Annotated in this window: 59 protein-coding genes and 2 pseudogenes (1 of these 61 cut by a window edge); 16 read left to right on the top strand and 45 right to left on the bottom strand. The window is 40.9% G+C overall.

All coding sequences use genetic code 11. From position 1 onward, the window contains the following. The 5 genes from HED61_RS04100 to alsS form a co-directional block, all read right to left on the bottom strand. A protein-coding gene (locus HED61_RS04100; RefSeq protein WP_219645221.1) for a ring-cleaving dioxygenase crosses the window boundary here: on the bottom strand, positions 1-129 show its 5' portion. It extends 840 nt beyond the left edge of the window; the window shows 129 of its 969 coding nt (coding positions 1-129); the start codon lies at positions 127-129; the stop codon falls past the left edge of the window. 10 nt (positions 130-139) lie between these two features. Continuing rightward, the gene (locus tag HED61_RS04095; protein ID WP_003127917.1) at positions 140-568 is read right to left on the bottom strand and encodes a MarR family winged helix-turn-helix transcriptional regulator; all 429 of its coding nucleotides are present in this window, start codon (positions 566-568) and stop codon (positions 140-142) included. A gap of 255 nt (positions 569-823) precedes the next feature. Next, the gene (locus tag HED61_RS04090) at positions 824-1,549 is read right to left on the bottom strand and encodes a glucosamine-6-phosphate deaminase (protein ID WP_003127916.1); all 726 of its coding nucleotides are present in this window, start codon (positions 1,547-1,549) and stop codon (positions 824-826) included. A 395-nt stretch (positions 1,550-1,944) separates the two neighbouring features. Then, positions 1,945-2,661 carry an acetolactate decarboxylase gene (budA, locus tag HED61_RS04085; RefSeq protein ID WP_003127915.1) on the bottom strand — a complete coding sequence of 239 codons (717 nt, stop codon included), beginning with the start codon at positions 2,659-2,661 and terminating at the stop codon, positions 1,945-1,947. A 34-nt stretch (positions 2,662-2,695) separates the two neighbouring features. Further along, a complete protein-coding gene (gene alsS, locus HED61_RS04080) occupies positions 2,696-4,348 on the bottom strand; it encodes an acetolactate synthase AlsS (protein WP_021150656.1) in 1,653 nt (550 codons plus the stop codon). 276 nt (positions 4,349-4,624) lie between these two features. Between alsS and HED61_RS04075 the strand changes: the two genes are divergently transcribed. Then, on the top strand, positions 4,625-5,770 hold the full coding sequence (locus HED61_RS04075) for a hypothetical protein (protein WP_005469968.1): 1,146 nt from the start codon (positions 4,625-4,627) through the stop codon (positions 5,768-5,770). A 247-nt stretch (positions 5,771-6,017) separates the two neighbouring features. Here the strand turns inward: HED61_RS04075 and HED61_RS04070 are convergent, their stop codons facing one another. The 8 genes from HED61_RS04070 to HED61_RS04035 form a co-directional block, all read right to left on the bottom strand. After that, on the bottom strand, positions 6,018-6,476 hold the full coding sequence (locus HED61_RS04070) for a GNAT family N-acetyltransferase (protein WP_096710871.1): 459 nt from the start codon (positions 6,474-6,476) through the stop codon (positions 6,018-6,020). Between the two features lie 156 nt (positions 6,477-6,632). Further along, complete coding sequence (locus HED61_RS04065; RefSeq protein ID WP_005469964.1) at positions 6,633-7,148, bottom strand: YjbQ family protein; 516 nt, start codon at positions 7,146-7,148, stop codon at positions 6,633-6,635. Beyond that, positions 7,145-7,846 carry a triose-phosphate isomerase gene (locus HED61_RS04060; protein ID WP_003127909.1) on the bottom strand — a complete coding sequence of 234 codons (702 nt, stop codon included), beginning with the start codon at positions 7,844-7,846 and terminating at the stop codon, positions 7,145-7,147. Before HED61_RS04060 ends, HED61_RS04065 begins: the two co-directional genes overlap by 4 nt. Before the next feature lie 10 nt (positions 7,847-7,856). Continuing rightward, positions 7,857-8,690 carry a class II fructose-bisphosphate aldolase gene (locus tag HED61_RS04055; protein ID WP_142976977.1) on the bottom strand — a complete coding sequence of 278 codons (834 nt, stop codon included), beginning with the start codon at positions 8,688-8,690 and terminating at the stop codon, positions 7,857-7,859. Positions 8,691-8,704: 14 nt separating this feature from the next. Next, positions 8,705-8,989 carry a PTS sugar transporter subunit IIB gene (locus HED61_RS04050; RefSeq protein WP_029486244.1) on the bottom strand — a complete coding sequence of 95 codons (285 nt, stop codon included), beginning with the start codon at positions 8,987-8,989 and terminating at the stop codon, positions 8,705-8,707. An 11-nt stretch (positions 8,990-9,000) separates the two neighbouring features. Next, a complete protein-coding gene (locus HED61_RS04045; protein WP_003127905.1) occupies positions 9,001-10,338 on the bottom strand; it encodes a PTS galactitol transporter subunit IIC in 1,338 nt (445 codons plus the stop codon). Between the two features lie 12 nt (positions 10,339-10,350). Next, entirely contained in the window at positions 10,351-10,806 is a 456-nt protein-coding gene (locus HED61_RS04040) for a PTS sugar transporter subunit IIA (protein ID WP_003127904.1), read from the bottom strand. Beyond that, positions 10,796-12,751, bottom strand: coding sequence for a BglG family transcription antiterminator (locus HED61_RS04035; protein ID WP_003127903.1), 1,956 nt, complete (start codon positions 12,749-12,751; stop codon positions 10,796-10,798). Before HED61_RS04035 ends, HED61_RS04040 begins: the two co-directional genes overlap by 11 nt. Positions 12,752-12,947: 196 nt before the next feature. Here HED61_RS04035 and arr point away from each other — a divergent pair, with 196 nt between their 5' ends. From arr to HED61_RS04010, 5 genes are all read left to right on the top strand, one after another. Further along, entirely contained in the window at positions 12,948-13,367 is a 420-nt protein-coding gene (gene arr, locus HED61_RS04030) for an NAD(+)--rifampin ADP-ribosyltransferase (protein WP_003127902.1), read from the top strand. Between the two features lie 121 nt (positions 13,368-13,488). Then, a complete protein-coding gene (locus HED61_RS04025) occupies positions 13,489-14,415 on the top strand; it encodes an ROK family protein (RefSeq protein WP_003127901.1) in 927 nt (308 codons plus the stop codon). Positions 14,416-14,463: 48 nt separating this feature from the next. Then, complete coding sequence (locus HED61_RS04020; RefSeq protein ID WP_003127900.1) at positions 14,464-15,222, top strand: MurR/RpiR family transcriptional regulator; 759 nt, start codon at positions 14,464-14,466, stop codon at positions 15,220-15,222. 251 nt (positions 15,223-15,473) lie between these two features. Further along, positions 15,474-16,784 (top strand): PTS sugar transporter subunit IIC, encoded by a 1,311-nt coding sequence (locus HED61_RS04015; RefSeq protein ID WP_003127899.1) that lies wholly within the window; start codon positions 15,474-15,476, stop codon positions 16,782-16,784. Between the two features lie 21 nt (positions 16,785-16,805). Further along, positions 16,806-18,245 carry a 6-phospho-beta-glucosidase gene (locus HED61_RS04010; RefSeq protein WP_003127898.1) on the top strand — a complete coding sequence of 480 codons (1,440 nt, stop codon included), beginning with the start codon at positions 16,806-16,808 and terminating at the stop codon, positions 18,243-18,245. A gap of 81 nt (positions 18,246-18,326) precedes the next feature. Here the strand turns inward: HED61_RS04010 and HED61_RS04005 are convergent, their stop codons facing one another. Then, on the bottom strand, positions 18,327-18,782 hold the full coding sequence (locus tag HED61_RS04005) for a hypothetical protein (protein ID WP_021150666.1): 456 nt from the start codon (positions 18,780-18,782) through the stop codon (positions 18,327-18,329). A gap of 201 nt (positions 18,783-18,983) precedes the next feature. Between HED61_RS04005 and HED61_RS04000 the strand changes: the two genes are divergently transcribed. Then, positions 18,984-19,607, top strand: coding sequence for a helix-turn-helix domain-containing protein (locus HED61_RS04000; protein ID WP_003127896.1), 624 nt, complete (start codon positions 18,984-18,986; stop codon positions 19,605-19,607). Positions 19,608-19,808: 201 nt separating this feature from the next. Here HED61_RS04000 and HED61_RS03995 read toward each other — a convergent pair whose 3' ends face one another. Beyond that, the gene (locus tag HED61_RS03995; RefSeq protein ID WP_005469953.1) at positions 19,809-20,825 is read right to left on the bottom strand and encodes a YeiH family protein; all 1,017 of its coding nucleotides are present in this window, start codon (positions 20,823-20,825) and stop codon (positions 19,809-19,811) included. A 91-nt stretch (positions 20,826-20,916) separates the two neighbouring features. Between HED61_RS03995 and HED61_RS03990 the strand changes: the two genes are divergently transcribed. Both HED61_RS03990 and uvrC read left to right on the top strand, forming a co-directional pair. Next, on the top strand, positions 20,917-21,744 hold the full coding sequence (locus HED61_RS03990; protein WP_219645222.1) for a LysR family transcriptional regulator: 828 nt from the start codon (positions 20,917-20,919) through the stop codon (positions 21,742-21,744). Positions 21,745-21,922: 178 nt separating this feature from the next. Beyond that, positions 21,923-23,713 carry an excinuclease ABC subunit UvrC gene (gene uvrC / locus HED61_RS03985; RefSeq protein ID WP_003127892.1) on the top strand — a complete coding sequence of 597 codons (1,791 nt, stop codon included), beginning with the start codon at positions 21,923-21,925 and terminating at the stop codon, positions 23,711-23,713. A gap of 170 nt (positions 23,714-23,883) precedes the next feature. Here the strand turns inward: uvrC and HED61_RS03980 are convergent, their stop codons facing one another. The 10 genes and pseudogenes from HED61_RS03980 to HED61_RS03935 form a co-directional block, all read right to left on the bottom strand. Continuing rightward, positions 23,884-24,660 (bottom strand): DeoR/GlpR family DNA-binding transcription regulator, encoded by a 777-nt coding sequence (locus HED61_RS03980; protein ID WP_021150671.1) that lies wholly within the window; start codon positions 24,658-24,660, stop codon positions 23,884-23,886. A gap of 62 nt (positions 24,661-24,722) precedes the next feature. After that, positions 24,723-25,133: a zinc-binding dehydrogenase gene (locus tag HED61_RS03975; RefSeq protein ID WP_021150672.1), complete on the bottom strand. Its 411-nt coding sequence runs from the start codon at positions 25,131-25,133 to the stop codon at positions 24,723-24,725. Between the two features lie 70 nt (positions 25,134-25,203). Beyond that, entirely contained in the window at positions 25,204-25,884 is a 681-nt protein-coding gene (locus tag HED61_RS03970) for an IS6-like element IS1216 family transposase (RefSeq protein WP_002331383.1), read from the bottom strand. A gap of 144 nt (positions 25,885-26,028) precedes the next feature. Further along, positions 26,029-26,682: a bifunctional 4-hydroxy-2-oxoglutarate aldolase/2-dehydro-3-deoxy-phosphogluconate aldolase gene (locus tag HED61_RS03965; protein WP_021150673.1), complete on the bottom strand. Its 654-nt coding sequence runs from the start codon at positions 26,680-26,682 to the stop codon at positions 26,029-26,031. Positions 26,683-26,705: 23 nt separating this feature from the next. Next, a complete protein-coding gene (locus tag HED61_RS03960; protein WP_003127879.1) occupies positions 26,706-28,568 on the bottom strand; it encodes a PTS transporter subunit IIBCA in 1,863 nt (620 codons plus the stop codon). A gap of 14 nt (positions 28,569-28,582) precedes the next feature. After that, positions 28,583-29,791 (bottom strand): D-galactonate dehydratase, encoded by a 1,209-nt coding sequence (locus HED61_RS03955; protein ID WP_003127878.1) that lies wholly within the window; start codon positions 29,789-29,791, stop codon positions 28,583-28,585. A 150-nt stretch (positions 29,792-29,941) separates the two neighbouring features. Beyond that, positions 29,942-30,706 carry a MurR/RpiR family transcriptional regulator gene (locus HED61_RS03950; RefSeq protein ID WP_003127877.1) on the bottom strand — a complete coding sequence of 255 codons (765 nt, stop codon included), beginning with the start codon at positions 30,704-30,706 and terminating at the stop codon, positions 29,942-29,944. Between the two features lie 27 nt (positions 30,707-30,733). Further along, a pseudogene (locus HED61_RS03945) lies at positions 30,734-30,994 on the bottom strand (ArsA-related P-loop ATPase); the annotation flags it as partial. Between the two features lie 48 nt (positions 30,995-31,042). After that, positions 31,043-31,420 carry an arsenite efflux transporter metallochaperone ArsD gene (gene arsD / locus HED61_RS03940; protein ID WP_005469942.1) on the bottom strand — a complete coding sequence of 126 codons (378 nt, stop codon included), beginning with the start codon at positions 31,418-31,420 and terminating at the stop codon, positions 31,043-31,045. Further along, a complete protein-coding gene (locus HED61_RS03935; RefSeq protein ID WP_219645223.1) occupies positions 31,398-31,736 on the bottom strand; it encodes an ArsR/SmtB family transcription factor in 339 nt (112 codons plus the stop codon). Before HED61_RS03935 ends, arsD begins: the two co-directional genes overlap by 23 nt. 191 nt (positions 31,737-31,927) lie before the next feature. Here HED61_RS03935 and HED61_RS03930 point away from each other — a divergent pair. Both HED61_RS03930 and HED61_RS03925 read left to right on the top strand, forming a co-directional pair. Continuing rightward, positions 31,928-33,115 (top strand): annotated as a pseudogene (locus HED61_RS03930) (IS256 family transposase). Between the two features lie 397 nt (positions 33,116-33,512). Then, positions 33,513-34,679, top strand: a complete 1,167-nt coding sequence (locus HED61_RS03925; protein WP_021150677.1) for an IS256 family transposase — start codon at positions 33,513-33,515, stop codon at positions 34,677-34,679. A gap of 116 nt (positions 34,680-34,795) precedes the next feature. On the opposite strand, the gene HED61_RS03920 is transcribed toward HED61_RS03925, so the two are convergent. The 4 genes from HED61_RS03920 to HED61_RS03905 all read right to left on the bottom strand — a co-directional run bounded on the left by HED61_RS03920 (position 34,796) and on the right by HED61_RS03905 (position 38,257). Further along, the gene (locus HED61_RS03920) at positions 34,796-35,986 is read right to left on the bottom strand and encodes an IS256-like element ISLgar5 family transposase (protein WP_155853221.1); all 1,191 of its coding nucleotides are present in this window, start codon (positions 35,984-35,986) and stop codon (positions 34,796-34,798) included. Positions 35,987-36,395: 409 nt separating this feature from the next. After that, positions 36,396-36,962, bottom strand: coding sequence for a hypothetical protein (locus HED61_RS03915; RefSeq protein WP_021150679.1), 567 nt, complete (start codon positions 36,960-36,962; stop codon positions 36,396-36,398). A gap of 575 nt (positions 36,963-37,537) precedes the next feature. Then, positions 37,538-37,675 carry a hypothetical protein gene (locus HED61_RS03910; protein WP_021150680.1) on the bottom strand — a complete coding sequence of 46 codons (138 nt, stop codon included), beginning with the start codon at positions 37,673-37,675 and terminating at the stop codon, positions 37,538-37,540. Positions 37,676-37,924: 249 nt separating this feature from the next. After that, positions 37,925-38,257 (bottom strand): hypothetical protein, encoded by a 333-nt coding sequence (locus tag HED61_RS03905; RefSeq protein WP_005469925.1) that lies wholly within the window; start codon positions 38,255-38,257, stop codon positions 37,925-37,927. Between the two features lie 171 nt (positions 38,258-38,428). On the opposite strand from HED61_RS03905, the gene HED61_RS03900 reads away from it, so the two are divergent. Together HED61_RS03900 and HED61_RS03895 are read left to right on the top strand one after the other, a co-directional pair. Continuing rightward, on the top strand, positions 38,429-38,761 hold the full coding sequence (locus HED61_RS03900; protein ID WP_021150681.1) for a helix-turn-helix domain-containing protein: 333 nt from the start codon (positions 38,429-38,431) through the stop codon (positions 38,759-38,761). Between the two features lie 5 nt (positions 38,762-38,766). Beyond that, complete coding sequence (locus HED61_RS03895) at positions 38,767-39,231, top strand: ImmA/IrrE family metallo-endopeptidase (RefSeq protein ID WP_003129307.1); 465 nt, start codon at positions 38,767-38,769, stop codon at positions 39,229-39,231. A gap of 221 nt (positions 39,232-39,452) precedes the next feature. Here the strand turns inward: HED61_RS03895 and HED61_RS03890 are convergent, their stop codons facing one another. The 5 genes from HED61_RS03890 to HED61_RS03870 all read right to left on the bottom strand — a co-directional run bounded on the left by HED61_RS03890 (position 39,453) and on the right by HED61_RS03870 (position 43,681). Beyond that, a complete protein-coding gene (locus HED61_RS03890; protein ID WP_003129306.1) occupies positions 39,453-40,259 on the bottom strand; it encodes a metallophosphoesterase family protein in 807 nt (268 codons plus the stop codon). A 3-nt stretch (positions 40,260-40,262) separates the two neighbouring features. After that, positions 40,263-41,045 carry a phosphonate ABC transporter, permease protein PhnE gene (gene phnE / locus HED61_RS03885; protein WP_003129305.1) on the bottom strand — a complete coding sequence of 261 codons (783 nt, stop codon included), beginning with the start codon at positions 41,043-41,045 and terminating at the stop codon, positions 40,263-40,265. Then, positions 41,042-41,821: a phosphonate ABC transporter, permease protein PhnE gene (phnE, locus tag HED61_RS03880; RefSeq protein WP_005469909.1), complete on the bottom strand. Its 780-nt coding sequence runs from the start codon at positions 41,819-41,821 to the stop codon at positions 41,042-41,044. Before phnE (HED61_RS03880) ends, phnE (HED61_RS03885) begins: the two co-directional genes overlap by 4 nt. Further along, positions 41,793-42,584, bottom strand: a complete 792-nt coding sequence (gene phnC, locus HED61_RS03875; protein WP_003129303.1) for a phosphonate ABC transporter ATP-binding protein — start codon at positions 42,582-42,584, stop codon at positions 41,793-41,795. Before phnC ends, phnE (HED61_RS03880) begins: the two co-directional genes overlap by 29 nt. A 173-nt stretch (positions 42,585-42,757) precedes the next feature. Continuing rightward, on the bottom strand, positions 42,758-43,681 hold the full coding sequence (locus HED61_RS03870; protein ID WP_003129302.1) for a phosphate/phosphite/phosphonate ABC transporter substrate-binding protein: 924 nt from the start codon (positions 43,679-43,681) through the stop codon (positions 42,758-42,760). 193 nt (positions 43,682-43,874) lie between these two features. On the opposite strand from HED61_RS03870, the gene HED61_RS03865 reads away from it, so the two are divergent. Next, on the top strand, positions 43,875-44,546 hold the full coding sequence (locus tag HED61_RS03865; protein WP_003129300.1) for a cyclic nucleotide-binding domain-containing protein: 672 nt from the start codon (positions 43,875-43,877) through the stop codon (positions 44,544-44,546). A gap of 203 nt (positions 44,547-44,749) precedes the next feature. On the opposite strand, the gene HED61_RS03860 is transcribed toward HED61_RS03865, so the two are convergent. Then, the gene (locus tag HED61_RS03860) at positions 44,750-45,334 is read right to left on the bottom strand and encodes a TetR/AcrR family transcriptional regulator (protein ID WP_005469905.1); all 585 of its coding nucleotides are present in this window, start codon (positions 45,332-45,334) and stop codon (positions 44,750-44,752) included. 115 nt (positions 45,335-45,449) lie between these two features. On the opposite strand from HED61_RS03860, the gene HED61_RS03855 reads away from it, so the two are divergent. Both HED61_RS03855 and HED61_RS03850 read left to right on the top strand, forming a co-directional pair. Continuing rightward, complete coding sequence (locus HED61_RS03855; RefSeq protein ID WP_086268942.1) at positions 45,450-46,541, top strand: ABC transporter permease; 1,092 nt, start codon at positions 45,450-45,452, stop codon at positions 46,539-46,541. A gap of 1 nt (position 46,542) precedes the next feature. Beyond that, positions 46,543-47,250, top strand: a complete 708-nt coding sequence (locus tag HED61_RS03850) for an ABC transporter ATP-binding protein (protein ID WP_003129297.1) — start codon at positions 46,543-46,545, stop codon at positions 47,248-47,250. Between the two features lie 97 nt (positions 47,251-47,347). On the opposite strand, the gene HED61_RS03845 is transcribed toward HED61_RS03850, so the two are convergent. The 10 genes from HED61_RS03845 to HED61_RS03800 all read right to left on the bottom strand — a co-directional run bounded on the left by HED61_RS03845 (position 47,348) and on the right by HED61_RS03800 (position 57,299). After that, positions 47,348-49,213 carry a beta-glucoside-specific PTS transporter subunit IIABC gene (locus HED61_RS03845; RefSeq protein ID WP_134874669.1) on the bottom strand — a complete coding sequence of 622 codons (1,866 nt, stop codon included), beginning with the start codon at positions 49,211-49,213 and terminating at the stop codon, positions 47,348-47,350. 137 nt (positions 49,214-49,350) lie between these two features. Further along, positions 49,351-50,190: a BglG family transcription antiterminator LicT gene (gene licT / locus HED61_RS03840; RefSeq protein WP_003129295.1), complete on the bottom strand. Its 840-nt coding sequence runs from the start codon at positions 50,188-50,190 to the stop codon at positions 49,351-49,353. A 281-nt stretch (positions 50,191-50,471) separates the two neighbouring features. Then, entirely contained in the window at positions 50,472-51,368 is an 897-nt protein-coding gene (rarD, locus tag HED61_RS03835; protein ID WP_021150690.1) for an EamA family transporter RarD, read from the bottom strand. Positions 51,369-51,610: 242 nt separating this feature from the next. Then, positions 51,611-52,417: a MurR/RpiR family transcriptional regulator gene (locus tag HED61_RS03830; RefSeq protein ID WP_003129292.1), complete on the bottom strand. Its 807-nt coding sequence runs from the start codon at positions 52,415-52,417 to the stop codon at positions 51,611-51,613. A 61-nt stretch (positions 52,418-52,478) separates the two neighbouring features. Then, on the bottom strand, positions 52,479-53,360 hold the full coding sequence (locus HED61_RS03825) for an N-acetylglucosamine kinase (RefSeq protein ID WP_142435007.1): 882 nt from the start codon (positions 53,358-53,360) through the stop codon (positions 52,479-52,481). 281 nt (positions 53,361-53,641) lie between these two features. Then, positions 53,642-53,998 (bottom strand): PTS lactose/cellobiose transporter subunit IIA, encoded by a 357-nt coding sequence (locus HED61_RS03820; protein WP_021150693.1) that lies wholly within the window; start codon positions 53,996-53,998, stop codon positions 53,642-53,644. A gap of 2 nt (positions 53,999-54,000) precedes the next feature. Further along, on the bottom strand, positions 54,001-54,273 hold the full coding sequence (locus tag HED61_RS03815; protein ID WP_219645635.1) for a hypothetical protein: 273 nt from the start codon (positions 54,271-54,273) through the stop codon (positions 54,001-54,003). Further along, positions 54,270-55,532 (bottom strand): PTS sugar transporter subunit IIC, encoded by a 1,263-nt coding sequence (locus HED61_RS03810; RefSeq protein ID WP_003129288.1) that lies wholly within the window; start codon positions 55,530-55,532, stop codon positions 54,270-54,272. Before HED61_RS03810 ends, HED61_RS03815 begins: the two co-directional genes overlap by 4 nt. Before the next feature lie 16 nt (positions 55,533-55,548). Next, on the bottom strand, positions 55,549-55,857 hold the full coding sequence (locus tag HED61_RS03805) for a PTS sugar transporter subunit IIB (protein WP_003129287.1): 309 nt from the start codon (positions 55,855-55,857) through the stop codon (positions 55,549-55,551). A 5-nt stretch (positions 55,858-55,862) separates the two neighbouring features. Then, positions 55,863-57,299, bottom strand: a complete 1,437-nt coding sequence (locus tag HED61_RS03800; protein WP_003129286.1) for a glycoside hydrolase family 1 protein — start codon at positions 57,297-57,299, stop codon at positions 55,863-55,865. Positions 57,300-57,473: the final 174 nt, after the last annotated feature.

Below are 57,473 nucleotides of genomic sequence, written 5' to 3'. Positions count from 1 at the left end.
ATCTTGATTGACGGTTTTCTTCACTAAACGCATCCCCAAAATCTCTGTAAAGAAGTGATAGTTTCTTTCGACATCACTGGTCATGGCTGTTACATGGTGTACCCCTAGTAATTGGTCTTGTTTTCTCATTTTTTCTTCCTCATTTCTCGTTATAAGTTATTTTTCGTAATAATGTTTTTAATGTTTGCAACTCGTCAATACTAAGCGAGGCAAAACTTGCCGCAATTTTTGTGGCATGAGTTGGAAAGATCTGATCCATCAATTCTGCCCCTTTATCTGTCAGACTGACATAGGTGATTCGCTGATCCGTTTGACTTGTTTCTCGACGAACGCAGCCTTTTTTTACGAGTTGATCGATGACGTACGTCGTGCTGCTGCTGGCAATCAAGATTTTTTCTTTGATGGCTTGGGTGGTGTGTGTACCTTTATGATAAAGCAGTTCCAGAACGGAAAACTCTGTCAGATTCAAGCCATAACAGCGGACATCTTGTTTAGCCACCTGCTCTAAGTGACTGCTGCTGCGTAATAAACCAATATAGACCTTCAATGCTTCCTCTTGATGATCCATTTCCTCACCTCGCTCGATTTATTTCGAATTCGAGATAATAATAACTTACTTTTTGTAAGTTGTAAAACAATCTGCTTTCCTTCTGAAACAAGCTTTGTCAACGTACAACAAAAACCCCCTTACCATTAGAATCCTTTTAAGCAAAAAGGATCTAATGGTAAGAGGGGGATTGACTTCTATTTGTAGCAGGTGTTTATTGTCCAATCTACTAGGAACTACTTCATTAAGATATAGAGAAAAATCAAATTCCGCTGGTTAGTATGAAAGCAGCGAGGCAGCCTCTTTATCAACGATCAATGTCATATCTGGATGGGTCGTCAATAGCGTTGCCGGAACGTCCTCCATTACTGTTCCATCTACTAATTGTTTGACGATGCCTGCTTTTTTCTTGCCATTGGCGATCATTACCAATTTCTTCACCTGCATGATGCTTTTTGGTCCCATTGTTACATAGAAATCAGGTTGTTTTTCTTTGTCTCCACCAACCTCACTTAACAAAACGTCAGCCATCTCGGGTGTCGCATTCGCATTCACGCGACTCGTTAAATCTCCAAATTTTGTCGTGTTCGGTAAATTCCCACAGAAATGGCCATCTGATCCAACCCCCAGCAACACCATATCCAATCCACCATCGGCTTTGATTCGTTCATCTTGTGTTTCATAATTCGTCCAGTCCAAGACATGGATTCTTTCACGATCGATTTCCGCTGGTCCAAAAAACAGGTTGTGCAAGTTCGTCATCGTGACACCATAGCGGTCTTCTTCCCCTTTGAATGGAATCTCATCAAAGTTATAAAAGTGAACGTGCTCAAAATATTTTTTATTTTTTACTAGTGGTACCAGCATTTCATACACCCCTTTTGGTGTTGATCCAGCGGTGATTGAAATATTCTTTCGATGCTGGCTGTGCATTACGCCTAAAAGGTGCTGTACGGCTACTTGGCTCATCTCTTGATAATCTTCCGTGATGATAACTTTCATGTGTCTTCCCTCTTTCTCATTCGTTTCGTGGACAGCGGCCCTTAATGGAATTACCTTCTCAAAAAAAGCCCTTTCACTTTCTATTGTATAGGAAAAACAGGCCAAATTGTTCGACTTATCTGAAATTTATTTTTGCATTCTATGGCGCACATCTTTTTGATCCATCCGAGAACTACAATTCTTCCCCTTGGGCGAATGTACAGCTGCAGGAAATCTATTCAATACTAAAAAAGCATCTGATACAGAGTGAAGTCGGAAATCAGCAATGAAATCTGCACTTTTCTCCTATTTACTTCCTAACCTTCTAATCTGTATTTCAGATACTTTTTTTCAGAAAATAATCCATCAGTGAAGAATCAAATGCAACGCAAAATCTACCTAACTATAGTAAAAAATCATTCCGCTTCTTCGATATCCCGGGCAATTTTTTCCACGTCGATTTCCCGCTGCAAGAACTCAGCATTCTCTATGGGAAAATGTTGACGAAACTCGGCTACTTCCATTACTTCTGCTTCACCACTGATTAAGCTAAAATCCAGTACATGACCAGCAAACTGATGATCGTCACTAATAAAGTGCAGATGGAAGCCTGCTGCTGCAGCACCATGGAAAAGTTTCGGGGTAAAGAAGCCTACGATAGTTCCTGCTATTTCTGTCGCCGTAAATTCAGGTTGATTTTGAATGATTTCAACGAATTTTGGATAGGGCTTTTCTTGTTTAGGCGCTACCCGCACGTGCATCGTATCAAACATTCCATGAAGCTTGATGGCCGCAAACAAATTGGGACTGATGGTCGCTAATAATCTTCCCTTGACTTCTTCATCCGTAGCTTCTGTGTCAAAAGCAAGTTCATCCGTGGCTGCAAAATCAACGACAGCTGCATACGGCGTCGTCTCGGTCCCTGTCAGCTGCTTCACCTGTCCTGTTTCGTCAACATGATAAATCACGCCCTCCAAGAAAATAATCTCACCATTTGAACCAGCTAATGTACCAATTCCTGTATCACCATAGGCTAACATCTTGCCGATTTGTTCGGTACCATCCATCAAATCTTCCATCAACCCGCCTAAAGTTCCGTGTTGATATAAATAACTTTTGCTTTTCACGTTCATCATGAAGCTCCTTCTATTAGTAAAATAAATACTCTTAGTAAAATTGATCCGGCAAAATCGTCTTGCCTAATTCGGCATTATCGGAATAATCGACCGGGATATCAATGACGACTGGTCCATCAGTTGCAAACCCTTCTTCGATCGCGGCTGTCAATTCTTGTTTTGTTGTGGCACGTAATCCCTTTGCCCCAAAGGCTTCCGCGTATTTGACAAAGTCTACAGGACCAAATTGAACACCTGAAGCACGATCATATTTCATTTCTTCCTGAAATTTCACCATATTGTAGGTGCCATCATTCCAGATAAGATGAATGATGTTCTGTTTTAAGCGAACAGCCGTTTCTAATTCTTGTGAAGAGAATAAGAAACCACCATCACCAGATACGGAAATAATTTGCGTATTCGGCCGCACTAATGCTGCCGCAATTCCCCATGGCAATGCCACACCTAATGTCTGCATCCCATTACTAAACAATAGATGGCGAGGTTCATAACTGCGGAAATGACGCGCCATCCAAATGTAGTGACTGCCGACATCAACAGTCACGGTCATCTCATCCGTCAGTTTTTGCTGCAATGTATCAATGATCTCCAATGGATGCAATGTTTGTTCTGTTCCACGGGCCTCTATTTGCTTTTCGGTTAATTTTTCTTGCAACGTAGCTAAATAGTTCTGTGCATCTGCTGATAACGTATATTGATCGATGGCTTGTGTCACTTGCTCAATGATTTTGGCAATGCTGCCTAACAGCTCTACTTCAGGCTGCATGTATGGATCGATTTCCATCGGTACTTCATCAATCACAATAATCCGTGCGTCTTTCTCTGCATTCCAATTGCGCGCTTCATATTCAATCGGATCATACCCCACAGCGATCACTAAATCACTTCGTTTTAGCAGCATGTCTCCTGGCTGATTACGGAACAAGCCCACACGGCCAAAGAAATGGTCTTCCAAAGCACGAGAAATGATTCCTGCTCCTTGAAAAGTTTCCACGACTGGTAATCCCGTTTTCGCTATCAAATGACGAATGGCTTCTGTCTCGCTTTCAGCAGAAGCCCGCATGCCTAGTAATAAAACCGGTAGTTTTGCTTCCTTGATGCGTTCAACGAGATCCTCGATATCCTCTGGATTCGCTTGTCCTAATTTTGGCGCTGATAATGGCTTGATGGCACTTCCTTCGACTTGGCCATCCGTTACATCTTGTGGTATCGACAGAAAACTGGCACCTTTTTTTGCGGTTTTAGCGATTCGAAATGCATTTGCGATATTTTCAGATAATGTTTCGGGATCTTGGATCTCCGTGCTGTATTTGGTTATTGGACTAAAGAGAGCAGCGTTATTCATACTTTGATGGGTCAGTTTCGATAAATCAGAACGTTTCACTTGCCCAGCCAATGCCAGAACTGGATCTCCTTCAGCTGTCGCTGTCACTAATCCCGTTGCTAAATTACTGGCACCTGGACCACTGGTAGCAATGACTACTCCTGGCTCTCCAGTCAAACGGCCAATGGCTTGTGCCATAAATGCAGCATTCTGTTCATGCCGGGCTAAGATCAATTGTGGTCCATGGTCTTCTAATGTATCGAAGACACCATCGATTTTTGCTCCTGGAATCCCAAAAATATAGGGGACGTGATGATTTTCTAAACTTTCAACAATAATTTCTGAACCTTTTTTACTCACTGTACTACCTCTTTTCAAAATCTGTATTAATCTCACGACTAATAATAGCACTTTTCTTTTATTTATCAAGAATAATACACTTTTTTAATCTGTATTAAAAAAATAGCAATTAAAAGGAACCGTTTTCTAGCGCTCCCTAAAAAGGATTCTATAAATAAGAACGATTCGTAAAAACAAATTGTTATTATCTAGTTTTATTTTCTTATTTTTTTCATGTTTTTAATATAAATCATGTTATAATAAAGACATCAAAAAGTGAAAGGAACTAGAAAAGTTATGGGTATGTGGATTAGTTTGGTCAGTTTCTTAGCAGTAATTGTAAGCGGTATTTTGTTGATTATCGCTGCCATCAAGAAGCGACCGAAAAAAAGATTGGGATTTATTTTATGCGGAAGCGTTATTCTATTTTTTGTTGGTGCAATTTTATCTCCGAGCAATTTGACACTATCTGTTATTTCACCTGAAATACAAACGGATGAAACAGGAAAAGCGACTATCGAAGGGGAAGCCACGGCCGATGCTGTCCTAACGATCAATGGAGAAACGGTCAAAAACAGCAAAGGTTCTTTTAGCTACACAGTTCACCTGAATGATGCCACTGAGCAACAAGTTGTGGTAAAAGCTGCCTTAAATGATCAGAAAAAAGAACAGGAAGTCTTGATCAAACCTTCCAAAGAATTTGTGGCTTATTTAGAAGCAGAAAAAGCGGAGAAAGAACTGATTAAACGGGTCGAAACTGCACTAGCGTTGGCAGAATCTAAACCAACACAAAAAAATTATGATGAAGCAGCAACATTGGTTCATTCTCTCAGCAAAACATATGACGATTATGATCAACGTTTGGCCGTCCTCCAAGATCATCTGCAGATCGCCAGCGCGTTAGAAAAAGCGGAACAAAGTCTAAGCAGAACAGACCTTGAGGCAGCTGCCAAGCTTGTTGCAGCAACAAGTTTGACGAAAACTGAATTTGAAGATCGACTGGCTTCTTTACAAACAAAAGTTGAAGAGAAAGAAACACAAGCGAAATTGCAAGCACAAGCGACCAAAGCTGTTGAAAAAGCCGAAGCAGAGCCGACTGAAGCAAACTTAGCTAGTGCAACTTCTGCGATTGCCAAGCTTCCCTCAGCAGATGATGGATTGACGCAGCGAGCTGAAGCTGTTCGCCAATCGATTCGTGAAGAACAAGAACGGCAGCTTGCTAAAGCCGAACAAGAACGGCAAGCAGCCGCCGCTGCGGAACAGCAGGCAAACCAAGCCAGCCAGTCAAATCAAACCACAAGCAATCAAGCAGAAGAATATGTCATGATCACCCGTACAGGGAAGAAGTATCACACCCATAAATGCGGCAATGGTACTTATTTCCCAGCTACGTTGTCCGAAGCTTTAAGCAAAGGATTGACCCCCTGCGAGAAGTGTTACTGATTTTTTTGAATATGGAACAGAATCTAGACAGCGTTCTTCCTTTCTAATCAAAGGAAAGAACGCTGTTTTTGGCGAACAAATATGCGGGTCATACCATTCTTCCTAAAATATCTAGCAGGACCGAGATACGTCGAAGCTTGTTTGGTCGTAGAAAAAAACGTCAAGGCTAGTATGCTCCTAGCATTGACGTTCATCGTATTTTCTGTAGATTATACCTGTTAGATAGAAATAACACGCTGGTTGCTTGTCAAAAGGACTTAGAAAGATAAAGCACAAGATCGTCATTATTGTAACAAGCAGCACCCATTGCCAAGACTTGATTCTCAAACCAGACCCCTGATCCGTCAGGTAAGTAGCCATTTTTTAAATACAGTCGCTGTGCAGTGCCATAACCAGAATGAAGCCCCACACCAATGGTGATCACAGACGAAAATGTTTTGGCTTGTTCTTCTGCAGCTTGGAGCAGCTTAGCGCCGATTCCTTGCCGCTGAAAGTTTTGAAAGACATTTAGATCGGTGATCTCCGGATAGCCATTCTTTTTAAAAGGACCGGCTTTTGCGTGGGGAATCAATGTCGCATAGCCTGCAATCTGTCCCGAGTCTTCCGCGACAAAGACCTGTCGCAGTCCGCGGCTCTGTTCTTGAAGATATCTCTCTAATGTAGCTTGACGACTAGGCCATTGTTGTGCAAGAAACGCTTGATCAATTGATCAACAATCACTAGCTGTCATTGGGCGAATAATCAAATTGATCCCTCCATAAATTTCATTGTCTCATTGATTATAACGCATTTCGGCTCAAGCGTTCGACTTTTCCCATGTCCTTGCAGAATACTGCTGCCCCAGTTGCCACTAGCAGTTGCTTTATTCACCCATCAACATAAGATGGCAGGTTCGATTCCTAACTCGGTTTTGGTCAAAATCCACGAAATAAATATACCCTACAGAACCAATTTCAAGCTTTCCTTCATGTAAAATAAAACTTTCACTCGCCCCGAAAAACGAAGAACGGATATGGGCATCGCCATTTAAAATCGTTGCTGGATCTGTCGGATAGTTAGGATCATCTAGGCTCATCAGAAATTCCAAATGTTTCGGTCCAGGGTAACGATAATTTGTATTTTCCGAGAGTTCTCTAGGCACTAGTTTATCCAAAATGCGATTCAGATCAACTTGTAAAAATTCATCCCCATTAAAATCCGTATCATGCATGAATTCCTCGAAAATGACGGAACAAGTTGTGTGTGGGGATTGGACTAAACAGATGCCGTTTTTGATTTGGCTTCTCTCTACAAAGTCCTTCACTTTTTGCGTAATATTATGATAAGATACCCGATTGCCATTTGATGTCAATGTTAGCTGTTCTTTCGCGAATTTCATCTTTTAATCCCCTCATCTCTTAGCTCAGCAACTTTTTTGATCATTTCTGTCAAAACGTTCTGCGGATCTGGCGCGCAGACGATACCACTGGTGCCACCCGTTCCGTCGGCTCCTGATTGCAGTGCTTTTGCCACATCGTCTGCGGTCGAAATACCAGCCGCTTGTAAAATCTTGATTTCTTTGTTGATGGCACGGATGGCTTGATTGGTTTCTTCCATATAAGAAACGTCGCTCGTTTGACCGGTACCAATCAATTCAGTTGGTTCACAAACCATAATGTCAGGCTGCAGAGCTGCCACTGCTTTAGCTTCTTGCAGTGAATTCGCGCAAGCAATCGTGATGAGCCCCAACTCATCTGCCCGATTAATCGCTTTTGCGAGTTCATCTAATGTCATTGGGTGTTCTGCATGATTGAGAAATGTCGCTGCTACGCCGACATTTGCTACTGATTCAGGTAAGACGTAGCCCATTCCCCGTCCAACAGTCATGCCATCGATGTGTTGAACCGTAATGAACAAATGATTCGTAGCTTGTTTGATCGTTGCGGCATCTGCGTGCTGCACCGTGAACAAGATATCAACGTCATATTTTTCCGCTAATTGATCGGCGGCTTTTGCCAGTGCCAAGGATTCTTTTCCGTATAAATAGGCTTTGGGATTGACTACAAAAAAGGGTGCTCGTAACTGCTTTTTCCTCATGCTTATCCTCCTAACAAGTTTTTGTATGAAAAACGTGATAGTAATGTGCTAGCGTATCTGCCATTCCTTGATTCGCTGCTTTCTTTAGTTCAAAGTAGTCAGCAGGCTGCTGTTCTTGAATCTTGGTCATTGCGGCTGTAACGAAATCTGTAAAGATGTTGATTTTTCGGATCCCGCCTTGTGCACATTTTTCAAGATTTTCATCACCAGAAGAAGAACCGCCATGTAAGACTAACGGAATAGTAATGGCTTGATGGATCTCACTTAGTACATCAAAGTTGATTTTAGGCGTTCCTCGGTAATGCCCATGGGCTGTGCCGATCGAAACGGCTAACGAATCAACATTCGTTTGTTCAGCAAATCTTACTGCTTCATGGAAGTCGGTATAAATCGAATCAGAAAGCCCCGTTGCTTCCAAACTGCCGCCAGAGCCGACATACCCAATTTCTGCCTCTACGACCACCCCATATTGATGGGCATAATCGGCGATCGCTTTGGAGCGGCGGATATTTTCTTCAAGCGGGTCTTCTGACGCATCGATCATGACAGAAGTGAAGCCTAAACGAATCGCTTCCTTGATGACTTCCTCATCTTGACCATGATCCAAATGCAACGCTACGGGGAAGGCGCTTTTTTCAGCCAAATACTTCCCAATCAGGGCTGCTTCTTCCAAACTCAGCATATCCATATGTGATTGGGCAAAAGCCAAGATCAATGGACACCCTAGCCTAGCAGCCGTTTCAACATAGGTGCGGGCACTGTCTAGATCAAAAAAGTTGGCTGCGGGAATGGCATAGTTGAATTCCTCTGCATGGTCAAACATTTCTTTTGTGGTAACAAGCATTTTGCAAGACTCCTTTATTCTCTGATTTTCTTTTCGATTTCTGCATACATTTCTTCGATACCGATCCCTGTCAATAAAGGCAATCCCATGATGACTTTGTCTTTGATGGAATCAGGGACTACCGTGGTACTCACAACAATGTCGTAATCGTCGATCTTGTTCATTTCATCCGCGACTTTGGATTGATACAATTTGACTTCATTCGTCAGTTCTTTTTCTTTTAGCCATTCTTTGACTTTATTGGTTACGATCGTTGATGTCGCTACTCCGGTTCCACACATGATCAATAATTTTTTCATTGTTCTTCCTCCTACATGACGCTTTGTTTTTTAGGTAACACCTTGTTAACATAGATCAAACCGATGACAACAATCGCACCGATGATCGCTAATCCGCCCCAGCTCAATACTTTTGTCAAACCGACATAAAGCCAGGTAGTCCATAGTCCGCCTTCAGCTAGAGCTGTGATCGTTGAATTTCCTTGTAAGTCAAAATTGGCAGACTTAGCAGCTGTTGTTACTAATGGTGCGACCCAAGAAGTGATATACAAAATACTGGTCATATAAATTGTCCCTGCGATAACCGTCCGGATAATATTTCCGCCAAATACTGCTGCCATCAAACAGACAAGAAACGGAATCGTTGCTAAATCTCCAAAAGGCAATGTCGTATTTCCTGGCAAAACAACCGCTAAAAGTATCGTAATTGGTACGAGTAATAATGACGAAGACAATACTGCTGGATGTCCGACAGAAAGCGCCGCATCCATCCCAATGTAAAGCTCTCTTCCAGGGAAACGTTTCTTCACAAAGTCATTGGCAGACTCAGATATAGGTGTAAGCCCTTCCATTAATAGAGCAACCATTTTTGGCATAATGACCATCACTGCGCCGGTTTTAACTGCTAATTGGCCAGTGCCTGCCACATCATAGCCAGCGAGAATTCCGATGATCAAACCAATCAGAAAGCCCATAACTGTCGAGTCCCCAAAGACACCAAAACGTTTTTGAATCGATTCCGGGTCAGCTTTCCAGTCTCGCAATCCCGGAATACGATCGAATAACCAGTTCATCGGTAAAGCGAAAACAAATCCTGGAGCAGCGGTCCCGTGTGGGAAAGTGATATTCGGGAAACCATAGAATTTATTAATGATCGGTCCTAAAATATCTCCCATCAAAAGAATCATCATTAGATAGATGACGGTTGCAGCGATCCCCATGGCAAAGTTGCCAGTCAAAGCATAGACCAACGAAGAAATGAACGCCGCATGCCAAATATTCCAGATATCGACATTCAATGTTTTCGTCAGGCCAAAAATAATCAAAACAACATTTAACACAACACCGATCGGAATTGCCAGACTTCCTAGAATCGTCCCATAGGAAATCGCAGCTGCTGCCGGCCAGCCAACATCAATCGTCGTCAGATTCAAGCCAAATCGCTCAACCATCTGTTGCGCTGCTGGTCCTAAGCTATTGCTTAACAGGTCGATCACTAGATTCAAGCCCACAAAACCGACACCAACTGTTAAAGCAGATGTGAAAGCCTTGCCTGGTTTCGTTCCCAGAATAAGACCAAAAATAAATATCAAAATCGGGAGTACAACGATTGACCCTAAATCAACAAACCACTGTAACGCATTTAACATGATATTCCCTCCTTATTCCAATCCATACTGTTGCAAAATCATCCGATATTCCTCAACATCATGGATGTCTCTTAACTTTTCCAACACACCATTTTTTTGAAACATTTCGATCAAGTTTTGCAGCATTTGTAATTGTTCGTGCGGCTCCTTTAATGCCAACATAAAGATTAATGAAACTGAAATTTCTTTGTCCCTTGTTCCCATTTCAATGAATGGCAATGGATCTGTCAATGAAAGAAAGCCAACTTGCGATCTCTTGACATACTGACTATCTGTATGAGGAATCGCCACGCCAATCCCATTGATCATCAGACCGGTTGGAAAAACCGCCTCTCTTTTAATCACGTTGTCAAGATACGCCTCTGTCACACATTCATTCTTTAAAAATTCCTCTGTAAGTAGCCGAAATGCTGCTTCTTTAGATTCTACTTCTTTGTTTAATAAAGCAATTTGCTGGTCAAAAAACATTCGGGGTCCCTCCTTTTACAAGTTTACGATAAAGTTCTTCTCGATTTTTACTGCTAACCACCCATCGTATTTCTTCAGGAGAGTTGAATAAATCGTAAATAGATGCAATCAATTCTTTTGCTTCTGACATATTTTTTTCAGCGATTGCCAAGAGAACGACTAATTGAACTTCCGTATCTCCCCATTTTATGGCTTTAGGTAGTGTAACAAATGCTAGTTTTGTTGTTTTGACAGTCTGCGGATCGGCATGCGGAATCGCTACGCCTGTCTTTAATCCGGTACTGCCTAATTCTTCTCGTGCATAAAGTGACTGCTTAAAATCGTTGGTGACTAAATGATGGCTCAAATAACTCTCTGCAAGAAAATCTAAGACGTCTTTTTTGGTGTTAAACGGTTGGTTAATGTACAAAAATGCCGGATCTAGATATTTCTGCAATAGCTCTGATGATTGGTATTTGGATGAATGCAGTTTCTTTTCATTTTCATTCAGGTTTGAAAGATTTGCCGAAATCATGGCAATTTCTTCAGTTGTCGGTAATGGTGAAACATAGAGAACAGGGGGTGACACTTCCTCCAACGGAACAGTTGAAATGATCAGATCCACTAATTCTAGTGATGTACTGGCTAATTTCTCTGCACTGATGATCTCTAAAACTGTCGTAGCAGAAATCGTTTGTTTGATCCGGTTAAAGATCAGCTCAGAAGTGGCTAATCCAGAGCTGCAAACGATCAGCACATGCTTTGTGACTTTGATTTTTTCAAAAGCGAGTTGAAAATGAATCGTTAGAAATGACACTTCATCTTCTGTCAAGAAGAGTGCAAAGTTTTTTTCTAGTCCGCCAATCGCATATTTCGTTAATGTAAACATGGTCGAGTATTGCTTCTTGATCAATCGCAACAAAGGATTTTTGACTAACATGCCATTTTTCAGACGATGGATCATAGGGACAATATGCGAAAGCAGTGCTTGCAACAATAAGTTATCTTGTGTCAAATCAGTATCTAGCAAACGGGACATCTTCTCGATCATTTCTTCCGTTGTTTCGATCACGTTGGCTTCTCTTTTTTCCGTAATCTGCATATACGGCTCAATTCCATGAGCTAAAAGCAATGAACAAATGTATTGGATATCTGTCTCTGCTAGGGAAACAGCTAGTTCACTTTCAATCCGTTCTGCAAAGGAAACAGCAACCATATACAGTTTCATCTGTTTTAATTTCTCAAATCCCAAATTCTCTTGCTGTTCCAAATGTCTTCCTAGACAAATCCGTGAAAGAAAAATTTCCAACGATACCGTCAAGGATTCCACAAAATAACTATTGAGTTGGCGACCAAGTGTTAAGGATATTTCTGAAATCAGTGCTGTAGTCAAGGTAACGATCTTCGGATCAAACAATGTCTGAATGGCAGAGTGATCCAATCTTGCAGAATCTGTATGTTTTTCAAGAAAAGATTTGAAAGTTGCTTGTTGAACAGATTCTTCCTCCTCTAGCTTCAACCCTTTTGCAGACATTGACGCACGAACTTTTTTCTTCTGACAAAAAGCGAATAATTCATCTACATCTTTTTTGATCGACTGATAACTAACGTAGAAATATTCTGCAAATCCTTGGTAATGCATTGGCTTTTTCGAGAAGAAATAATTTGCAAAGATAAACAATTTACGATATTCAGGAGAATATTCGTCAACGATTTTACCTTCAGTAACGATGAGTTTGTAGCCTTTTTCCCTTGCAGTGGGATTCCCTTCAAGCTTGACCCCTCTTCTAGGCAAACGAGCAATGGTCAACCCGTAAGGCTTGATTTTTTCTTCCAGACTCGCCAAATCTGTATAGACTGTTTTTAAAGAAACATAGAGCTGTTCTTGAAAAAAAGCGGCTGGTCTGAACTCTTTTTGTGTCAGCAGCAATTGCAACAACACTTTCTCTCTTTTACTCAAATCCATTTGACCACCTCCAGGAAGCGCTTCCTTAACTATATATTAGGGAATCAGCGCATAATAGTAAATAATATCTGATTACCACATTAATCTGGTAATTGTATCACATAGTGACCATTCCACCACTAGACAAACAGCTTTTCAATCTGGAGGGATTCTTGTATGCTAAGTAAAACAATGAATGATAGAAAGGATGAACCAAATGGAGCACACAAACGATTCATTAGACCGAGGACCTTTTTTCCACGGAACAAAAGCATCATTACAATTAGGCGAATTACTGGAACCAAAAAAAGAATCCAACTTTGAAGCCGGTCGGATCTCAAACTACATTTACTTCACCGCAACATTGGATGCAGCCAAATGGGGAGCCGAATTAGCCAAAGGAACTGGGCAAGAAAGAATTTATTTGGTTGAACCGACTGGGCCTTTTGAAAATGACCCGAACTTGACCGATAAGCGATTCCCTGGTAATCCGACCCGTTCCTACCGTTCTGCCTCTCCGCTGAAAGTCGTCGCAGAATTAGGGGCATGGGAACGGCATTCGGAAGAAGTGATTCAACAGATGTTATCCCACCTGCAGCAACTAACAGAAGATGGAAAAGCCGAAATCATTGATTGACAGTTTTCTTAGCACGCAAACGCCACCCTTGTTTCTGGCCGTCGAAAAGAAAAATATTCCAACAAGTGCCATGCTACAATGCAGAAAAGACACTGATTAAAAGAAGAAAGTAGGAATAACGATGTATGTAGGATTTGATATTGGCGGCACAACGATCAAATACGGGGTTCTTGATGAAACAGGAGCAATTCTGGAAAAAAATATGCTTCCGACAAACTACGATCCCCAGTCTTTCTATCAAAATTTAATCACAATTATTAATGAAGCTAAAAGTCGCTATCCGATCGCCGGGATTGGGATCAGTGCGCCGGGCATCGTGCAAAAAGACGGTTTGATGCTGACAGCTGGCGCCATCAAACCATTGTACGGCGAGAATTTCAAAACCACATTAGAAGAATGCTGTGGTTTACCAGTTTCTGTCGAGAATGATGCCAATGCAGCCGCCATCGCAGAGAAATGGATCGGCAATGCCCAATCCTTCTCCAATTACCTTTGCCTCGTCTTAGGAACTGGTGTAGGCGGAGGGATCGTAATCAATGATCAAGTGTATCGCGGTGCCCACGGCATGGCAGGAGAATTTGGCTGGATGGTGATCGACGCCTTGCCTTCTACAGGTAATAGTGAGGAAGTTTCGATCAATCGTAAAGCTGCTGTCGTTGATGGGCTCGTTCGGATCTACAATCAAAAAGGCGGTCAGCTGGCAGGATTTCAAGCGACGACAGATGCTCGAGAAATTTTTCAGCGCGCACAGATGGGAGAAACATTAGCAGAAACAGTGACCCAACAGTTCCTGACAGATTTGTCCGTCGGGTTGATCAATTTGATCAGCTGTTTCGATCCAGAAGCCATTTTGATTGGCGGTGGTATCAGTGCCAACCCATATTTCTTTGAACGACTGCAACAGACATTAACAACTGTCGAAACACAACACGCTGCCATCAACTATTTGCGGGGAAAAACGATTGCTCCTGTGCTGCCTGCCAAATTGCAAAATGACGCCGGATTAATTGGTGCAGTTTATCAGATTCATCAGCAACTCACTCGCTAAATCATGGTATACTCGTCATATACTCTTATGGGATAGCGAGGAACATTTATGGCCGTTTTTCAGCATTTGAACTTAAACAAATTGTCTTCAGTCGAACAAGAGATCTATCGCTTTATTGTCAATAATTTAGAAAAAGTCCCTTATATGCGAGTACGGGATATTGCAGATGATGCCCATGTTTCTTCCACTTCTGTCTTTCGTTTTGTTCAAAAAGTGGGATTCGATTCCTTTCCTGAATTTCGCTTTTATATCAAGACCCATTTAGAAAAAGTCCATTATGAAGAACATCAAAAACAGTTATCCCTTGAAGAACGCATCCGTGGATTGAACATGACGATTTTCCATCCCGATGTCGAATACCAAATCAAGAAGATGGCGCAAACACTGCGAGATGCGGACTGTATTTTATTTATGGGGATGGGGGCGTCTGGAGCAATTGCACAGTATGTCGCCCGCAAGCTCGCAAATATCGGCTACTTCTGCATCAGCATCGATGAATTGACTTACCCGATCCGCAGCTTCTTACGAGCCGATCAAAAAAACGTTCTGGTTTTCTTGAGTGTTTCTGGTGAAACAAAAGAATTGATCGAAGTCATTACTGGATTAGCTAATAAAGCGATTGCCCAAAAATATTGTATTACGAGAAATAAAGAGAGTTCTCTTGCCCATTTATGTGACTACTCGATCGAATACGCAGTCAAAGAAGAGCGCAAAGACATCTTCCTCGATCTGACTAGCCAGCTTCCAGCCATCGCCATCGTGGAAACACTGATTGGTTATTTACAAGATGAACCTACCCCTCAATGATGAACGAGCACAGAAAGTACCAGACAACGAAGAACGCCCTAGCCAGAACACTCGCTTTACAGCAGCAGTTTTCTGACTAGTGGCTGCAATCAAGCGTTTGTCTTGCTGCTTTCTGTTTTTTGTAACCACTTGTTCCGACTGTGGAATAAATTTCTTCCTCACAGAATTTGATTCTAAAAACGAATGCGCTTACTTTTTCAGGCAACCTTTCGCTATAATAAGTCCATCAAATAGAGAAAGGTGTTACTGTTATGCAAAAATTTAATGATCTACTAGACCGGTCCTTGGTACCAATTGCCACCAGATTGAATAACCAGCGACACGTCGCAGCGATTCGTGATGCATTTATGTTGATTTTCCCGTTGACGATTTCTTCTTCATTAGTTATTTTGGTTAACAATATCTTATTTTCCAACGATAGTTTTATCGTGCAATTATTTCAACTCTCAAAAATCTTTCCCAATTTAGAAAGTGCCCAGCAAGTACTGGCATCTGTTGCTAACGGAACCATCAATATCATGAGCGTATTCATTGCTTATCTGGTTGCCCAACTGCTAGCAAAACACTTTGATGCAGATGCGACACTAGTTGGTTTGACAAGTGTAGCTGCGTTTATGATTTTATATCCGACTTCTTTCTCAGTTGACGGTGTCAATGCCATCTCCACCCAATATTTAGGCGCACAAGGCTTATTCGTCGCCATGATCGTTGCTTGTCTGGTAGGAGAATTCTTGCCGAAACTATTCAAAGTCAAACGATTACAGATCAAAATGCCCGATATGGTACCGCCGGCAGTTTCCCGTTCGTTTTCTGGAATGATTCCTATCGTGATCATCGTAGCAGTTACCGCATTGATCAATTTCCTAGTACTGATGATTGCGCCAGAGGGCATCAATGAATTGATCTACAAAGGGATCCAAAGTCCGTTGCGTGATTTAGGAGGAAATGTCGTTGGTGTCTTGATTTTAGCTTTCTTACAAACACTGCTCTTCTCCATCGGGATTCACGGACCAAATACATTGAATGCCGTTCGTTCAGCAATTTTTACAGAACAGGATTTAGCCAACTTGGATTTCATCAATCAAGGCGGTTCCTTGTGGGATGTACCTTACAAAGAAACGTGGGGCGTTTTGAACGACATGTTTGCTAATATGGGCGGAACGGGAATGACGTTAGGGCTGATCATTGCCATTTTCATCGCCTCGAAGCGACCAGAACAACGGGAGATCGCTAAGATGTCACTTGTTCCAGGAATCTTTCAGATCAACGAACCGATTATCTTCGGGTTACCGATCGTCTTGAATCCGATTATGATCATTCCCTTTATATTGACTCCAATGGTCAATATTCTAGTTGGTTATTTTGTAACAGTCATTTGGCCGATCATGCCGACACCAGCAATCGGTGTGCCTTGGACCACACCGGGAATCATCAACTTGTTCCTAGGAACTGGCGGAAATGCAGTAGCTGCAATCGTTGGTGTGGTCTGTCTGGCGATTTCCGTATTGATCTACTTGCCATTCGTGATTGCTTCAAACCGTTCACAAAAAATCGAAGCGTAACTTTTTTAGGAGGAAAGAATTATGAGCAGCAAAATGCCAAAAGATTTTCTATGGGGTGGCGCAATTGCTGCCCATCAAGCAGAAGGGGCTTGGAATGTCGCAGGACGCGGCATGAGTATTGCTGATGTGATGACTGCTGGAGGAAACGGGATTCCTCGTGAAATCACGAGAGGCATCAAAGAAGATGTGTATTATCCTAATCACGAAGCGATCGACTTTTATCACCGCTACAAAGAAGATATTCAATTATTCAAAGCGTTAGGCTTAAAGTGTCTGCGTACATCGATCTCCTGGAGCCGTATTTTTCCAACCGGCCAAGAGGACGAGCCCAATGAAGCAGGCCTGCAATATTATGATGACCTTTTTGACGAACTATTAAACAATGGGATCGAACCAATCATTACACTGTCTCATTTTGAAATGCCTTATGCGATTTATGAAACCTACGGTGGCTTTGTCAATAAAGCCGTGATTCCCCTCTTCGTTAAATTCGCAACCTGCGTTTTTGAACGCTACAAAGATAAAGTCACCTACTGGATGACATTCAATGAAATCAATAATCAAGCAGACGGACAGGAACCATTACATGTCTGGACAAACTCCGCCATGATCATCGAAGAAGAAAGCAAGAAAGAAGAACTGGTCTTTCAAGCGGGTGTCAACGAACTGATCGCTAGTGCGGCGGCAGTCATTGAGGGGAAAAAAATCAATCCAGACTTTCAAATCGGCTGTATGATGGCTTATGTCCCAATCTATCCTTATTCCTGTGCACCAGAAGATTTGATGGCTTCGGTCAAAGCCAATGAACGTCGTTACTTCTATAGTGACATCCACGTCAGAGGAAAGATTCCGACCTATGCACAAACTTACTGGCAGCAAAAAGGGATCAAAATCCAAATCAGTGAGGAAGAGAAGGCTTTACTAAAGGCAGGGACTGTTGATTATATTGGTTTCAGCTATTATATGTCAGGAACGATTACGACATTGGAAACTGTCGAAGGCCAACCGACCGACGATATCCCTCACGCAAAAATCGTCCGTAATCCCTATATCACCGCGACGGATTGGGGATGGCCAATTGATCCCGTAGGACTTCGCTATGTTTTAAACACGATCTATCAACGTTATGACTTGCCGCTCTTTATCGTAGAGAATGGCTTTGGTGCCTATGATCAATTAACAGAAGAAAACACGATCCATGATCCCTACCGTATCTCTTATTTACGTCAGCACATCGAACAACTGGAGAAAGCAGTAATAGAAGATGGTGTACCCGTCTTAGGTTATACTCCTTGGGGAATCATCGATATCGTCAGTTTCGGCAGCGGAGAAATGGAGAAACGCTACGGCATGATCTATGTTGATAAAGACAATGCTGGCAACGGAAGTCTGCAACGCTTGAAAAAAGATTCCTTTGCTTGGTATCAACGGGTCATCGCTACGAACGGTGAAGAACTTTAACAGAAGTCTTGCTACTATCCCAAAAGTAAAAGCGACTACCTAAAAGACTGTTCTTTCAGGTGGTCGCTTTATTAAGGTTTCTTATTTGATTTCCTCTATACTAGAAGTGATTACCCAGTCATCCATGTTCTTCCCTCGTTGATACGTAAAAGGTTCAATCGCTTCCAGTTCAGCAATTCGATAAATGGCCAAAAATTTCTTTCCTGCCCAACGCTCCATTTGTTTTTTGGATAAATTTAATTCTGATTGGTGCTGCTCAACAAATTGTTGTGATTCTTCAGGTGTCATTTTCTCCGTTTCAATCACGTTCTCAATCATGCCACGATGAGTAACTAAAAGATCGCCACCTGTTTCCACGAAGTAGACACGGTCGCCAACTTTTGCGCGTCCACCTAACGGAGATTTGCGCCCTGCTGCCCCACGGATGATGGCGTTCTTTTCTCCCGCCAACAATTTCTGCAGCTCTTTGCCTTCTTTGTTTAGATAGACTAGATGCTCCGCTACTCCTTCTTTGCCTTCAACCCAAGAACTCACCATTTCCTTTTCTCCTTTTTTCGATTATCATAGCAGAAGAAAGCGGTTTAGACTACAAATTTTTCATGTCATTTTAATCAGCTAGTTCCCCTTACAAATGACGAAAAATGCGAATATATCAGCAATTCAACGAATCGTTGCGTTCTTTATTTCCTGATTCAACGATTCATTTCTTGCACCTATCAATCAAAGGAGGCTACTCTGATGGTAGAGATTGGAGAAAATATCAAAAAGTTGCGCAAAGCAAAAAGGATGACCCAAAAAGAGGTGGCTAATCAATTGAATGTCACGCCGCAAACGATTTCTAAATGGGAGCGAAATATCAGTTATCCGGATTTGGATATGTTAGTCAAGCTAAGTCAGTTGTTCCATATTTCAACCGATGCTCTTTTAGGCAATACAAAACCAACTTTTTTTGCTTCCTTATTCTCAAAAAAGAAAAGAGGGAAAACGATGGAAAAAGTACCAGCAACTCCGTCCACTATCCAAACAGACAAGCTGTCCTCATCTGAGAAACAGATCATGATTTTTAGTGTCAGCAGCTGGATAACCGAGGGAGAACTGCAAACACAACGTCTGCAGTTAAAATTACAGAAATATTTTACTGTTCAAAGGCAGCCGATTGCGGTAGAGATGTACAGCTTGTCAAAAGTCGCAGAAAAAGCGCCAGCTGCTGATTTGATCCTCCTGACTCCTGAAGCTCAATTTGCATTAAAAGAACTACAAGAAGCCGTACCACACACCCCGATTCTTTTGCTTAGTAGCCAAGAGTACGGTCTACTACCGATTGAACAAATCGCTGAAAAAAGTTTGCAAGCCATGCTTTAGAGCGTTCAACAAAAATAGAGCGTGGAACAAAAGTAAAAAACACTTTTGTTCCACGCTCTAAACACGTCTAAACGGTGAGAGGCGAAGCAACTCCTTCGGAAATAAGTCGAAATACCCCCAAATTTGAAAAGTAATTTCCGTGTATTCCTCCTTATTTCTCGGAGTTTAACACTTCTGTCCCAGCCTCTTTCTTATCCTGTATTAGATTTTCAGCAACCAGATCAAGCTGAGCGCTGCAATTGTTTGAACCAAACCGACTGAAAGTCCATAGAAAAGGAACTTAGGTCCTTCTTTCATGAATTTACGGAAGTCTAAGCGCAAGCCGATTGCTGCAAGGGCGATGGTCTCAAACCAGGTACTGATGAAATGTGCAGCATCATTCAACCAACTTGGCAATGCAACGAAGCTGTTCAAGATACAAATCAGCAAAAAACCTAAAACATACCAAGGAATACGCAACGATCGTTTTTGTTTTACGACGGATGCGGATTGATTTTGTTGCGACACCATTCGTTCGAAAATCAAAACCACCACGACCAATAAAATGATCCGAGCGATCTTAAACAGCATGGCATATTTGACAATCTCTGCATCAAGTAAGCTGGCACCCGCTACGACTTGCCCTACGGATTGTAGCGTTCCTCCCAACAGTGCGCTTTTTTGTAAAACATCCGAACCAAACAACGCCAGACCAAGAAACGGCAAAGTCAACATCATCACTGTTCCTAACAAATTGACGAGTGTGATGATCTGCCCTTTTTCTTCATCATCGGCTTGGATGGCTGGTGCAATCGCGCCAATCGCAGAAGAACCGCAGACCGCATTGCCTCCTGCCATCATCAAACTCATTTTTTGATTGAATCCCAACTTCTTGCCAATCAAGTAAGCCGCAGTAATAACGATCGTCATCATCAATACGATGAAAACAAAACCACGAATCCCCATCTCACTGATCGTTTGAAAGGTAACAGTAAATCCTAGCAATACAACCGAATATTCTAAAAGCCGACTTTCTGCAAATTTCGTTCCTTGCGCATACTGTTTTTGATTGAAGAACGTATTGCCTAGAACGATCCCTAATAAAATCGCCAAAGTCGCTCCTCCTAATTGCGGCAGCCAAAGAGCCAAGACTTTCGCTACAGCCGCTACAATAAATGATAACAACAAGCCAGGTAAAAATGGCTGCAGATTGACGGGTTTGATTTTTTCAACATTCATTCTTGTCCATCCTTTCATACTGCCTTATATTATACACAGCATTTTTCATCTATAACATTTATTGATATAATAGTTTTAATAGGATTTTATAATGGAAGTGATTACACTGCTGGAAAAACTAGAAACGTTCAAAATCGTTTACGAAACACAGAATTTCTCGAAAGCCGCTGAGTTGCTGTTCGTGTCTCAACCTACCGTCTCCGCCCATATCAAACAATTAGAAGAAGAATTGAATACCCAACTTTTCATTCGAAATGGCCGCATGAACATTTCAGCAACCCCACAAGCTCACCTGCTTTATCAAAGAGGGCTGAATTTATTGGACGATTGGCAGCATCTCTATCAAGAGATCCAACAAGGTACGCAACAGTTGGTTCCATGCCGGATAGGTGTTTCCCATACTTTTGCGATCTATTTGCTGCCGGATTTGCTGATGCGCTTATACACTCGCTTTCCCCACATCCAATTTCAAGTAGAGATGATGAACTCTGACGCTGTCCTGCATGCGGTAGAGCAACACGAGCTTGACCTAGGGATCATTGAAAAGCCCTTATCCGCTGCTACCGTGGAGCGATACCCATTGATGAGTGACCAGCTAGTATTGGCTGGCGATCCGGCAGTCGGACCGTGGCTTGTGCGAGAACAAAGTTCTGGGGTTTATTATTATATGAAACGCTATCTAGAAGAGCAAAATATCCAGACGCCTATTTTACAAATCGCCAATAATGAGATGATCGTTGCATTGTTGAAAAAAGGCTTCGGCTGTTCAATCATTTCTGCACGAGCTGCTGGAGATGTCCCCCATGAAGATTTAGGCGAGCGTTATCGCCGCCAATTTTATTTGGTCAAACGGACCCGCGATTCCTATAAAGAATTTGCTGCTTGTGCTTCTTTTATCCGACAATGGCAGGAGGAATAATCGGTGTCTCTTGATGCCATCAGGCAACTTCTTAATCTTTTCTTACGATTGAACTGATTTTTTTGGTAAAAAAACTCATTCATTGTTTCTTAATTATTTTGTGATAGAATAATAGGGGCTCTGACGTTCCCCTATAAAGTAAAACAGATGTGAACGACCACCTAGAAAGGACCCTGAAATGAAGGAACAGATCAAAAACAAATTAGCTCTCTTACCCGATCAACCTGGTTGTTACTTGATGAAAGACAAAAATGGTACGATCATCTATGTAGGTAAGGCGAAGATTTTAAAAAATCGTGTACGTTCCTATTTTACAGGAAGTCATGACACGAAAACGGAACGCTTAGTTCAGGAGATCGCCGACTTTGAATATGTCGTCACTGAATCCAATACTGAAGCGCTTTTGTTAGAAATCAATCTCATTCAAAAAAACAAACCAAAATACAATATTATGTTGAAGGACGACAAGTCCTATCCATTTATCAAAGTTACGAATGAACGCTATCCTAAATTGATCATCACCCGCAAAGTGTTGAAAGATGGTGCGCTTTACTTTGGCCCTTATCCGGATGCCCGAGCAGCGAATGAAACAAAACGGATCTTGGACCGCTTGTTTCCATTACGCAAATGTGGTGCATCGCAAAAACGCCCTTGTCTCTACTATCATTTGGGACAGTGCGTCTGTCCTTACGTTCATCACATGGATCCCAAGGAATACCGAAAAATCGTTGATCAAGTCAAACACTTTTTCCACGGTGGCCATGTTGAGATCCAAAAAGAACTAAAGGAAAAAATGGGCGAAGCGATTGAATCCCTTGAATTTGAACGTGCTGCGGAACTGCGCGATCAAATCCAAGCCATCGATACCGTTATGACGCGTCAAAAGATGACTTTGACCGATCTGCTTGATCGCGACGTCTTCGGTTACAGTGTGGACAAAGGCTGGATGTGTGTCCAAGTGTTCTTTATCCGCCAAGGAAAATTGATTGAGCGGGAAGTCTCCTTGTTTCCTTTTTACAACGAAGCGGAAGAAGACTTTTTGACATTCATCGGTCAATTCTACCAAAAGAACGAGCACTTCATCCCAAAAGAAATTTTTGTCCCCCAAACGATTGAACGGGAACCTCTAGAAGTGCTGCTAAAAACGAAAGTCTTGCAGCCACAACGAGGTGACAAGAAAAAATTGGTCGACTTAGCCAATAAAAACGCGCAAATCGCATTGGATCAGAAGTTTGCTCTCATCGAGCGGACAGAAGAACGGACCATCGGTGCGGTGGAAAAATTAGGTGAAGCCATGGGCATTTCGGCCCCTTATCGCATCGAGGCGTTTGACAACTCTCACATTATGGGAACCGATCCAGTTTCTGCAATGGTCGTCTTTGTGGACGGCAAGCCTTCAAAAGATGATTACCGAAAATACAAAATCAAAACCGCACAAGGCGGTGATGATTATGGTTCGATGCAGGAAGTGATCTACCGGCGCTACTCGCGAGTTTTGAAAGAGAAATTGCCATTTCCTGACTTGATCGTCATCGATGGTGGGAAAGGTCAAGTAGGCGCCGCACAAGATGTCTTGCATAACCAGTTAGGATTAGATATTCCAGTAGCTGGTCTTGTCAAAAACAATAAACATAAAACCAGTGAGTTACTGTTTGGCGATGATCTGCAGCCGATTCAGCTCGAACGAAATTCAGTCGAATTCTTTTTGCTGCAAAGAATCCAAGATGAAGTTCATCGGTTTGCCATTACTTTCCACAGACAATTGCGCAGCAAGAACAGTTTCTCTTCAAGATTGGATGAAATTCCTGGTTTAGGACCAAAACGTAAGCAACAGCTAATGAAAACCTTCAAATCGCTGAAAAACATTCAAGCAGCTTCCGTGGCAGAGATCCAGCAAGCGGGCATTCCGCAAGCCGTTGCCGAAACAATTTTAGAAAAATTATCCGATCAAAAGAAAACCACGTCCTAGAAACACTCGGACGTGGTTTTTGCTGGAATGAATCATCGAATTGTTTGGAAAGGCCACTAAGACATAAACGTGCTCTCAAGGGAATAGCGGAATGTTTCGTTCCCTTTCAGGCCTGTCTCTTAGATGGCTCTTTCACAAAATTCGTTACCCAGATATCTAGATATGTTTTCCTAAGCAATCAACAAGTTGACACGCAAGCCATCCAGTTCAGCTTTCTGCTCTTGTGTGATATGAGAATCTGTAATCAAATAATCACATTCATCTGGTGCAGCAAATTGCTTGAAACTCCGCTGATTGATCTTGCTGGATTCACATAGAACAATTTTGATCCGACTAATATTGATCAGGCTTTTCTTCATTTCAGCCGTTTCGTAATTAGGAGTTGAATGCCCATAATTCTTGTCAAAAGAAGTGGTGCCTAGAATCACTTTATCCACGGAAAAACCCGCTAATCCCAATGCCACAGAACTGCCTGAAACATAGGGATAGCCATTTCGAATGGTACCGCCAATGACTTGCACTTGATAATTGGTTTTCTCACTTATCAATAAGGCAATCTCCAAATCATAGGTCAAAATCGTCAAATGCTTCAGTGGACTGTTGATCAATTTTTCTGCAAACGCACGGCAAGATGTTCCTGTATCAATCGCCAAAATATCATTTTCTTCGATCAATCGGACCGCACGTTCAGCGATGCGGTATTTTTCATTGGTAAAGGCCCGATTTTTGGGGATCGTCTCAACACTTCGTTGAAATTCACGTTTAATCACGCCACCGTGGGTTCGAGTGACTAACCCCTCATTCTCAAGTTCTCGTAAATCATTGCGGATCGTTGAACCCGTCACATTGAAAAGTTCCGCCAACTCAGCAACTTGCATCCGGTTTTTCTCATTGACTATTTTAACGATTGATTGTTTTCTTTCCTCTGCGTACAATTGATCATCCATCTTCTATCACCTTTTTGTGTTTTGTTTCATTATAAAAGAAACTGAAAATGGAAGCAATCAAACTAAAATGATTCGTCAAAGACAATGACATTTTTCAAACCTACTGCATTGACAGCATTTTCAAGCGCCTGAGGAAACTCATTGATTGTGTAACATTTTGTAATCAATTTTTTCAACGGAATTCTGCCACTAGCAACTAGCTGTGCGGATGTTCGATAGCCTGCCAAGCTGGCACGAGTACAACCAAAAACGCGTAATTGTTTGTAATGAAGAATGTTCGTGTTCAATTTGACTTCCTCTTTCTCCTTTGGCAAGCCGCCAAAGAAGAGACAGCGACCGTTTGTCGCCATATAACTGAAACTTGCTTCTTGTGCCTGTGGTGCCGGCGCGGCAATAATACACAGGTCTACCCCTTGACCATTGGTTTCAGCAAAAACTTTTTCCTGCAATCCATCAGAGGTCAATGGAACCAAGTCGGGAATTATTTCCGGTTCTGTTGCAAAGTTTTAAATAAAGAATAAAATCCCTTACGGTATCTATGATTTAAGCTGGGATTCCCAATAATACCTTGATTTCAGTACAGACCGAAAACCCGAAGAGAGTGCCTTCTTTTCGGGTTTTCTTATATAATCCTCGAATGGCTTCCATGCCTTTAATCGTGGTAGAGGCAGTGCGTAAACTTCGATAGAATTTATTGCGTCTCTTTACTGGACGATGGTCTTGTTCGATCAAATTATTCAGGTATTTAATGGTACGATGTTCTGTCCCTTGATAAAAGCCGTATTCTTTTAGTTTCTTAAAGGCACTTGTAATAGAGGGGGCTTTATCTGTGACTACAACCTTCGGTTCATCAAACTGCTTCACTAACCGCTTAAGAAAAGCATAGGCTGCTTGTGTGTCCCGTTTTTTACGTAACCAAATATCCAAGGTTAAACCATCTGCATCGATGGCTCGATACAAATAATGCCATTTTCCTTTAATTTTGATGTACGTTTCATCCATTTTCCATGAATAAAAGGATTTTTTATTTTTCTTTTTCCAAATTTGATAGAGTAGTTTGCCATATTCTTGCACCCAACGATAAATCGTCGTATGAGAAACGTTAATGCCACGATCATATAAGATTTCTTGAACTTCACGATAGCTAAGGTTATAACGAAGATAGTAGCCCACGGCTACAATAATCACATCCTGCTGAAATTGCTTTCCTTTAAAATGACTCATCGTCATTCCTCCTGCTATCTTTTTCTATTATTCTACCTTATCTGATAGTAGATTTAAAACTTTGCAACAGAACCATTATTGTCACTTAGACGTTCATTGTTACAGGTGGAAAGGCGAAGCATGATCTCACCCAGTGTCAATATTTTAGTCATAAAGATCATCCTTAATCTTTTTAAATTCTGTCATGTATTCTTTAGCGATACGCGTGACACCTTTATAGTCTCCAGTTTCAGCGGGCTTCAAAAGATTGCCCCCGACGCCGACTGTTACCACACCTGCCCTGAACCAGTCTTTCATGTTTTCCAACGACACCCCTCCGGTTGGCATAATATTTATCTGTGGCAAGGGGGCTTTGAAGGCAGATATGATTGCTGGGCCATATGCCGATCCGGGAAATAATTTTACGATATCTACGCCTGCTTTTAGAGACTCTTTTATCTCCGTTACGGTTAGACACCCTGGTAAATAAGGTATTTGATACAGGTTACAAACTTCTGCTGTTGCTTGATCGAAGGTCGGACTAACTATAAATTCAGCTCCTGCCATTATGGCTAAACGGGCAGTAGTGACATCTAAAACTGTTCCCGCACCAATTACTACGCTAGAATCCAAGTTCTCCGAAACTAATTCCCTAATAACCTCTGCAGCATTAGGCAATGTAAAAGTAACTTCGATTCCCTTTATTCCACCTTGAATCAATGCTTCACAGGATCGTTTTCCTTGTTCTTTAGAAGCTCCGCGAACTACCGCAATGACACCTGATTCTTCAATTTTAGTTAATAATTCTACACGTTTCATTCTTTAGCACCCTTCTCCGTCTTTCAAACGATACTTCCTATCTCATTTCCATTCATCTGCATCCCATACTGAATAGTTAAATGAGGATCTTTCATTTCAGGAAAAACAACCATAATCGAAGTATCCTTATTGTTTTCCTTCAAAAGAGATAGATCAATTTCTGCTAACAACGTATTCTTTGTGACTCTTTCGTTTTCTTCTACTAGAATATTATAGCCATTACCTTGCAATTCCACGGTATCAATCCCCATATGAATCAATGCTTCTTCTCCATGCTCACCTTTGATGATTATGGCGTGTTTTGTAGGAAAAATTGACATAATCGTTCCATTAAACGGTGCATACACCTGTCCATTTTCTGGCTTGATCGCAAATCCTTCACCCATCATTTTCTTTGAAAAAACGGGATCATTAACATCTGTGATTTTTACAACATATCCTTGAACTGGGTTATAGATCTTTTCATGTCCAGCTTCTTTGACAATCCCTTTCTTCTGTTCTTCTTGTTCCATTGCTTCATTAGGGTCGAAAAAGAAATAGACCAATCCGCCAGATACAATCATTCCCGTTAAATGAATAATGAAATAATCTTTGATACCAGTTGCGCTATACAAATAAGTAACAATTCCGGGTATAGCTGCCACACCCATACCAGTACTTTTAGCATGTAACAATCCTGCAACTAAACCCGCAGTTGCCCCACCTGTTAAGGCAAAAAGGAACGGTTTGCCAAATTTTAGATTCACTCCGAAGATCGCTGGCTCTGTGATCCCCAAGAAAGCTGGCAATGAAGCCGACATCAAAAAGCCACGTTTCTTTTTATCCTGAACTTTCCATCCAGTTACTAAGGCCGCAGTTGCTTGTGCAATAATTCCACCAGTAATCATTGCATTAAATGGGTTAAATCCCGTATTCGCTAACAAATCTGTTTCCAAAGCCAAAAATATATGATGCATTCCAGTGACAACAATGGCTTGTTGCGTTCCTCCAATAATCAAACCGCCTAATCCGAAGGGTAAACCAATTACTGCTTTTGCAGCGCCCAAAACAAGCAATTCAATGTATTGGCAAATTGGACCAATGATAATCAAACCTAATAATCCAGCAACTAAAATCGTTGTAAATGGTGTGACAATCAAATCAAGGACATCAGGAACTTTCTTTTTTAGTGCTTTTTCCGTTTTTGCGGCTATAATCGCCACCATTAGGGCCGGTAATACCGAACCTTGATAACCTACAACATTCAAATCTAATCCGAAAAACGTAAATGTAATCGCGTCTGCTACCCCTTTAGCGACATCGCTAGGATTTGGTAACAACGGGTTGACCAACATCAAACCCAGAACAATCCCTAACACTGGACTTCCACCAAATTGCTTCATTCCCGCCCATGCAATCAGTACAGGCAAAAATGTGAAAGCTGTTTTCATCAAAATAGTTGCGATTGTCAAAACATTTGGGTTCATTTCTACACCAAAAGCGTTGATACAATTGATAAAACCGCTAAATAATCCGGTAGCAACCAAAACTGGAATAACTGGAATGAAAATATCCCCTAAAATTCGCGATACTTTTTTAGGTAAAGACATCCCCTCATATAGATCGCCTTTAATATCTGTATTTAACTCAGTACTCGTATTTCCAACCACAATAGCATACACACGATCAACAAATCCCGTTCCAAGAATAATCTGGTATTGCTCTCCAGCAAAAAATTGCCCCTTTACCCCATCAATATTTTCAATCTCAGCTTCGTTAACTACTTTTTTGTCGTTCAAGGTCAAACGCAAGCGTGAGGAACAGTGTCCTACAGCTCGAATGTTTTCTTTTCCACCAATCGCTTCAATGATTGCATTTGCTACCATAACATCTTTATTTTGATTCATTTTTTAACTCCTCCTTAAGGTCTTCCTGCAGATCCATCTGGCAAACGGCACAATGTCCAGTCAGCCATCCGATCATGTGTTGGAAAAGCCGCCGCAGCTTCCTCATCAATATCGACACCAATACCTGGTTGATCATTCAGATAAATGTACCCATCCTTTGCAACCGGTGTTCCCGGAAATACTTTGTACGTATTCTCTTTAATGCTGCAACTCCATTCTTGGATACCGAAGTTCGTGGAAGTAATACTTAAATGCGTATTCACCGCATGCCCGATCCCTGTCATATCACCTGGGCCATGCCACGCAGTTCGCACACCATAAGCATCTGCCAAGGAAATAATTTTTCTTGTTGGTGTAATTCCGCCCACCTGACTCAGATGCAATCGCAAATAGTCGATTGTCCGGTTTTGGATAAGCCCCGTCCATTCATGGGGATTATTAAACAGTTCTCCCATTGCTAGCGGAATATTGGTATGGCTTCGTAAATGCTCAAACCATTGGACTTGTTCTGGCGGCAATGCATCCTCTAAGAACAACAAGTCAAATTTCTCCAGCTGATTAGCAAATTTTACCGCTTCACTGGGAGATAAGCGTTCATGCACATCATGACAAAGCTTGATCGAGTCTCCAAATTTTTCTCTCAATTTTTCAAACCCTTCAATCATTGTCTTCATATAAACATCTGGATCGTAGTAAACACCGGGAGTATTATCCTTAGGTAAATGCATCGCCTGATTATTTCCGCCATACCCGCCAATCTGTACGCGAATCTGTTTCCAGCCTTGATCGACTCGCGTTTGCACTAACTCAACAGCATCACTGACACTTTGTGCATCGGCATGAATATAGGCTGGAACAGCATCACGAACCTTTCCACCAAACAATTGATAAAGCGGCATATTCGCCAGTTTCCCTTTAATATCCCAAAGTGCCATGTCGATTCCTGACAAAGCGTTGTTCAATACCGGACCGTTTCGCCAATAGCTACTCACCGAAGCTGTGCGCCAAATATCTTCTATCCGTTGCGGATCTTTACCAATCAAAAATGGTTTTAAGTATTTATCAATCGCTGTTACAACTACTTCATATCTCTGTGTAAATGTTGCACAACCCACTCCATAAATACTTGGGTCATTCGTTGTCACTTTAACTGCTACTAAGTTGATGCCTTCTGGAGCCGTGGTAATTACTTTAATATCTTCAATTACTAGCGCTTTCATCATTTGTTAAAACCTCTTTCTTAAATTTGACTCAAGTATAAGCGAATCCTTTTTTTCTGCCTATAGCGTCTGTGAACTTAAATAAATGATTCAGCATTAGATTCTTTTCCCAAAAATTGAAATTTTTCCCAGATAGTCAAAGAAAAAAACTCCCTAATTAGAGAGTTTTTTCTGTTTATATTCCATATAGCGTAAGAATAGAATACTTACTAAAATAAAATAGGGATCTAACACGCTGTATTTTTTCCAATTACCAATAGGAACTTGCTCCAAATTAACAAAAATATTTTCATTACTGAAGTGGGCGATTTGATTCTCTGAGAAGCTCGTAATCACAACAAATGGCACACCCTTCACCTTCAAGTCTTTAGCAAAGGAATGAGCGTTGTCTGATCGTCCTCTCAATGAAATAATAAAAACCAAGTCTTCTGTCGTTAACGTATCCGTTAGGGAACCAATCTCATCAACCCCCTCAACTACGTAAAAATGTTCATCACCTGCTAGAAAGACCCGACGCATCTCTTGTGCGACAGCCCTTTGTAGAGTTCCTGTACCATAAATAAAGACTTTTTTACTACTTTGAATAAGTTGAAAAATCGTTGAGAAATCCCGGTACTTCATTTCATTCATAGAGTTAGCGATAATCGAAACATACTGATCAATTAAGTTTCCTTCCAAATCTTCTGCTTCTAATTCTGCTTTAAGTGCATACTTCAATTCAGAGAAACCCTTATATGATATTTTTTGAGCAAAACGATGAATACTAGATTTGGAATAATTGCATTTTTTTGCCAAATTAACTAATGTTGATTCTGAGGCTTCTTTTTTATTGTTAGAAATGTATTTCCAGATTGCTAGATCATTCTCATTAAGGTCAAAAAAATATTTACTAACTAGCTCTTCTGTTTTAATAGACACTATTTTTCACCTCGTTAAGGTATTTTCTTCATTGTAATCTTCAGCAGCCGTGATCGGATCAAAATTAGCTACCATTAAGTTATTGATTCCATTTATTGGAGTAGGTTTATTAGTCAACGTTGTCTGAAAGACGTCTTGTAGGTTTGAGGCTGGATCTGTACTAACCAGCATTACTTTATTTCCATCTTGTGCTAAAGAAGTGGCTGTCGCACAAGCGGTAGTTGTTTTCCCTACGCCACCTTTACCAGTGAAAAATAGATATTTAGTTAAGCCCATCTTTTGGGGCATATATTATAACATTTATTCTCCTCCTTACTTAAACTAGAAAAGAGGCTGTTAACAACAGCCTTCGCTTCCATCATTTCCTCCACAGCATCCACCAGAGTTATTAACCGGCTGAGCAACAAAGTGAATCGCACCATATTTTCCAAATTCTTCTAACGTAGGATAAGATCCTTCTTTGACAATTTCTCCGTCTAGCAATGTAACTGGTAAAATATCATTTCCTTTTTGTTGTAACAACTTTAAAATCGTGGAGTTATTAACAAAAGCATCTGGATCACTTGTAAGATTATGACGTGAAGCTTCTACTGAATCTATTCCCTCAAATGTCTCAAAAACTGAAGTCACCATGAGTAATTCTTCGTCTACAGAAGGTCCACACACTCCTGTTGAGCAACACATTGCTGGTTCAAATAGTTCCAATTTTTTCATCTTCTTTACAATTACAGTTTGATGTATCACAAATGCAATTCTCTTCATTAGAAAATAATTGCATCATTGAACCCATAAATTGATCTACAAAGCTATCTGTCAATTGATATCTGTGCCATGTTCCATCTTTGGTAACAAGCACAATACCAACTTTTTCTAATACTTTAATATGGTGTGAAAGGGTCGGTTGAGTAAAATCAAAATGATCTAAAATATCGCATGCGCATAAGCTGCCACAAGACAATATATCAATGATTTTTAACCGTTTTGGATCAGCAAGTGCTTTAAGCATTACTGACATTTCATCATAGTTCATACTTAATCCTCCTGAACATAGACGCTTATCTATGCATTAATATAGATAAATATCTATAAATCGTCAATCGTTTCTGTATTTTTTATGCTTGATGAATGAGAGTGTAAAATATTTTGTGTAAATAGAAAAAAGGAAGTCCCTTCTGTAGAATAGAGTTACCACAACACATTCACAGAAGAGAGGACTTCCCTATGAACGATTTTACTACAGAAATTCTAAAGACTCTAGCGAACAAAGGCGATTTGAATGAATTATTCCGTGTCCATTTGGAGAAAGCAGTCAATACGCTTCTCAAAACGGAGTTAACGGCTTTCCTAGATTACGAAAAGTATGATCGCATTGGTTTTAACACGGGTAATTCTCGTAACGGCTCCTATGACCGTACGGTCAAGACCGAGTATGGGGAACTTCATCTCCAGATTCCGCGCGACCGCAATGGTGAGTTCAAGCAACAGACTGTTCCTGCTTATAGACGGACGAATGACACGTTAGAGGAGACCGTCATTCACCTCTTCCGAAAAGGTATTACCATGTCGGAAATCGCAGACTTGATTGAGAAAATGTATGGGCATTACTACACGCCCCAAACCATGTCCAATATAACAAAATCATTTACAGAAGAGGTAACGGCGTTTAAAGGGCGGGAGCTTCATGACCGTTATGCTGCTATTTATATGGACGCAACGTATATTCCGTTAAAGCGGAAAACCGTCGCCAAGGAAGCTATTCATATCGCAGTTGGCATTCGCGGACGGATCAAAGGAAGTATTGAGCTATGCGATTGCACCGACTGAATCCATCACGATTTGGGAGGAAATTTTATTGGACCTTCAAGAGCGCGGTTTGAAAAATGTCCTCCTGTTCATCACGGATGGCTTAAAGGGGATGGTAGGGCGATTAGTCGGTTCTATCCCAAAGCTCGTTTTCAACATTGTTGTGTACACGTTTCCCGTAATATCAGTCACAAAGTGCGTGTCGATGATCGTAAGGAAGTCTGTGATGATTTTAAAATGGTGTATCAAGCCTCATCTAAAGAGGTGGCGTTGGAAGCACGTGGTGCTTTTGCGGAAAAATGGAAAACCAGCTATCCAAAAGTGGTTGAATCGATTCTTTCGAACGATCACTTGCTCACTTTCTATGATTTCCCCTTGGCCATACGCAAGAGTATTTATTCTACGAACTTGATTGAATCCTTTAATAAGCAAATCAAGAAATACAGCCACCGCAAGGAACAGTTCCAAAACGAAGAGTCGATGGAACGTTTCTTAGTCTCGTCTTTTGATACTTACAACCAAAAATTCCTAGGTCGCAGTCATAAAGGCTTTCAACAGGCCGAAGGCGAACTTGAACAAATGCTAAGCCAACTGATTGAGAATTAGAAACAATCTGCAGTAGGGAAGAATCATTTACACAAAATTATTGACGCTCCCTGATGAATAATCAATAGAACCAAAAAAGCATTAACATCGATAATTTTCTTTATCAATGTTAATGCTTCATATTGGTATATCGATCTAATAGATTTAATTCATCAAATGTAACACAATCAGATTGTGTCACATTAGGCTTTTGATATTTTCGGTAAGATTTGATTATCTCAGAACATTAATATTGCCCCTTTAAAAAATTTTGTCAGTACTTTTAAGTTATTATATTCTGAAAATTCAAAATTTTCGATAAAGTCCATATAATTATGTAAAAGCAAAAAGGCCATATGAACGCCTCTTTACGGTACAATGTTTTTAACCACTAAAAACATACCCAGGAGGCAATCATATGACCCAAGTACATTTTACATTGGAAACAGAAGATATTCAAAGTTTAATTGACCAGTCGGTCAAAGATAATGCGGCTAAACAAATTTTACAAACTGTATTTAATCAGTTGATGGACGAGCAGCGAACAGATTATATTCAAGCCACAAACTATGAACGATCAGACGATCGAAGAAGCCAACGCAACGGCTATTATGAAAGAGAATTAACGACTCGTATTGGCTCTCTTGAGTTGAAAGTTCCCCGAACACGCGACGGTGAATTTGCACCGACTGTATTTGAGCGGTATCAACGCAATGAGAAGGCTTTGTTAGCCTCTATGTTAGAGATGTATATTTCTGGTGTCTCTACACGTAAAGTCTCTCAAATCGTTGAAGAACTATGCAGTAAATCAGTCTCTAAATCCTTTGTCTCCAGTTTAACTGCCCAGTTAGACCCTATGGTCTCTGAATGGCAAAATCGTTCTTTATCAGACAGGTCTTTCCCTTATGTTATGACAGATGTTATCTACATCAAAATCAGAGAGAATCATCGTGTCGTATCTAAAAGCTGCCATATAGCGATTGGCATATCAGAAGATGGAGAGCGTGAGATTATTGGCTTTATGATTCAAGATGAAGAAAGTGACGAAACTTGGTCTCTCTTCTTCGACTACCTCAAAACCAGAGGGTTAAGTGAAGTGGAAATGGTCATTTCCGATGCCCACAAAGGCTTAGTCAAAGCCATCAAGAAGTCATTTACAAACGCTTCATGGCAACGATGCCAGGTTCACTTTATGCGTAATATCCTCAATTGTATCCCTAAGAAAGATTCAAAACCTTTCAGAGAAGAAGTCAAAGCACTCTTCAAATTTACGGATATTGAAACGGCTCGCAAGGCTAAAAATACTATAGTAAGTGCCTATAGCGAACAATCAAAATACCATAAAGCCTGTGAAAAACTAGATGAAGGATTCGAAGATGCCTTTCAATACGCCGTTGTCGGTAAAGGTCAATCGAGATTAAAAAGCACGAATCTTCTTGAACGGTTAAATGAAGAAGTCAGACGCAGAGAAAAAGTTATCCGAATCTTTCCGAATCACGCCTCTGCCAATCGTTTAATCGGTGCAGTTCTTATTGACCGTCACGAAGACTGGCTAAGCTCTACCAGAAAATATATTCAATTTTAACCTATAGGTTAAAGCTTTAAAACAGTGTACTGTATTTTACACAATTTTATGGACTTGACTAAATTGGGAGCGTCAATAATTTTGTGTAAATGATTCTTCCCTACTGCAGATTGTTTCTAATTCTCAATCAGTTGGCTTAGCATTTGTTCAAGTTCGCCTTCGGCCTGTTGAAAGCCTTTATGACTGCGACCTAGGAATTTTTGGTTGTAAGTATCAAAAGACGAGACTAAGAAACGTTCCATCGACTCTTCGTTTTGGAACTGTTCCTTGCGGTGGCTGTATTTCTTGATTTGCTTATTAAAGGATTCAATCAAGTTCGTAGAATAAATACTCTTGCGTATGGCCAAGGGGAAATCATAGAAAGTGAGCAAGTGATCGTTCGAAAGAATCGATTCCACCATTTTTGGATAGCTGGTTTTCCATTTTTCCGCAAAAGCACCACGTGCTTCCAACGCCACCTCTTTAGATGAGGCTTGATACACCATTTTAAAATCATCACAGACTTCCTTACGATCATCGACACGCACTTTGTGACTGATATTACGGGAAACGTGTACACAACAATGTTGAAAACGAGCTTTGGGATAGAACCGACTAATCGCTCCTACCATCCCCTTTAAGCCATCCGTGATGAACAGGAGGACATTTTTCAAACCGCGCTCTTGAAGGTCCAATAAAATTTCCTCCCAAATCGTGATGGATTCAGTCGGTGCAATCGCATAGCTCAATACTTCCTTTGATCCGTCCGGGCGAATGCCAACTGCGATATGAATAGCTTCCTTGGCGACGGTTTTCCGCTTTAACGGAATATACGTTGCGTCCATATAAATAGCAGCATAACGGTCATGAAGCTCCCGCCCTTTAAACGCCGTTACCTCTTCTGTAAATGATTTTGTTATATTGGACATGGTTTGGGGCGTGTAGTAATGCCCATACATTTTCTCAATCAAGTCTGCGATTTCCGACATGGTAATACCTTTTCGGAAGAGGTGAATGACGGTCTCCTCTAACGTGTCATTCGTCCGTCTATAAGCAGGAACAGTCTGTTGCTTGAACTCACCATTGCGGTCGCGCGGAATCTGGAGATGAAGTTCCCCATACTCGGTCTTGACCGTACGGTCATAGGAGCCGTTACGAGAATTACCCGTGTTAAAACCAATGCGATCATACTTTTCGTAATCTAGGAAAGCCGTTAACTCCGTTTTGAGAAGCGTATTGACTGCTTTCTCCAAATGGACACGGAATAATTCATTCAAATCGCCTTTGTTCGCTAGAGTCTTTAGAATTTCTGTAGTAAAATCGTTCATAGGGAAGTCCTCTCTTCTGTGAATGTGTTGTGGTAGCTCTATTCTACAGAAGGGACTTCCTTTTTTCTATTTACACAAAATATTTTACACTCTCTTCAGTCTGCATGGAAATCAAGTTATTATTGGGAATTCCAGCTTAATCTATAGTAAGCAATATATTCTTATTATTCATTTTGAAATTTTGCAGCAGAGTCTTACATTTTTTTGTCATTTTTTTTCCACATTTTTAATATTAGCGATGCTATTTTATCATTAAGTACTATCAAAAATAGGACTGTAACAATAATCATCGTATCGTGATTTGGAAAATACCTAAATCCTAATAATAAAAATAGTAGTGCTATGAATGTTATTACATAAGCTATCTTTCTTTTTCTATCTACCGTCACTTCATTCACCTTCGATCCTACTAGCTATCCTGTGTCCATATAGCAGTTGGAACTAAGAGATGGGCTTTATTCCTCGAAAATCTTATAATTACTCCTTTGTTGAGATCCACACTTCCTGCTTTATCTATCAAGAACGCTGCCGCAGTCGATGCGAAAACACCTGCAATTGGGGAAAATAAACTTGATAGAGCCCCAACTCCTAGAGCTAACGCTGCTTTTGAATACGAACTATCTAAATATAGGTACTTCAAGTCATTGCTCATTACAATCATTTTATTTACGCCTCTACGTAGCATGACTGATCTGGTATTCATTTCAATTTCTTCCTTGGTCCAAATATCTTCTGGATCATAACCTTTCTCAATTGCTAAATTCATTAGGTCTTGGAAAGTTATACTGGTGATTTCTGCTATAACCTCATCTGAAAGATATTCTAGTGGTACACCATACGTTCCTTCTTCATCTACATACTCATTTTCATTTGTATTGGTGTTAACTTCTGATGCAATTGCTACAGTATTCCCAATAGTTCCAACACCTAAAATTATCGCAGCACACACACAAATCGCTTTAATCTTATTCAGCATTTTCATCTACCTCGTTTTAATTAATTACTTTTACAATATTACAATACACAATTATACACGACTAAACAATGTATAAAATTGTTCTTTCGGTGTTTGTCCACTTCATCCAACACAATAATAGAAAATAGTTAGTAAGAGAATAATAATTAGTATTCATCAAAAACTGAAGAAAGATTACCCTTTTCGATTTTTCCTTATTCTGAAAGCGTGCTATCACTGAATCCAATTATTGCTTCAACTTCTTTATACGATTTACCGAAAATAATTTATCCATAAACAGACCACTTTTTTGGCGTACTGGTTGCTCTCGAGCAGCCTTCTTTGTAATCTTGTAATTCCGATTATTCTTTCTTTTAAAGGATACAAGCGTATTTACATCGAGCTTAAATAATCGAAAAAAGTATTTCTTTTCTCTATAAGTTCCTTCATTAGAATCATCTTACAAATCTAAAGACATCTGTTCAAAAGCGTGTGGCTTTCATTTTATTGCCTTAACGTTATAATTTATTTGCGAAATACGATAATTGGTACAAGTTACAACACAAAGGGCCGACCTACTGCGAATAGGTCGGCCCTTATTTTGTGCTGGAAGCAACGGCTAGCGACTGTCCTAGAAGCAGCTTACTTTTGATGATTGTATTCTTAGAAATAAGTTCTAGTACCAGTCCTATAAAGATTGACGCCATAATCAATGCAATAATTTGGTCAATCAAGAAAAAACACCCCTGAACTCATCCATCCCATAGTAAAGACTGCAACGTGCTCCTCGTTTATGGATAGCTTTTCCTCATAATCATTTACTTTACTACTGTTTCAGAATATCTTTAACCAGTTACTAGTTTACTTCTCTTTATTAGTGAAGTGGGCTAGTTCTGCATATTCTTAGTAAAATGCTTTCCTCTCCTTCACTTTATCCCCTGTCTTTCCTAGGAACGAGTCCAAGCCTCTCTCATCTATATCATTCATCCCTTTTGCTGATTCTGAACAGCTGTCTCTTTCAGTTGGCGGTTCTCTGCGGCTAAACGCTCCTGCTCACTACGGGCTTTTGCTAGTTCTGCCTGATAGATAATGATCTCTTCTTGGTGGGCTCTCCGAGCGGCACTTACGCTAGCTTCCAGCTCATCCACTTTTGTTTCTAGTTCGAGATTGAGCTTTTCATACTTTTCATATAAGATCTTGGCATTTTCTATATTGGTCTGCTCTAAGTTTGCTTTGCTCGACACCCGAGTAGCAAAGTAGGTTAGAACACCGGTAATCAAGGAAGGTAAAACGACTGCGGCAACTGTTGTATCCATAGATAACCCCTCTCTCATTCTCTTTTTGATACAAAATGTATCAACTAATTGGAGTATATTCGATACGATTCATATCGTCAACTAAAAAGATACATTGCATATCTTTATTCAATCAAATTAGATACACTTCGTATCTAATTGTGGTATACTGATCGAAAAGGGGGGATCACCATGCTTGGTGAACGATTAAAAGCACTGCGGATAGGAATGAATCAAACGCAGCAACAGATTGCTAACCATCTAGGAATCACCCGGGCCGCCTATTCGCATTTTGAAAATGATCGAAACGAGCCTGATGGTGAAACGATCGTGAAATTAGCTGAATTATTCCATGTCTCCACAGACTATTTGTTAGGACGACATGCCATAGACAACTTCACCCAACCTTCTAAGCGGGTGCAAACAGTTGCTGCCCATATTGATGAAAATGTAACCGATGAACAAATGGAAGACATTCTGAATTATATCGACTTTATAAAACAGCGGCATGCCCAAAAGGATTGATGTATATGGATAAAGTTGAAGAACTAATGGCTGCATACCCAGATCTGCATTTTATTTTTGATAAAAATATGCCAGAAGGTCAACAAGGCTTATATATCGATGATCATATTTATCTGAATCCAAAACAATCGAAAGCAGACTTGTTAGGGACCATGGGTGAAGAAATCGGACACTATTTAACAAGTGCAGGAGACATCACTGCACAAGATACCAATGAAAAGCGTAAACAGGAACGTAAGGCACGTGACATTGGTGCAGCAATCGTTGTCACACCTTACGATATCATCGCCTGCTTTGAAGAGGGCTGCAAAACGTTACTAGAATGCGCCTCTTTTTTAGGGGTAACGACGCGAACGCTCAAAGATGCGGTCTGTTACTATGCCCGACGCTTTGACGGAATCAAGACAGACAATCAGTATACGTTGCTGTTTCAATTAGATGGAACCATTGAGGTGATCAAAACCTTTTAGTTACTAGCTGTGAGCGTTGGGCAATATTTGGATCAGTGAAGACACTTCTTGATACGATTCTACAGCTTTACTATTTCTTAAATAACAAAAAACGGCACTGTGCCGTCACGTTCATAAACAGAGCGCTCATTAAAAGCTTTACGGTACATTCGCTACTCATCAGTGGCGCGCGGATGTACCGTTGATTTCTGATTATTTCGATTGATGCACAAGGCCGTTTTCTATTCTTGGGTCATATCTACAACTTTCAGCAGTCGATTTGGCAAATAATTCTCAGAAGTTTGATGAATCAATTTACCGGATTCAAAACGATACAAATTATAGCCATATCGTTCTTCGAAGCGCACGATGCCTTGACCTTCATCTTCTCCCACAAAAGACATACTGGCGACAGTATAGTAAGGAATCCCTTGGATCTCACCGGTAAAGGAATGATGCGTGTGACCATTGAGGATACAGCGAATGTTATAGGAGGACAGCAAGTCCAACAAACGATCCGTACCGGGCCACACCGGTGTCGTACTTTGATGTGCCAGTAAATGATGATGGGTCACTAAGACGATCGGCAGATTTTTTAATTCCGCTAACGTCTGTTGCAGCCAGTGGAATTGTTGTTCATCGACAACGCCATCAGAAGCTCCATAGCGGGAATTATCAAAGGCAACAATCGCCATATCTGAATAACATTTTACTTGATTATATGGCGACTCGGAGGCCGCTGTACCGCACCAGCCTATGTGGAAATTGCTTTTGATGTCATGATTGCCTAAAGTAACGATTATTTCGACATCGCCTAGCAGCCTATGCAGTTGTTCTTTCAAGTAACGATAGTCTTCCACGTCTCCATCCTCCGTCAAATCCCCACTGATAACGACTAGGTCAATCGTTGCTCGTTGCTGGGCATGGCGAAGACATTCTGTTAATGGAATCAATGGATTCTGCATGGCCGCCAACATGCCTTGATAACCCTCTTGGCAGTCTGGGTATTGTCTGCGAAAATGTATATCTGATATATGCAATAAATTCATCTTTTATCTCAATTTCTTTCTTATGATTCCTGTTATTTGGTCTAAAGCAAAGACGGTGATCACTACACCGATCAAAATAATACTAACTTTACTCCACGTACGTGTTTGGATCGCAAAAATCAATGGTGCACCGATTCCGCCTGCACCAACTAAGCCTAGTGTTGCCGCACTACGCACAGCGATCTCAAAATGATTCAACGCAAAGGAACTATAGATCGGCATCAAATAAGGGACACGTACAAAAAACATTGTTTGCCAGAAATTTGCACCCACCGCCTGCATCTCTTCGGTCAGCCGTTCATCCATCGCTTCCATCTCTTCCGTAAACAACTTGCCTAACATTCCGATTTGATGGACACCGATTGCCATCACACCGGCAAAAGGTCCTGGACCAACGACTTTAACAAAAATGATCGCATAGACCAGTTCTGGAAACGCCCGCAAGACGTTGCAAATAAATTTACCGATTTTAGCGACCCAAGGAGTTGCTGACCAGAGATTGGCCGCACTCAGCAATGTGATGGGAATGGCTAAAACCGTGGCGATCATGGTTCCCAAGCAAGCGATGCCGATCGTTAATAACAGCAGACTAAATAAATCTTCCCCGCTGCCGTCATAGAAAAATGACCAGTCTGGCTGACTCAGTCCTTTCAACACATCTCTGCCCATTGCCAGTGAAAAAGTGCTTAATCCCGAATAGTCTAAGTCCATTGCAGACAACAGGAACAGGACTACGAATAGTCCCCATAGGAGCCACGTTTTTTTACTCACTTCACGAATCATCATAGAAAGGACCTCCTTACTCGTTCACTTAATTGGTCAACGATGGCCACAGTGACTAAAATCGTCAAAATAATGATGGAAACTCGTTCATATTTCAGCAATGCCAAAGACGAATTCAAAATGACGCCGATCCCCCCAGCCCCTACATAACCTAGGACTGTCGAAGCACGAACATTGACCTCAAATGCATAAAAGGTATAGCTGGCAAACTGACTGATGACTTGAGGAGCTACTGACCAGACTGCAATCTGCAATTTGCTGGCCCCGACCGCCGCCGCAGCTTCGATCGGACCAAAATCGATTGTTTCAATTGCTTGGAACATCAACTGAGAGACCATCCCAAATGTAAAGACAGCAATCGTCAGGACCCCTGTTGCTTCTCCAATCCCAAAGATAGCAACAAACAATGCAGCCAATAATAGGTTAGGAATCGTCCGAATCAAGCCCAATAAAAAGCGAAAGATCGTCGAAAGCCAGCGATTTTCAGTAATGACTGTCGTAGCCAAGAAACTGACCGGGATCGCTAGACAGACACCGATGACCGTTCCAACTAAAGACATTTCCAATGTTTTAAGCATTGGCGAGACTAATTTCGGTAAATAGCTAAAATCCGGATGCAAGAAACGTGCAAAGAATGCCGTTACTTGGTTGGAATTTGACCAGACTTGCGCAAAGTCAGCCCCTGTGATCCATGCACTGCTTTGAAAGCAAAGAATTAAGAAGAGCAAGATCAGCAGGTTCTTGTACCACTTAAAGTGAACGGTCTCTTTCAATTTCATGGGTTTCTCCTGCCTTTTCTTCAAAAATCGCCTTGCCATAAATCTGTTCCAGCCGTTCATCTGTCAATGCTTCCGGCACACCATCAAAAACAACCGTTCCCGCTTTCAAAGCAATGACTCGTGTGGAGTAAGACCGTGCTAGCGGAACAGAGTGGAGGTTGACGATCACCGTTTTTTTCATTTCTTGATTGATTTTTTTCAAGTCCTGCATGACTTTCTCTGTCGTGATCGGGTCTAATGAAGCTACTGGCTCATCTGCTAGAATAATCGGTGCTTGCTGAACAAGCGCTCTTGCTATTGAGACCCTTTGCTGCTGACCGCCACTCAACTGATCGCTGCGGGTCTGCAGCTTATCCAACAGACCAACCGTGGCTAGTGCTTCTTTTGTTCGTTGATAGTCTTCTTTTGTAAATAATCCTAAAATACTTTTCCAAGTTGAATAATACCCTAAACGTCCAGATAGGACGTTCTTTTGAACGGTACTGCGTTTGACTAAATTGAAACTTTGAGAGATCAATCCGATTTGACGACGGATCAATCGTAATTCTTTCTTGCTTGCCTTAGTGATCGAGGTCTCATTAATGCGGATATCCCCTTCAGTGATCGGCACTAAACGATTGATCGAGCGCAATAAGGTGCTTTTCCCTGCCCCACTCAGACCGATGATTGAGACAAATTCTCCCTCTTCGATCGTCAAATTAATGTTTTGTAGTCCTTTGACCCCGTTTGGGTATACTTTGGACACATTTTCGAAAATTATCATACTTCTTCCCCATCTTTATAAGCATTGTGACACGGATCATACCAAAAGAATGAGAGACGAAGGGATACTTTGGTGGGATCGCTCTCGTTTTCACTATATCAGCCGCCCTCGCAAAAAGATCTGCACCCTTCGTCCAATCATTTTTCTGTTATTCCTTGTCGCAGCCCATTGTTTTACTCGGCTGCTTTTTCGGTATATTCACGGATCGTATCATAAGCAGAATCAGCTGCTTCTTCATATCCTTGATGTCCCCACAATGACATCGCTTCTGCGCCTTCTTCGTCATCTTTCATGTTCAAGAAAACATCTTTGATTTCTTTTTTCAAGGCATCGTCCATTTTTGGTTGGACCGCAATAGCATCGTTAGGAATATCCCCTTCGGTCAGATAAAGTACTTTGAGCTCTTTAAACAAATCATTGTCTGCAAAGCTAGAAGCAAAGACATTTCGCGCACCTTCGAAAACAAACGCAGCATCCATTTGACCATTCAAGACTGCTGTGATCTCACTTGGAATATCATTGACTGTTGTCAAAGTCGCTTCGGTGGTAGGATCTACTCCGGCATCTTTCATTTCAGCAACTGGATAGATGTACCCACTAGCTGAGTTAGGACTTAAAGTAGCGATCTTCTTGCCTTTCAAATCAGTCAATTCATTCAATCCGCTGTCTGCACGAACTAAGATCTCCCCTTTGAAAGTGTTTGTCAATTGACCTTCTAACGGCAACCCCGTTTCTTGATCATAATCCCCTAATTGCGAAGTCAAAATGGCTTCAGCAGCGTCCATATCTTTTGCTTGGACATAGGCAGCTGGCGGCATGATCCCAATATCTACTTGACCAGAAGCCATTGCTTCAACGATCGTTGAGTAATCCGTAGCCAAGGTCACATCCACCTGACGATCTAGCTTCTTTGATAAATATTCAGCGAAAGGTTTTGCTTTTGCTTCCATCGTCCCATCGTTGTTGGTCGGTACGAACTGCACCACTAATTTTTCTTTTGCTGCATCCTCTTGTTTTGAATTGCCACTGGCACAGCCAGTTAAAGCAACAGCCAACATAACTCCCATGATCCCTTTAGCAACCTGTTTGAAACGCATGTTTATTCCTCCTGTGAATGTTTTCTACTACGTGTAAATCATACCAAATAACTTCAGATTAAGAAGTGACACATGTCCTATTTTACCTTATTTTTACATACATTTTACATATAATATTAATTATCGTTCGTGTTGAGGCGTTGTTGATTCTAGGCTATAATAAAGAAAAACCTCCAAGGAGTGGTCCTTCTCCATGAAAAAGATCCATGATGCGCAACAGTTGTCTGCTTATATCGACACCTTTTCTTTGCAAAATTATTTAGATGCGGCGTTATCTGACATGGCGGTATTACACTCTTTCGACAAAGATGAGCACTTGATCCAGACAGGGACCGTATCCGATTATCTCTACTTCCTTGTGGAAGGAACCGTGATGGTCTACTCGTACCCTTCTGATACCCAAAATATCTTTATCGATTATGCCAAACCCGCCACTCTTTTAGGCGAAGCGTCCTCTTTATGGGAATTATTGCCAAAAAGCAGTGTAAAGGCCGTGACACCTTGTATCTGCGTGTGCATTTCTTTGAATCGCTATCGTTCTGTTTTACAACAGGATGTTCGGTTTTTGCAGAACATTTGCCAACTCCTCAGCTCACGGCTCAATTCAGGGATCAACTTAGCCAATTCCCTCACTGAGCCAGTAGAAACTCGTTTAGCAAAATTCATTTTGCTTCATGAAGAAAAAGGGGTGTTTACGCATCAGTTGACGACTTGTGCTGCTGTCTTGAATGTTAGCTATCGTCATCTCTTACGAACGATCACAAATTTCCGTGAGAACCGCATTTTAGAAAAGCAAAAAAGCAAGTATGTGATCCGTGACCGCTCTGCTTTAGAAGTTCTTGCTGAAAATCTCAGTCATTCCTGAAGATTCTAAGGATCTACGTATGGAGAACCTTCTGTGTGGAACCGCAATTGCCAAAGTCTATTTCTTTAAGTTGTGATTCAATGTCTTCTTTCTAACTACAGATACTGACCTAAGCTATCTCCTCTAAAGTTGCCTTGACAGATAGCATGTTAGTCATTTCAATAAAACAGCCCTTCAGAAAACCATCATTCTGAAGGGCTGTTTTATTGAATGCCTTGCTTTAACCATTTGACTTTAAATGCAAAATCCGTCAACAGTTCATTGCTTGTCCATTGATTGGCGTAAGCATCTGTTAAGCTGTCAATGACCAGTTTCATCGAGAAATAGAGAAAACTATCGGCCTCTTTTTGACTTTCGATCCGAAATTTATTTGCTGTTAATACTTTTTTCCAAGCTGCCGCGCCATGAGGATCCTCACTGCGATATGAAAACAAATAACTATTCTGGATCAATAGCTGCAATTCTTTGTATTCCTCACTATCTTTGCCATATTCTAACGCTTCAACTAAAAAAAGCTCCAATCCTTTGAAAAAATCCTGCTGATGTTTCCCAATTTTTCTTAGGATACGGCCATGAACTTTGTTTGCTGAGTCATGGATCAAGTAATCATAAGCATCATTCAAATCTTCAAAATACTTATAAAAAATTCCCCGAGACATCTGCAGTGCTTCAACGATCTCACTGACTTTCACCTGGCTAATCGGTTTGTCAGAAAAAATCTTCAGCAAAACGTTTCGCACAACTATTTTTTTCTCAGGAGGAAGATTATTAAAAGTCGCCTTAGGCATAAGCCGCAGTCCTTTCTTTGAATTCGTTGCTTTATTATAGCATAGATGGCCGAAATTAATTCGGTGACAAAATGTCACCGTTGAGGTATGATGGATTTCGAAAGGGGAAATCATTATGTATTTAGCTTGGAAAGAAATCCGCTATGCCAAATTACGGTATAGCTTGATCATTGGCATCATGGTATTAGTTGCCTATGTCGTATTTATGCTTTCTGGATTGGCCAATGGTCTGTCAGATGGTCACAAGAAAGCAGTCGCCGACTGGGGCGCTCAGACGATCGTACTATCCGAAGATAGTAATAAGGTCGCTAGTGCTTCCATTCTGACTCGCGGGGATTTATCCCGCGTGGAAGCAAAAGAAAAAGCCGCAGTTGGTCTGGCTTCTTCTGCAATCTCCCATAAAGGAAAAACCGAAAAGACCAATATCTCCGTCTTTGGTGCTGAGGCCGATCAATTCGTTGTCCCAAAAGTGATCGACGGCCGAAACTATCGCTCTGCAAATGAAGTGATCGTTTCAGAAAACCTTCTGCCAGAGGGGTTTGCCTTAGGGGATCACATTCAATTAGGCGGCGACGATCAAGTCTTTACGATCGTGGGCGTCACGAAAGCAACGACTTACAGCGTGGTCCCCGTGCTTTATCTCAACCTAGATGCCTATGCTCAGCTTAAATATGGTAATCAAGAGTTTGATCAAAGCAACGGCCCTATTTCATTGATCGCTACTAAAGAGCCGAAATCTGACGTCAAACTCATCCAATCAAAGGATCAAACAAAACTAACGGCATTGACTTTTGATGATTTTGTTGAGAACTTGCCTGGTTATTCTGCCGAAAAATTGACGTTGAATGCAATGGTTTACTTTCTATTTGTAGTGGTAGCAGCAATTGTCGGGATTTTCCTCTATGTGATGACATTGCAAAAAACAGCCCTCTTTGGTGTATTGAAAGCACAGGGAGTTTCTACCGGCTATCTCGTTCGTTCCATCGTGGGACAGTCATTGATCGTAAGTATTGCTGGCGTTTTGATTGCTTTTGTTCTCAGCTATTTGACTAGTCTAGTATTGCCAGCTGCGATGCCGTTTACAGTCAATTTACTGCAGTGGTGTCTTTATGGCATGGTTCTGATTTTTGTCTCGATCATCGGTGGTTTATTCTCCATTCGAACAGTCACAAAAGTCGACCCGATTACAGCGATTGGAGGCGAATAAGATGGCACAAACAGTCTTATCTATGGAACACATTACAAAAACATTTGGTTCTGGCCATACCGCAGTTACTGCTCTAAAAGGAATCGATTTTTCAGTGACAGCCGGTGAATTCGTCAGCATCATTGGACCTTCTGGATCTGGCAAAAGTACGTTCTTAACGATTGCCGGCGGACTACAACGCCCCTCAGAAGGTAAAATCATCATTGGTCAGCAAGACTTTACTGATTTACCTGACAAAAAACGATCTGCTGCCCGTTTCAAAGAAATCGGCTTTATTCTGCAAAGTTCAAACCTCGTTCCTTTTTTGAAAGTCAGTGAACAGTTTGAGTTTGTAAACAAGCTGAACAAAGACAACCAAAAAGAAGCAGCGTCTCTTTTACGTTCCCTCGATATTTGGGAGCTCAGAAATAAATTCCCTAAAGAACTCTCAGGAGGCGAACGTCAACGAGTAGCAATCGCACGCGCATTGTTCAATGATCCTTCACTGATTTTGGCAGACGAACCGACGGCCAGCTTAGATTCGGAACACGCTTTTGATGTTGTCAAATTATTGGCTAAAGAAGCGCATGAAAAACAAAAGGCGATCATCATGGTAACCCATGATCCAAGAATGACCCAATGGAGCGATCGGGTCTATCGCATGCAAGATGGACTTTTAGTCGAAGAATCCATCAACCCGCACACTTCATCAAAAACTTCAGAAGAATAATTAAAAAAGCTATCCAAACATAGGGACTCGCGACTGCGATGTTCCTTCCGTTGGATAGCTATTTCTATTACAATTCACTGATTAAGACGCACCAGGTTTATTTGACGATCGCTAAGAAATCTTCCCCTTGCAAGACGTCTTCTTGATTCATATCCAACACATCTAAATAGTTCGGCGTATTCGTAACAACAATTGGCGTAACGGTTGAATACCCGGCTTCTTTGATTAGGGAAAGATCAAATTTGACTAATAGATCACCTTTTTTCACTTGATCCTCTTGTTTGACAAAAATCTCAAATCCTTTGCCCTCAAGCTCAACAGTATCCATTCCAATATGCATCAAGATCTCTACCCCATCTGTCGTTGTCAAACCAATCGCATGTCCTGTTGGAAATAGCGTAGTAATCGTCCCGTCAGCAGGCGCGACTAATGTACCGTTTGCTGGATCGATGGCAATCCCTTTGCCCATTGCTCCAGATGAAAAGACTTGGTCTTTCACTTCATTCAGTGGAACAACTCTACCAGCCAATGGACTGCTTAATACGACCCGCTCATTGGTAGTGGATGGTGCAGGTACTTTTGATTTTTCTGTATCTGTATCTGCGGGATTCGGTTGATCTTCAAAGCGCAAAACAAAAGTTAAGACAAAAGCTGCGCCAAAAGCAACGGCCGTTCCAATCGCAGCGGCAATCAAACCACTCATATCTTGTGTGTCTTGAGGGATAAAGGATGGTAAGCTCAAGAGACTGACTAAACCAAAAGTATAGTTCTTAACTTGACTGAAACCGACGATTGCACCACCGATCGCACCACTAATACATGCAGCAATAAACGGTTTTTTCAATGGCAACGTTACTCCATATACAGTTGGTTCCGTGATACCAAACAATGACGTGATCGTTGATGAAAGAGCCAATCCTTTCAGCTTGACGTTTTTGGTGATAAAGAAGACGGCTAGTGCTGCTCCACCTTGTGCCAATACAGCTGGCAATAGCATCGGCACCATTGTATCAAAACCAAATTGTGTCAAGTTCACCATCGCAATCGGTACAAAGCCCCAATGCATTCCAAACATCACAAATACTTGCCATAATCCCCCCATGATTGCTCCAGCAAGAATTGGGCTGAGATTATAGATTGCATCATAGCCGCTGCCTAACAAGTTCCCAACGATCGTTCCCAATGGACCCACAACGATAAATGTCACTGGTGCCATGATCAAGAAGACAGCTAATGGCACACAGATGATCTGTAGGAAACTAGGAATCACCTTTTTAAAGAAACGTTCCACATAGCTTTGTAAAAAGACGGCCAAAATGATCGGAATGACCGAGGAGGTATAGGCGCTGGCCCCAATGATTACTGGAATACCTACAAAACTCAATGTTTGTCCTGCTAATTCTGTGATACTTGGGTGAACAAGTGCCATGGCCAAAGAAACAGCTAGAAATTCATTGGTTTTAAATTTTTTCGCTGCTGTAAACGCCAACATCACAGGTAAGTAAGTAAAGAGCCCATCAGCAATGGCATACCAAACCGTGTAGACGCCAGAATCGGCCGCCAGCCAATTCATCGTCACTGCTAATGTCAGAAATCCTTTGAGAACCCCGGCCCCAGCCATTGCGCCTAAAAATGGGGTAAAGATCGATGAGATGATATCGATCAATTGATTCAGCGGATTTCCTTTTTCAGCAGATTTTTCTGATTCGCCATCAAAATTGGCGACCCCTGTTAGTTCGCGATAGACATCACTGACATGGCTGCCGATGACGACTTGATATTGTCCGCCACTTTGTACGACTTGGATCACGTCATCGTCTTGATTCAACCGATTTGTATCCGCTTTTTCTTCATCTTTTAGTTTGAAACGCAAGCGCGTCGCACAATGGACCACACTGTTGACATTTTCTTTGCCGCCGACCGCATCCAGGACGCGGACTGCTATTTCTTTGTTTGTACTCATTTCCAAACACTCCTTTTTTAATAAAATAAAAAACCCAGATTGAAAAAACGCGGTTAACAAGCGCAAACTTGCTAACTGCTGTCTTTTCAATCTGGGTCTTGCCTGCTGTACAGTAACAATCCGTTAATGATTGAATGTTAATTTGGTTCGTTGACAACGCGTTCAATATGGATCGTCAAGTAGATCATTTCTGACTCGCCGATTGGCTTGCCATACGTTTTGATCAGATATTCGTTGATCCGCTGGACTGTCTGAAAGGCTTTCGGGTATTTTGCCTGAATCAGTTCAAACAGGAATTCGTCCTTCTCGCCTGAAAGGTCATCACTTAAATACCGTTGAGCGAAATAGTGAAGATGAGTCGTGATCCGTTGATAATTCAAGGAATCAGGATTAAAGACTTTGCCATAGAAACGACTGATGATCGCTAACACATCACGAACGATCTCAACGGCTTGCATCGTCGTCTCCATTGTTCCATTGGCTTGCTCACTATTGACAATGTGAAAGGCGATAAATCCTTTCTCCGCTTCGGGAAGCGAAACACCAAAGTTCTTTTCAAAGCGTTCGACCGCTTTAGCAGCGATAGCGTACTCCTTAGGATAAAATTTTCGAGTCTCAAACAATAGTGGATTCGGTATTTCGATTCCTTCTCGAGCCCGCATCAAAGCATAGTGAATATGATCCGTCAGCGTTAAGTAAATATTCGGTGAAAGTTCGACTCCCAACACTTGCTCTGCTTCGTCGACCACTTGCTTGACTGCTTCGACCTCTTCTGCAGGAATATCCGCAAATAATTGTTGAAATTGATTTGCGGTGAAAGAGTCCTTCAAAACAAATTCTTTCTCCACAAATGCGTCGTCGATCACATCGCCGATTTTTTTCTTAAATGCGATGCCGCGTCCCATATAGATGACTTCTTCGCCGGCATCATTGGTGGAGACCACGACATTATTATTCAATATTTTTCCAATAACCATCGTTTTCCCTCATTCCAAAATAAAAAAACCTAGAATTTCCCCATAAATCTGCGGTCAATTCTGGTTTTGCCTGCCGAACAGTAACAATCCGATGTAACTGAAAAAATAATAGCACATCCTTTTTGAGATTGCAACCCTTTTCACGCAAGATTCTTTCTCCAAAAAAATTAGCGGTTCTAATGGACAAGCTAGATAGTTGTTTTATTTTTCAGAATCTTGTTCACTCACAACAACTCCGTTAAGACAATTCATTTCCAAAAATGGTCTTAACGGAGTTGTTGTCAGTTGTTGCTTAGGTCTCGCCGGCGTTTCCATACTGCACCTAAAGTGCCATACGTGAATACTGCGATACCTAACCAAATAAATCCAAACGCGGTGAACTGCGCCAAAGAATAAGATTCGTGAAACAAGAAAACAGCTAGTAATAGCATGATCGTCGGATTTACATACTGGATAAAGCCTAATGTGATGTAAGAAACGCTTTTCGTTGCTTCCGCAAACAGCAGCAATGGGATGGCAGTCACGACGCCGGCACCAATAAGTAAAAGATTGGTAGATAATGGATAAGCCATCAATCCAACAGAAGAAAAACCTAAAATATAAATCAATGCCGCCGGCAAAATAACAAAGGTTTCAACTGTTAATCCCGTTGCAGAACTGATTGGTATGTGTTTTTTGATGAGACCATACGTGCTGAATGAAAAAGCCATGATCAGTGAAGCATAAGGGATCGCACCAGTTTGCACCGAAAGCATGATCACTCCGACAGCTGCCAAACCACAAGCAATCATCCCCGACCGACTCAACCGTTCTTTCAAAAAAACAGTTGCCAACAAAACATTGACCAATGGATTGATGTAATAACCTAAGCTAGCTTCCATAACATGGCCGGCACTGACAGTAAATATAAAAGTAAACCAATTGATTGAAATCAAGATCGCCGCCAAAATAATCATTCCTGCAAACTTTTTATTTTGCCAGATCCGCTTCAATTCAGAGACAAACTGTTGCCATCTGCCGCTAAGTCCGATAAAGCCAAGCATAAAGACAAATGACCAAATAATACGGTAGCACATGATCGCCAATGGCGAGACACCAGTGATCAGTTTCCAATAGAGGGTGATCAGCCCCCACAGCACATACGCTGTGATTCCCAACACGGTTCCTTTATTTTTCATTTTCCTAGTCGCTTTTTACCTTGTCAACGTACCAATAGTCCAAGAAAAAAACTTCCCTCCTCAAATATATGTTATCTTATTATAACGAAAATAAAGTTTTTTCCTAGTATTTCATGAAAAAAACAAAAAAAGTCCCAACCGATAGCTTTCAAAATTTGAAAAATCGGTGGGATTTTTGAGAAACAACGTTTAATCATTTGTTGCTTATACTCTATTGGTTACTAACTTCATAGCAGACGACCTTATTTTTCTTTTACCGATAAGCGGCGCATATAAAAATAGAAAAGCAAATCAATCGTAACAATTTGCAAAATGATCGAATGAGTGGCCCCACTTCCGTAATGACCATTCTTGATATCTTCTGTCCGTGCTGTATGAATAGGTGTATCTACTTTTTTAGTCAGCTGGTTCTGCCCTAATTGAGACATTCCTAAGGTCGGCATACCAAGGCTTTTCGCTATTTCTACTAATGATAAAACATCGCGGTTTTTCCCTGAATGGGAGATTCCCCAAAACAAACTGTCTGCGCCATCATTTTTCATTTGTTGTGTCAGAAGATACCGATCTTTATCAAAAATCACTGTTTTTCCAATCCGAGTCCATTTTTGACGAATATCCTCTGCTGCTAGAACGGAAGTTCCTACACCATAAACATAGATTCGTTTAGCATGAAACATTTTGTCTACTACTTGTTGCACGGTTTGTTCATCTAATATAGGATCCGTTGCGTCAATAATCATCTTATTGTTTCTAAGAATCTTATTTTTAGCCGTTTGAAACGAATCATCATTTTGAATATCGCTATATTCATTATAGATTCGATTTTCAATATCTTTGGTTAAGGCTAACTTAAAGTCAGAAAATTTACTGAATCCCAATTTTTTAGAAAATCGAATGACCGCTGCTGGACTTGTATTCGAATGAACGGCTAACACATTAGATGTCATAGTAGGTATTTCATCAAGATTTTCGACAATATAATCTGCTAACTTCAAATCCGTAGTCGAAAGTTCATTTTTGATACTTTCAATAGTTGTTACTACACTCATTTCTGTCCCCCTCTACTGCATAGTTGCTTCAGCAATTAGTTACTTCTATTTTACATTAAATTCATGTCGAACTGAGAAGTTTACGATAAAAATAAAAGGCACCTTTTGTATTTGGTGAATCACTTAAAACCACTTCCGTAATTTGATCTTGGAGACGAGCAACAACCGATTCTCGAATAAAGTGATTTTTTTCTAGCACTGAACCTGCTAAAGCTAACTTCACTTGGGTTTGGTTCATTCTGTTTAGTAACAAACGAATCATTTCGATCAATTCGTCAGCAGTTTCTTGTAATAGTTGATGAGTGATGGGGTCGTTTAAATGCGCCTTCGAAAAAAACAATGATTTTTGTGCAACCTCAGCCTTGTTCATCTGATAAAGTTCACTAATTGCTTTAGCTGGATCGTTCATATCTAAAAAAGATAGAAAGTCTTGGGAGAATCTAGACAAAGGTGAACCATGGTCCATTTCTTGTGCAATATGGCGATAGCATTTCAATGCTAGAGCATAGGCACTTCCTTCATCCCCTACTAAATGTCCCCAGCCCCCTACTCGATAGAAGTTTCTGTCAACAGATCCATAGGGGACTGATCCGGTCCCAGAAATAATCAAAGCGCCATCCGATCCTTCAAGTTTATTGATTAACCCTAAGTGAGCATCAGAAATCACTTTGGTTTTTTGAAACTGCTGCAGCTCATGTTGAACAAGATGATGTAACCCACTCGTCTCTATACCTGCAATTCCAGCTAAAACGCCGAGGCAATCGCCTGATTGATGTTCTAAAACAGACTGGATCCCTTGTCTCAAAACTGCTAATGTACGATTTGTATCTACCACAATATTTCCAGCTGACAGGTGCAAATCAAAGAGTGCTCTTCCCTTTTTGTCATAGGTAGTAAATTGGGTCTTTGTCCCCCCAGCATCAATTCCTAGTACATAATTCATTTCTTTTCCTCCTAAAAAACTGCAATAGAAACGTTCCGACAACCTAGTGAGTAGCTGATCAGTGATAAAAAACAACTATCAGCATGCGAACAGTATTCGAAGATAATGGATCATTCTATCTCCTTTAGTACTGCTTGCTAAGAAGAGAGGATTTCCCCAATAGGTTTTGGCTTATTCATTAAATCCTTATCAAACCATTGCTTTATGAACAGCTTTATTCAGCAGTTTACGAGTCACTGTATCATTTGTCGAGGATCGTTTCTATCACAGCTTAATGGATGTTAGTTCTGATTGAATTGATTCAATTGCTGTTGCATTTTAATCAGTCGTTCAATCAATGCTTGCTCGCTCATTGTTGTCATTAACTGGTCTTGCGCATGAATCAACAAAAGACTGATCTGCCCTTGACCTTTTAGATCATCTTGAATCAATTTCGTCTGCAAATTATGAGCAATGGTCATCTCTGCTTCTGCCTGTTGCATACACATTACCGATTGCTCATGATTGTCTGCTTCTGCTGCATCCAACGCTTCAAAAAGCATTCCTCGCGCATTGCCACTATGAACGATTAATTCAAAAATCACTGCTTCGATATTTTCCATGATATCACCTACTTCATTTAAAATCATTTTTTTCATGGTTAGAACTGATAAATAAACAACTCGCAAATAAGGAACATTGCTGCAAAGGTTACAATCGAAAAATAAGCATATCGTTTTATGGTAAATTTTTCTTTTCGGTCAACATATAACGCAATCGCTGGAAAGATAAGACTGATAGAAACCAATTTCCCTATAAATAAAAACGTCTCAGACTGTACGTATGAATTGATTGCAATCAACAGGATGTTCACGCTAAAAACAGTTCCTAAATAAAATAATGCACCTTTGAACTGCATTCTTGTTTTTCTCATGCTTCGCCTTCCATTTCTTGCATTAATTGTTTATTGTCATAAATCTTGAAGAAGGGATAATAAACGACCGTAGCGATCAATATGTTAACAATGACCAATAGAATAGCTCGCCAATCTCCTCCGGTAGCCAAATACGCGCCGATTGGTGCCGGTAAAGTCCATGGTGGCTGCACAAACATCAAGTGCACCCAACCAGCTTTAAATACCAGCCAAGTAACCGTTGTCATCAAAATCGGTGCTAACACAAAAGGAACAAAGAATATCGGATTTAGCATGATTGGAAATCCAAAAATCACTGGCTCATTGATATTGAAGATGCTTGGAATCAGACAAGCTCGACTAATGGACTTGGTATACTTGGCTTTTCCAAAAAGAATCGCGCAAATAATCAAGCCAATTGTCGCGCCAGATCCTCCAATCCAAATGAACCATTGAAAGAATGTTTCTGGAGCAATATGGGTAGGGGTTTGATGGTTTGCAACTTTTTCGGCATTCTCAGTAAAAAATTGAAGCCAAATCGGACGTGCCACTGAGCCAACGATCGAGTCACCATGAATCCCAAAAAGCCAGAAAAAAGTAACCAAGAAAACTGGAACTAGGACCCCTAAGAAAGTGTCTCCTGCTTTTACTAAAGGTGAAAAAAGAGTTTGGATCACTTGTTCAATATTCACTTTAAAGACAACATTAATCGTTCCAATCACTATGATAATAATTGCTGCTGGAATTACGGCCTCAAAGGAGCGTGCGACAGAGCTAGGAACTTGTTCCGGCATTTTAAACATAATCTTTTTGGTTTTACAAAATCGTAAAACTTCAACCGCAAAAATGGCTAAAACCATACACGGGAAAATCCCCACTGATCCGAGTGATTCCATTGGCAACATCAATCCTTGATCGAACTGTACCGGCATAATACTTAATAGAAAAGCTGCCACCGATAATTGTGCTCCGGTCAAAGGATCTAACTGATAACTTTTCGCTAAATTGTATCCGATTCCAAAACAAATATACAGAGACATAATCCAAAATGTCATCCGATAGGGAATTAGAATTTCCGTAATGTGATCTGTTGCCCATTGGTGAATTGCCCAGTTTTCTGGAACAGGTGGAAAAGCAATGATCAGAAAGAAACTACCAACAATAATAAACGGAATCGCCGAAACAACCCCATCACGAAGCGCTCGAAGATGTCGTTGCTCAGAGATCTTCGACATTGGTAACGCAACCTTGTCCTCTAGCATTTCAAAGAAATGATTCATTTTTATCCTCCTTTTCTCAACTCAAACTTTCAATAATTTTCAAGAGATTCTTGCCACCTAACGGACTGTAATCTGTGGGTTTGATCAATTCAATAGGAATATGTGCTTCATCTGCGGACTGTTTAAACAAGCTAAAGCGATGCTTTACTTGTGGGGCTACAAAAATAATGTCCCAATCTTTTTCTTGGATAACTGAATCCGCCTCACCACTTCCTACTGCAGAACTTGTTAGAGCAATTCCTTTTTTTTCGGCTTCTTTGTCTAGCGCTTTTTCTACAATTGCACTAGACATCCCACCAGAACAGATAAATAGAACTTTTTTCATTTGATTTACTCTCCCTTCTTATTCTTTTCAATAAAAGAACGATACCAATAAAAGCTATCTTTCTTGTATCTACGATAATCTCCATTCCCCTCATTATCAGCATCAACATAAATGACACCATAGCGTTTATCCATCTCACAGCTGCCTGCGGATACAATATCAATGATCCCCCAAGCAATATACGCAATAACGTTGACCTGATCGATATCTCTAGCTTTAACTATTTCAGCAAAGTGCTCTTTGAAATAATCAATTCTGTAGGAATCATGAATTGTGCCATCTGCCTCGAGTTGATCTTTCGCACCGAAGCCATTTTCAGCGATTATAACTGGTTTTCTATAGCGGTCATAAACTTTATTTAATGTTGTTCGCATACCGATAGGATCAATTTGCCATCCCCAATCACTTGCTTTTAAGTAAGGATTTTTCGTTGTAACTACTAAATTCCCTGCAGTTTTTTCTGCTTCCTCGGTCGTTACCACACTGGAAGAATAATAAGAAAAAGAAACAAAGTCGCAAGTATATTCCTTCAGAATCTGGCGATCTTCTGCGGTTATATCTAGATCAACAGAATTTTTCTCAAAAAAAGAATGCATATAATAGGGGTATTCCCCTTGCATAAGCACATCACTGCAAAACCACTGATTAATCTGTTCCTCTTTCACTAATTTCAAATTATCTTCTGGTTTTGGTGTCAACGGATAATAGCAGAAACACGACACCATGGAACCAAAGATTCCAGGAATATCCATTTTTCGTGCCAGCTGAATCGTTTTTGCATTTGCAACAAATTGATAATGTAGTGCTTGAAATACATCTTGATAGATATAGTCACCATTGCTTGGTTTGATTAATCCTGTACCGTTATAGGGACTAAAAAAGCCGGCATTAATTTCATTAAATGGCAACCAAAAATCCACTTGATTTCCCCATCGAGACAAAACAAACTCTGCAAAAGAGAGGTAATGGTCAATCATTTCACGATTCTTCCACCCACCGATGCTTTCCACCAAATAAAGTGGCACCGCATAATGATTCATTGTCAAAAAAATTTTGATTCCTTTCTTCTTTAATTCCCGAAAAATCGAATCATAATATGCCACACCTTGTTCATTTGGTTGCTCTTCATTCCCCAGTGGAAATAATCGTGACCAGCTAATCGAGAAACGATATAAATCAATCCCTAACTCGCTTAGCAGCTGTAGATCTTCCTCCCAGTTTTCGTATCCTTTCGTCCCTTTTCTAAACGGATAAAATTGGGTAGTTTCTGATTCTTTTGCTTCATTGATCACCTCTTGAGTCAACAATCGCGTTTGGATTGTTGCATTATTACTTCGAGGAAGATAGGGACGGCAATCTTGTGTATCTATCCCTTTCCCATCCTTATATCCACCTTCATATTGACTAGCTGCGGTTGCACCGCCCCAGTAAAACGTTCTCAATAGTATTCACTGCCTTTCTCTTTGTGACAGCTTCATTATAGACCTTCTGATTATTTTTTTCAATATTTTATTAAATATTTTGATTATTTTTTTCAAAAAGAGATTTTTCATATGAAAGAAACATTCAAAATTAAAAAAAAACCGCTTCGCAAAAAGCGAAGCGATTTGACTAGT

This window comes from Enterococcus gallinarum, assembly GCF_021496385.1.
GTDB classification, from domain to species: domain Bacteria; phylum Bacillota; class Bacilli; order Lactobacillales; family Enterococcaceae; genus Enterococcus_D; species Enterococcus_D gallinarum.
Note: the sequence above shows the minus strand (reverse complement) of the source record. Positions and strands in the feature narration are given on the sequence as shown.

Excerpts from the sequence above, each read along its gene's own strand:
- HED61_RS04035 (WP_003127903.1), bottom strand. The coding sequence starts at position 12,751 with ATGGATTTGAGTAAAAGAGAGAAAGTGTTGTTGCAATTGCTGCTGACA.
- HED61_RS04015 (WP_003127899.1), top strand. The coding sequence starts at position 15,474 with ATGCAAAAATTTAATGATCTACTAGACCGGTCCTTGGTACCAATTGCC.
- HED61_RS04020 (WP_003127900.1), top strand. The coding sequence starts at position 14,464 with ATGGCCGTTTTTCAGCATTTGAACTTAAACAAATTGTCTTCAGTCGAA.
- HED61_RS03895 (WP_003129307.1), top strand. The coding sequence starts at position 38,767 with ATGGATAAAGTTGAAGAACTAATGGCTGCATACCCAGATCTGCATTTT.
- HED61_RS03820 (WP_021150693.1), bottom strand. The coding sequence starts at position 53,998 with ATGAAAAAAATGATTTTAAATGAAGTAGGTGATATCATGGAAAATATC.
- HED61_RS03920 (WP_155853221.1), bottom strand. The coding sequence starts at position 35,986 with ATGAACGATTTTACTACAGAAATTCTAAAGACTCTAGCGAACAAAGGC.
- HED61_RS03900 (WP_021150681.1), top strand. The coding sequence starts at position 38,429 with ATGCTTGGTGAACGATTAAAAGCACTGCGGATAGGAATGAATCAAACG.
- HED61_RS04000 (WP_003127896.1), top strand. The coding sequence starts at position 18,984 with ATGGTAGAGATTGGAGAAAATATCAAAAAGTTGCGCAAAGCAAAAAGG.
- budA (WP_003127915.1), bottom strand. The coding sequence starts at position 2,661 with ATGAACGTGAAAAGCAAAAGTTATTTATATCAACACGGAACTTTAGGC.
- HED61_RS03805 (WP_003129287.1), bottom strand. The coding sequence starts at position 55,857 with ATGAAAAAAGTTCTATTTATCTGTTCTGGTGGGATGTCTAGTGCAATT.
- phnE (WP_003129305.1), bottom strand. The coding sequence starts at position 41,045 with ATGATGATTCGTGAAGTGAGTAAAAAAACGTGGCTCCTATGGGGACTA.
- HED61_RS03905 (WP_005469925.1), bottom strand. The coding sequence starts at position 38,257 with ATGGATACAACAGTTGCCGCAGTCGTTTTACCTTCCTTGATTACCGGT.
- HED61_RS04075 (WP_005469968.1), top strand. The coding sequence starts at position 4,625 with ATGGGTATGTGGATTAGTTTGGTCAGTTTCTTAGCAGTAATTGTAAGC.
- HED61_RS03955 (WP_003127878.1), bottom strand. The coding sequence starts at position 29,791 with ATGATGAAAGCGCTAGTAATTGAAGATATTAAAGTAATTACCACGGCT.
- HED61_RS04055 (WP_142976977.1), bottom strand. The coding sequence starts at position 8,690 with ATGCTTGTTACCACAAAAGAAATGTTTGACCATGCAGAGGAATTCAAC.
- HED61_RS03870 (WP_003129302.1), bottom strand. The coding sequence starts at position 43,681 with ATGCGTTTCAAACAGGTTGCTAAAGGGATCATGGGAGTTATGTTGGCT.
- HED61_RS03865 (WP_003129300.1), top strand. The coding sequence starts at position 43,875 with ATGAAAAAGATCCATGATGCGCAACAGTTGTCTGCTTATATCGACACC.
- arsD (WP_005469942.1), bottom strand. The coding sequence starts at position 31,420 with ATGAAAAAATTGGAACTATTTGAACCAGCAATGTGTTGCTCAACAGGA.
- HED61_RS03850 (WP_003129297.1), top strand. The coding sequence starts at position 46,543 with ATGGCACAAACAGTCTTATCTATGGAACACATTACAAAAACATTTGGT.
- HED61_RS04060 (WP_003127909.1), bottom strand. The coding sequence starts at position 7,846 with ATGAGGAAAAAGCAGTTACGAGCACCCTTTTTTGTAGTCAATCCCAAA.
- HED61_RS03995 (WP_005469953.1), bottom strand. The coding sequence starts at position 20,825 with ATGAATGTTGAAAAAATCAAACCCGTCAATCTGCAGCCATTTTTACCT.
- HED61_RS03825 (WP_142435007.1), bottom strand. The coding sequence starts at position 53,360 with ATGAATTATGTACTAGGAATTGATGCTGGGGGGACAAAGACCCAATTT.
- licT (WP_003129295.1), bottom strand. The coding sequence starts at position 50,190 with ATGGTTATTGGAAAAATATTGAATAATAATGTCGTGGTCTCCACCAAT.
- HED61_RS03845 (WP_134874669.1), bottom strand. The coding sequence starts at position 49,213 with ATGAGTACAAACAAAGAAATAGCAGTCCGCGTCCTGGATGCGGTCGGC.
- rarD (WP_021150690.1), bottom strand. The coding sequence starts at position 51,368 with ATGAAAAATAAAGGAACCGTGTTGGGAATCACAGCGTATGTGCTGTGG.
- HED61_RS03970 (WP_002331383.1), bottom strand. The coding sequence starts at position 25,884 with ATGAGTCATTTTAAAGGAAAGCAATTTCAGCAGGATGTGATTATTGTA.
- HED61_RS03810 (WP_003129288.1), bottom strand. The coding sequence starts at position 55,532 with ATGAATCATTTCTTTGAAATGCTAGAGGACAAGGTTGCGTTACCAATG.
- HED61_RS03960 (WP_003127879.1), bottom strand. The coding sequence starts at position 28,568 with ATGAATCAAAATAAAGATGTTATGGTAGCAAATGCAATCATTGAAGCG.
- HED61_RS03965 (WP_021150673.1), bottom strand. The coding sequence starts at position 26,682 with ATGAAACGTGTAGAATTATTAACTAAAATTGAAGAATCAGGTGTCATT.
- phnE (WP_005469909.1), bottom strand. The coding sequence starts at position 41,821 with ATGAAATTGAAAGAGACCGTTCACTTTAAGTGGTACAAGAACCTGCTG.
- HED61_RS04005 (WP_021150666.1), bottom strand. The coding sequence starts at position 18,782 with ATGGTGAGTTCTTGGGTTGAAGGCAAAGAAGGAGTAGCGGAGCATCTA.
- HED61_RS03915 (WP_021150679.1), bottom strand. The coding sequence starts at position 36,962 with ATGCTGAATAAGATTAAAGCGATTTGTGTGTGTGCTGCGATAATTTTA.
- HED61_RS03980 (WP_021150671.1), bottom strand. The coding sequence starts at position 24,660 with ATGGATGATCAATTGTACGCAGAGGAAAGAAAACAATCAATCGTTAAA.
- HED61_RS03925 (WP_021150677.1), top strand. The coding sequence starts at position 33,513 with ATGACCCAAGTACATTTTACATTGGAAACAGAAGATATTCAAAGTTTA.
- HED61_RS03830 (WP_003129292.1), bottom strand. The coding sequence starts at position 52,417 with ATGAGTGTAGTAACAACTATTGAAAGTATCAAAAATGAACTTTCGACT.
- HED61_RS03860 (WP_005469905.1), bottom strand. The coding sequence starts at position 45,334 with ATGCCTAAGGCGACTTTTAATAATCTTCCTCCTGAGAAAAAAATAGTT.
- HED61_RS03855 (WP_086268942.1), top strand. The coding sequence starts at position 45,450 with ATGTATTTAGCTTGGAAAGAAATCCGCTATGCCAAATTACGGTATAGC.
- HED61_RS04065 (WP_005469964.1), bottom strand. The coding sequence starts at position 7,148 with ATGAAATTCGCGAAAGAACAGCTAACATTGACATCAAATGGCAATCGG.
- HED61_RS03890 (WP_003129306.1), bottom strand. The coding sequence starts at position 40,259 with ATGAATTTATTGCATATATCAGATATACATTTTCGCAGACAATACCCA.
- HED61_RS04090 (WP_003127916.1), bottom strand. The coding sequence starts at position 1,549 with ATGAAAGTTATCATCACGGAAGATTATCAAGAGATGAGCCAAGTAGCC.
- phnC (WP_003129303.1), bottom strand. The coding sequence starts at position 42,584 with ATGATAATTTTCGAAAATGTGTCCAAAGTATACCCAAACGGGGTCAAA.
- arr (WP_003127902.1), top strand. The coding sequence starts at position 12,948 with ATGGAGCACACAAACGATTCATTAGACCGAGGACCTTTTTTCCACGGA.
- HED61_RS04040 (WP_003127904.1), bottom strand. The coding sequence starts at position 10,806 with ATGTTTTTTGACCAGCAAATTGCTTTATTAAACAAAGAAGTAGAATCT.
- HED61_RS04025 (WP_003127901.1), top strand. The coding sequence starts at position 13,489 with ATGTATGTAGGATTTGATATTGGCGGCACAACGATCAAATACGGGGTT.
- HED61_RS03935 (WP_219645223.1), bottom strand. The coding sequence starts at position 31,736 with ATGAACTATGATGAAATGTCAGTAATGCTTAAAGCACTTGCTGATCCA.
- HED61_RS04045 (WP_003127905.1), bottom strand. The coding sequence starts at position 10,338 with ATGTTAAATGCGTTACAGTGGTTTGTTGATTTAGGGTCAATCGTTGTA.
- HED61_RS03815 (WP_219645635.1), bottom strand. The coding sequence starts at position 54,273 with ATGAGAAAAACAAGAATGCAGTTCAAAGGTGCATTATTTTATTTAGGA.
- HED61_RS04095 (WP_003127917.1), bottom strand. The coding sequence starts at position 568 with ATGGATCATCAAGAGGAAGCATTGAAGGTCTATATTGGTTTATTACGC.
- uvrC (WP_003127892.1), top strand. The coding sequence starts at position 21,923 with ATGAAGGAACAGATCAAAAACAAATTAGCTCTCTTACCCGATCAACCT.
- HED61_RS04010 (WP_003127898.1), top strand. The coding sequence starts at position 16,806 with ATGAGCAGCAAAATGCCAAAAGATTTTCTATGGGGTGGCGCAATTGCT.
- HED61_RS04050 (WP_029486244.1), bottom strand. The coding sequence starts at position 8,989 with ATGAAAAAATTATTGATCATGTGTGGAACCGGAGTAGCGACATCAACG.
- HED61_RS03990 (WP_219645222.1), top strand. The coding sequence starts at position 20,917 with ATGGAAGTGATTACACTGCTGGAAAAACTAGAAACGTTCAAAATCGTT.